The sequence below is a fragment of the Komagataeibacter xylinus genome (assembly GCF_009834365.1).
In the GTDB taxonomy this organism is placed as follows: Bacteria; Pseudomonadota; Alphaproteobacteria; order Acetobacterales; family Acetobacteraceae; genus Komagataeibacter; species Komagataeibacter xylinus_D.
Map to the genome: position 1 here is coordinate 1,360,172 of NZ_CP041348.1, position 55,279 is coordinate 1,415,450.

Consider the following 55,279-nt stretch of genomic DNA (forward strand, 5'->3'; position numbering starts at 1 on the left):
GGGCAGGGCCATCAGCAGGCTGAAAAAGATGCCACTCGCAGCGGAATACCGGCGGTGGGCAGGGGCAGGCACTGGCTGGGCAGCAGGTTGGGAAACTGTCCGTGTCAGAGCGATACCATCAAACGACATGCGCTTAGGGCCTTAGAAAACTGAAGGAAAGGGGAAAAGCACCCCCCAATTGTGGAGCAACACCACAATCTTGCCTTAAAAATAACATGATCTGCTGTCAATCAATTTTACTTAAAATGCCATCATTGCCGCCACCTGCATTCACGCAGATGGCCAGAAAAGTTGGCGTTAACAGATACTTCCATAAAATCCATGGTATCCGCCACCTGCCTGCAGGCCGCCTGTGCGGGCTGATATCCATGCCATGGGGCACGGGTCATGCCTCGAAATCCGGTCCGAACGCCATCTGTTGCGCCACGATTCCCGCCTGACGGGCGCCTAATGGGTGATGGCCTGCAGCTAACTGGTGTTCCGTCTGTCGTAGTCCCGCGCTGCGCAGGCGGCAACCAGCCGATCAGGTCAGGCTGATACGCGGCGGCAGGCTCTGCCCGTATCATCCGGCAGGGTGCCTGCCTTCTTTCATGCAATGCCACCGGGGGCACACGCTTTCTTTTGCTGCCTGCATGTCTGCGCCCTATATTTCATCATGTCAGGAGCGACAAGACAACGCGATTACCCTGACACGATAAGTATAAATGCATAAGTAATGCATTATACAGAACATATACCTGCATATAAATAGATCAGGGCCAGTCATCATGCCCTGACGAGAGGATCAGATCATGGTTTCCTCCAATGCACGCCTTCCGTCCGCCTGGACCATCGCCGATGCGCTGAAAGTGCATGCCGATGACCCCACAACCACAATGCCTGTCATTGCGCAGGATTTCCCTGTTATTGATGATGCCCTGTGGCAGTGGGACACCGGTGCCCTACGCCGCATCACGGGCGAGACGGTGACCTTCAAGGGCTGGTACGTCATGTGGTCGCTCGTGGCCGAACGCGCCCAGACAGGCGATGACGCGGCCGGCTGGCACAACCGCAATGCCTTTGCCTTTATTGGCTATTACTACAGCCGCAACGGTATTGACTGGACCTTTGGCGGTCGTCTGCTCAACACAAGCGCTGATCTGCGGCCCGATGAATGGTCGGGCAGCCTGATCATGCGGCAGGGCAGCGAGAATGTGGTCGACATGTTCTACACCTCCGTCAACACGGATGTGAACCAGAGCGTGCCGTCCGTTTCCTCCGGTACGATCCATGCCGATGACAGCGGTGTGTGGTTCGAGGGTTTTACGGCCACGACCGAGATGTTCTCGGCCGACGGGCTGCATTACGCCAATGCATCCCAGGATCCGTATTTCGACTTCCGCGACCCGCACCCCTTCATCAACCCCGCCGACGGGCAGGTCTACTGCCTGTTTGAAGGCAACGTGCCCGGCATGCGCGGCGACTTTGTCATTACCGACCGCGAGGCGGGCCACCTGCCGCCGGGCTACACCGTGGGCGAAGGGGCAGGCTATGGCGCCGCTGCCATCGGCATTGCGCGGCTGGTTTCCTCCTATGCGCAGGGTGATTTCTCGCGTTGGGAAATGCTGCCCGCCCTGGTCACCGCCCTTGGGGTGAACGACCAGACCGAACGGCCGCATGTGGTGTTCCGGAACGGGCTGACCTACGTGTTCACCATCAGTCACCACTCCACCTATACCGGTGGGCTGAACGGGCCGGACGGGGTGTACGGGTTCGTGTCGCGCCACGGCATTTTTGGCCCCTACACGCCGCTGAACAGCTCGGGGCTGGTGCTGGGCAATCCGTCTGCGGCGCCATACGAGACCTACAGCCACTTTGTCGACCCGATGGGCTACGTGCAGTCCTTCATCGACACGCTGCCTGCGCCCGGCACCGACCCGCAGGCTCCCGCAACCTACCGCATTGGCGGCACGCTTGCCCCCACGGTGCGCATTGTACTGGAGGATGACCGCACCTTCCTGACCGAGGTGCATGATTACGGGCAGATCTTCGCCTTTGACGAATGGGCCGCAAGCAACCAGCCCGATCCCCGTCCCGCCACCTGACACCAGCCACAGGGGAGGCCGCCTGACAAGGCGGTCTCCCTGCCGGAACCATGCGTCATGGACACCATGCTCACGACCCAGACCATCCTCTCTCTTCTGCCAGCCCGGTATGCCGCGGATGCGGTTGTCATCTTCTCCTTCCTCATTTCCGGCTGTGCGCTTGTCGCGCGCTTCTGGCGGCCGCCCGCAGCCGGGTCGAAATGGGTGGTCGTGTGGACCCTTGTGACCGCCATGGCGCAACTGCGTGGCTGGAACAGGCCTGCTGACAGGAAAGGGGATGTAACGGACAGGAAACCGTAAAGGAGTTTCTGGCAAAGCTTTTTTCAAAAAGCTTCAGAAGGATGCTGTCTTTTTTGAAAAAAGGCAGCATCCGGGAATCTTATCATTTTTCATCGATACAGGGCGGACATGATGCTGCGTAAACTTGGCTGCCACCCCGCCCAGAGGCGTGCGCGCCAGCCCATGCTTACAACCATGCGCGGCTTCATGACCCGCCGCGCGCCTCAGCACCTGATCCGTGACGGCATCGATCCCGCCCCGCTCATGCTGGGTAATGATGTGCTGGGTAACTGCACGGCGGCGGGTATAGGCAACCATATCCGTGCCACCGCGGCGCTTGCGGGCTATCAGGTGGTGGTGGATACGCCCGATGCCGTGCGGTTCTATGCGCTTTCCACCGGCTATGTGCCCGGCGACCCGGCTACGGATCATGGCGGGGCGGAAGTGGATGTGCTGACAACCGCCCTGCAACAGGGCTACGCGCTGGCCCGGCAGACCCTGTTTCCGCTATGGGGCACGCTGGAGCCTGCGGACCTCAATGCAGTCCGTAACGTAACAGCGGGGCTGTCAGCGGCCTATCTGGGCGTGCTGCTTGCCGTGGCGGATATGTGGACCGACACAGCCGGCAACCCGCCGCCGCTATGGGATACGCCAACACCCGCCGCGCGTGGCGACCCCACCCCCGGCAGCGCGGGTGGCCACTGCCTGCTGTTGTGGGACTATACCGGCACGGCCGACACGGATGTGGTGACGCTGCTGACATGGGGCACGCGGCAGAAGGCGACATGGCGCTGGGTGCGCTCACGCATCATGGAAGCCCATGGCCTGGCGTGGCGGCAACTGCTGCCTGCGGGCGCACTCAGCCCCACCCATCAGGACTGGGATGCCCTGGTCAGCGCCAATGAAGCCTATCTGGCTGGGCCCGAAGTGGTGTGAACAGCAAAAAGTTTTTGGCAAAGCTTTTTTCAAAAAGGCAGCGCTCAAAAACTTTTTATTTTTATGTGCTTCCGCTATACTTCATGAGGCTACAAAAAATTATGAAATATCTTATATCTGTACTGCTTGTTGCAGTATGCCTGTGGGGCTGCACACATGACAGGCCCGTGCAGACAACCATCCCTGCCGCCATGGCCGGGCTTGAAACCACGCTGGGGCAGGCGGGCATTGTATCTGTCTCGCACCCTGCCGACTGGACACAGCCGCAGGCTACGCGCTTTGCTGCCGCCATCCGGGCCGCCCAGTGCCGCCAGCACGTGGCGGACCCCGTTATCGGCGCGATTGTGGGTGATGTGACGCTCCAGCTATCAGGTAGTTTTACACATGGGGGGCAGTTCACCGTGGGGGCGCTGACCGCTTCACCCACCTTTGGCATCGCGGCAGATGCAAGCCGGACCACGAGCCAGCAGGTCAGTCTGCCGGTTTCCTACGCACCGCTTTCCTCCATGCCGGAGGTGGAAATGGCGCGGCAGGCGACTTATGAAACCACCCTGCTTGGCCAGAACGACGCCATACGCCACACCGAGGCCATGCGCCTGCTGACCGGGCGCGATGCATTGCGGCAGGTCACCGACGGGCTGATCCAGTCATGGCACGCGGATGACTGTGGGCCTGCCCAGCAGCCGCTGCGGCCTTTTGCCACGTTGCGGCGATAAGAGGCAGTTTGAAAAAGCAGGCCCAAGAATACCCTGAAATTATAAAAATTTTTGAGTGTCGCCTTTACTCAAAAAAGCGACGTCTTCTGAAGCTTGTATCTGATGGCAGAATTGCTGGACAGGCCGCATTTCTGCATGATTTTATGAAGTAAATGGCGGACTCGAAAGGATTCGAACCTTCGACCTTCGCCTTCGGAGGGCGACGCTCTATCCAGCTGAGCTACGAGTCCACTCACGCCTGCATACATCGCCACAGGGCGGAACGCCAGCCCCCAATCAGTAAAAATCATCGCGGCGCGATCGCGTCCATCCGTCCGGGCAGGATGGGCAGCGGGGCGTCGTGGCCTGCGGGTTCGGCCATCCATGCCGCCGTCGCTGCATCTCCGCCCGAGGGCAGGAAGCGCCCAGGGTGCAGGATCCAGCTGGTCATGTCCGCTGTCACCTTCTCGCCCGCCAGCCCGCGTGTCAGCAGGTGGTAGCCGTTGGGTATGTAATCCAGCCGCGTGCCCGCTGGCATGTGCCGCCACGCCCGCGCCATGGCGGCAGCGGGCACGATCTGGTCGCACCCGCCATACACCACCAGCACGGAGCCATGCATATGGGTGCTGGCATGGGCGGCCTGGTGCATGAGGTCGGTCAGTCCGGCGAGCGCGGTGGTGGATGTGTCACGCAGGGTCAGCGGGTCGTAATACAGGCGGGCAAGGGCCAGCTGGTCGTCGGCTGCGGTCACGTGCACGGGCAGTTCGCGCCCGCTCAGCCGCCAGCGCGGGGCCATGGCGGCCATGAGGTGGGTGGTCAGGCGCGCGCCTGCGTCCAGATCCCACAATGCCGGGGCCAGCAGGATCGTGCCCGCCACCGGCGGCGCGTCAGGCTGGGCTGCCATTACGGCGGCCAGTGCGCCGCCCATGCTCTCGCCCATGATGTAAAGCGGCACGCCGGGGTGTTCGCGGCCAAGGATGGTGGCCAGAGTGCTGGCCGTGCGGCGCAGCATGTCCATGCCCACCCAGCCACCGCGTGCCTGTGTCTGGCCAAAGCCGGGCAGGTCGGGGGCCACCACGCTCAGCCCCGCGGCGTTGAGCGCGGGTGCCGGGCGCTCCCACGCATCGCGGCTGTCATTGAAGCCATGTAGCGCCAGAATCACCGCGCGTTCCGGCCCATGTGCGGGCCAGATGCGCAACGGCACAGCACCCACGCCTGCAATATTTACCACGCGGTCAGCGGGCACGAGGCGGGCCAGTTCGGCATGCCGCGCGGGTGGTACGGGGGCAGGGGCCTCGCGCGTGGCGCAGGCGGTCAACATCACAAAAAGCGCTGGATAAAGCAGGCGTGACAGGCGAATGTTTGAAAGCACGGCAATCCTGCGTATCATCATGGGCCAGCGCATGGCTCACCCATCGGGCGCGCCATGCAAATCCAAGCCGGACAACAACCCGAGGCCGATCAGAATGCAAGCCCTGTCCCACGATCCCGCACCGCACCCCCGCCTGGGCACGATTGAAACCATCGTGGTCGATTCGCGCACCCTGTCCTGTGATGGCGGTCTCGGCGCGCTTGGTCATCCGCGCGTGTTCCTGCGCATCGGCCATCACCAGACCTTCTGCCCCTACTGCTCCCGCCTGTTCGTGCTCAACCCCGATGCACCGGCGGGTGACGCGCACTGACAGCCTCTACATCCATGTCCAGCGACACGCCGCTTCACCTGATTCTTGTGGATGGCTCGGGGTATATCTTCCGCGCCTTCCACGCCCTGCCGCCCATGACCAGCCCCGATGGCACGCCCGTCAACGCGGTCTATGGTTTTACGAATATGCTGTCGCGGCTCCTGCGCGAACATGCCGGCACCCACCTTGCGGTCATATTCGATGCAGGCCGCCATACCTTCCGCAATGACCTGTATGGCGAATACAAGGCCCACCGTCCCGAACCACCCGAGGAACTGCGCCCGCAGTTCAGCCTCGTGCGTGATGCCACGGCAGCCTTTGGTGTGCCGGCCATCGAGCAGGCCGGCTGGGAAGCCGATGACCTGATCGCCGCCTACGCCCGCAAGGCCACCGATGCGGGCGGGCAGTGCACCATCTATTCATCCGACAAGGATCTGATGCAGCTCATCCGCCCTGGCGTGATGATGATGGACCCGATCAGGAACCGGCCGATCGGACCGAAGGAAGTCGAAGCAAAATTTGGCGTGACCCCGGACCGGGTGGCGCAGGTGCAGGCCCTGATCGGTGACCCGGTGGACAACGTGCCCGGCGTGCCCGGAATCGGCCCCAAGACCGCATCGGCCCTGATGGCGGAATATGGCTCGCTCGATGCCATCCTCGCAGGTGCGGAGAGCATGAAAGCCTCCAAGCGTCGCGAGAACCTGCTGGCCCATGCCGACATGGCCCGCCTGTCCTACAAGCTCGTCACGCTGTGCGAGGACGCACCCTGCCCCGAACCGCTGGCTGATCTGGGCTGCTGCGACGTGGACATGGAGCGGCTGGGCGCATGGCTGTCGGATATGGGGTTTTCATCGCTGTTGCAGCGCATGGGGCTCAAGGCAAAGCCGCGTCCGCGCATTTCGGCGCATGACACGCTGGCGGCGGCCCCGGTGGCCGAACGCCCGCCCTTCCCGCCCGAGCCTTATGGCCCGTACATCACCGTAACCGACCCCGAGGCGTTGCGGGAATGGGTCAGCGAGGCCCGCACCAGCGGCGTGTGTGCGGTGGATACGGAAACCGACGGACTTGACCCGCTCACCGCGCCCTTGGTCGGCATCTCGCTTGCGCCACGCTGCGGGCGGGCGTGCTACATTCCGCTAGGCCATCAGGTGGACCTGATGGACAGCGCGGGTGCGCCCCAGATGAAGGTGAAAACCGCGCTGGAAATTCTTGAGCCACTGTTTGCCGACCCGTCGGTGCTCAAGGTGTTCCAGAACGCCAAGTTCGACCTGCTGGTGCTGACACAGGCGCGCAGCGTGCAGCCGACCCCGATCGATGACACCATGCTGATCTCGTACGCGCAGTCAGCAGGCCAGCATGGGCAGGGCATGGATGAGCTTTCGCGCCTCACCCTCGATCACACGCCTATTCCCTACGATGAAGTGACCGGCACGGGCCGCAAGCGGGTCGTGTTCTCGCAGGTGGCGATTGACCGCGCCACGCCGTATGCGGCGGAAGATGCGGATGTGACCCTGCGCCTGTGGCAGGTGCTCAGACCCCAGCTGCGCACGAATAAGGCTCTGGCGCTATATGAGGAGATGGAGCGCCCGCTGGTGCCCATTCTGGCCGATATGGAGCGGGCGGGCATCAGGGTTGATGCCGATGACCTGCGCGCCATGTCGACCGAGTTCGCAGGCCGCATGGACGTGATCGAGGCCGAGATTCACAAGCTGGCCGGGCGTGACTTCAATGTCGGCTCCCCCAAGCAACTGGGCGAGATCCTGTTTGACGAGATGGGCCTGCCCGGTGGCAAGCGCACCAAGGCGGGCGCATGGGGCACGGATTCGGCCGTGTTGCAGGATCTCGCCGACCAGGGCCACGACCTGCCCGCGCGCATTCTGGCCTGGCGGCAGTTGGCCAAGCTCAAGAGCACTTATGCCGACGCGCTGCTCAACCAGATCAACCCCGCCACCGGGCGCGTGCACACCTCGTTCCAGATGGCGGTCACGACAACGGGCCGCCTGTCATCGAACGACCCCAACCTGCAGAACATCCCCATCCGCACGGAGGAAGGCGGGCGCATCCGCCGCGCCTTTGTGGCGGAACCGGGTCATGTGCTGGTCTCGGCGGATTATTCACAGATCGAGTTGCGGCTTCTGGCTGACGTTGCGGATATTCCCGCACTGCGTGAGGCATTCGAACTGCGGCAGGATATCCATGCCCGCACGGCTTCCGAAGTGTTCGGCATCCCGCTTGAGGGCATGGACCCGCTCACGCGCAGGCGCGCCAAGGCCATCAATTTCGGTATCATCTACGGCATCAGCGCTTTCGGGCTGAGCCGCCAGCTGGGCATCTCCCCCGGTGAGGCACGGGGGTATATCGACGCCTACTTCGCCCGCTATCCCGGCATCCGTGACTACATGGAGCGGGTGAAGGCGGAGGCGCGCAGGAACGGCTATGTCACCACGCCCTTTGGCCGTCGCTGCTTTGTGCCGGGCATTGCCGAGAAGAGTGCCGTGCGCCGCAACTATGCCGAGCGGCAGGCCATCAACGCGCCGTTGCAGGGGGGGGCTGCCGACATCATCAAACGCGCCATGGTGCGAATTCCTGCTGCCCTGTCCGATGCAGGGCTTGACGGACGCATGCTCCTTCAGGTCCATGACGAACTTGTGTTCGAGGTGCGCAAGGATGATGCCGATCGTCTGGCAGCCCTCGTCAAACAGGTCATGGAATCCGCGGCGGCCCTGTCTGTGCCCCTGGTCGTGGAAACCGGGACCGGAACGAACTGGGCGGATGCACATTGATAATGCGAAATGAACGGGACCGGTTTTTCGTACTGGTCGGGTTTGCCATACTGGTGGTCTCCTCCATCGCGGGGTATTTCGGCTACCGTTATTCCGATAGCGCGCCCGTGCCGCTGACCACCTATGGCAACCCCGTTGGCGGGTCGTTCAGGCTGATCAACGGGGCAGATGGCTCGGTGCTCGATACCGACTTCCGGGGCCGGTGGATGCTGATCTATTTTGGCGATACCCACTGCCCCGATGATGTATGCGGCGCCACCGTAAAAGCCATGGCCGAGGGCGTGGAAGCACTGGGCCACGACCGCGCGCGCCTTGCGGTGCCCATTTTCATCACGCTCGACCCCATGCGCGATAACTCCGACGTGCTGCGCACCTATGCCCTGCGCTATGGCTCGCATGTGACGGTCATGACCGGCTCGCCCAAGATGATCCAGGCCGTGGCCAGGGAGTATCATGCCCCTTATGTGCGGCGTGATGGCGCCAATGGGGATTACAGCATGGAGCCTGCCAGCCAGATCGTGATCATGTCGCCCACCGGGCGCTATGAGGGCAGCCTGCCCGCCACCGCCACGGCAGCCGACATCACGGCCCGCATGACGGAACTCATGTCGCCCCCGGCGCATAACTGAACCGGGCGGGCCAGCGCATGCGGGCATTGTGGCACCGGCTGGGCATCATGGCGCTCATGCTTGGCGGCCTGCACGCGCTGCCTGCCGCAGGCTCTGCACAAGGCACGCAGGGCAGCCCCCATCGCGGCGGCACCCTGCGGCTGACGGCGGCAAGTGCCTCTGGCACGCTCGACCCGCAGATCAGCTACACCAGCCAGTACATGCAGCTTGCCGCCGTTATTTATGACGGGCTGCTCACCTACCCCAAGCTGGAGGGGGCAGCAGGCAACCAGGTAGTGCCTGACCTTGCCGAGGCCATGCCCGAGCAGCGTGATGGCGGGCGCACATGGGTGTTCACCCTGCGGCAGGGCATCCGCTTTTCAGATGGTGCGCCGGTTACGGTAGAGGATGTGGCCGCCTCGCTGCGGCGCATCTTCAAGGTGGGCACGCCCACGGCAGGCTCGTTTTACGGCACTATAGTGGGGGCGGATGCCTGCCTGCGCGATGGCGCGCACTGCACGCTGCAAGGTGGCGTGGAGACCGAACCCGCTACCCGCCGCATCACCATCAACCTGACCGAGCCGGATTCCGAATTCCCGCAAAAGCTGGCTTTTGGGCACGCTTCCATCCTGCCGGCTGCCACGCCCGCGCATGATCTGGGCAATGTGGCAGCCCCCGGCACGGGGCCATACCATATCGTATCCTCCGACCCCGAGCGCGGGCTGGTGCTGGAGCGCAACCCGTATTTTCATGAATGGAGCGAGGCGGCCCAGCCCGATGGGTATGTGGACCGCATCGTTTATGATTTCGGCCTGTCGGAAGAAGATGCGGTCACCGCCGTCGAGCGCGGGCAGTATGACTGGATGGCGGGGCTCAAGCCGCTTGACCGGCTGGGCGAGATCGGCAGCCGTTACACGGCGCAGGTGCATGTCTCCCCGCTTTATGGCCTGATCTTCCTGCCGATGAACGTCAACATCCCGCCCTTTGACCAGCTCAAGGCGCGCGAGGCCGTAAACTACGCGCTTGACCGGCGCGCCATGACCATTCTGTACGGCGGGTCGGGCGTTGCTACCCCGCTGTGCCGCATGGTGCCCCCGGGCCTGCTGCCCGGCGATGGTGCCTGCGCCTGGACGCGCGGCGCCGACCCTGACCACCCGCTAACGCCCTGGGCGCACCCGGACCTGCAACGTGCCCGCGCACTCGTGCATGAAAGCGGCACGGAGGGCATGGACGTGACCCTGATCGTGCCTGCCACCGCCATGTATGTGAGCATGGGCACCTATCTGCGCGACATGCTTGAGGCGATCGGCTACCACGCGCGCCTGCATCCGCTCTCGCCTGCCCTGGAGGGCAATTACGCCGCCAACACCATCAACCATGTGCAGATCAGCCTGTTGGGGTGGTATGCGGATTACGCCTCGCCCTCCAACTTTCTTGATACGCTTTTCGGCTGCGAGAACTTCCACCCCGGTTCCGACAGTTCCATCAACATGTCCGGCCTGTGCGACCCGGTGATGCAGGCGCTCGTGGCGCGTATCCGCAGTGAGGCCGACCCGCAGGCAGCCCTGGCACTGTGGGGGCAGGTCGATGACCGTATCACCCGCCTGGCACCCGCAGCCCCCATGATCAGCACGCGGTATGTCGATCTCGTCTCGCCCCGGCTGGGCCATTATTTTGTGACCAGCCTGTATCACATGGCGTTTTCACGCGTGTGGGTGCAGTAATCAAAGCAATAAAGTTTTCGGGTGCCGCATTTTTTCAAAAAGGCTGCGTTATTCTGAAGCTTTTGAAAAAAAGCTTTACCAAAAACTTCTTGTTGTTCCGGGATGCGGAACGGGTGATCGTCCTCAAACACAAAACCCCGCCGGATAACCGGCGGGGCCTGTAAACGGGGTATCAGACCACGTTGATCAGAGCATGGACTTCGCGCGGGCTTCCACCTTGGCGCAGGCCTGCTTGCGGATGTCGGTCGAGGCATCCTCGAGCGAGATGGGAGCCTTGCCACCCACCTTCAGCAGGCCGGTCGAGCCATCGGCATAGGACATGTTGCCCTTCTGGTTGGACGGCACGTCGTTGGTCTTCTTGTTGAAGGCAGCCAGAACCGGCCATGCTTCGGATGCAGTCAGGTAGTTGGACTGGATGCAGTAGTTCATGATGCCGCCCAGATCAGCGGGCTTGGCGGAGGCAACGGCGGAGTACACCGTATCGGCCGAAAGCGAACCCGGCTTGATCTGCTCGACCTGGTTGGCAACGCCTGCACCCGTGGGCGGCGAGACTTCAGCGGCATGGGCCGCAAGCGGTGCTGCGGCCAGCAGGGTTGCAAAGGCACTGGCGGACAGGACGCGACCGAACGACACCATTTCATTATTCCTTGCACTGTTCATCAGGCGGGCACGGCAGGTGCCCACTCAATTGTGAATCTATGTGTCAGGCATAACACGATGCGCGTGCGCCACACCCCTGCGGCGGATATGTCAGGCATTCGTCTTTTCGATATATGGTGCCCTTGTCATGCGCTTTGTGCGCCATAAACCCCTGTTGTCAGCCGGTATTGCCTGCCAGTTGCCTGGCGCGGGCAAATGGCGCGCACGGTCAATAAGTTGTGATAACGCTTAATGCCCCCGGCTTTTTTCGCGCAAAACGGGCGTGTGCCGCAATCATGATTGAGTCCGCCCCCACTTCGTGGGAATGCTGTGGGTTCCTGTTTCTCACCCCACTGCACGGGATCAACATGCAGCATTTGCGCCTTCTTCTGAAAGATGTCTGGTACCTGACCCGCCCCTATTTCGTGTCGGAGGACAGGAAATGGGCCTGGGGCCTGCTCGTGGCCGTTCTGGTGCTGACCTTCTCCATCGTGGGGATGGACCTGCTCCAGTCCTTCTCGCGCAATGTGTATTACACGGCGCTGCAGCAGCGTGATGCCACCACCTTCCTGCGCGGGCTGTTCTGGTATGTGCATAATGATAGCGGGTACGTGCCTGGCTTCTTCATCATCACCATTCCGGCCATCCTGTTCAGTGTCTATGCAACCTACCTGCAGCAGATGCTCGGCCTGCGCTGGCGGCGGTGGCTGACCGCGCGCATGACGCGGCAGTGGATGGAGCACCAGACCTATTTCCGCATCGCCATCACCACATCGGGCCTTGAGGCCGGGGCCGACAACCCCGATCAGCGCATACAGGAGGACCTGAACAGCTTTGTGACCGATACGCTGACACAGTTCATCAACCTGCTGTCCAATATCGTGACGCTGTTCAGCTATGTCGGGCTTCTGTGGGTGTTGTCCGGGCCGCTGGAAATATGGGGCATGTCCATACCGGGCTACTTCTTCTGGGCGGCGCTGATCTATTCCGTGGTGGCGACGTGGGTGACGCATCTGGCGGGACACAAACTGGCGGGGCTGCAGTTCTTCCAGCAGCGCGCCGAGGCCGATTTCCGCTACAGCCTCGTTCATGTGCGCAACAATGCCGAAGGCATCGCGCTCTATCGGGGCGAGGCAGAGGAACAGGCCGGACTCGACCGCTCCTTCGCCTCCGTTTACGGCAATTTTCTTTCCATCATGCGCCGCACCAAATGGCTGGGCCTGCTCACCACGGGACTGGATGTGGTGTCGGGCAATTTTGCGCTGCTGATCGGCTCGATCCGCTACTTCGCGGGCAAGATGAGCTTCGGCACGCTCATGCAGTTGGTCATGGCGTTCTCACGCGTGCAGGGGGCACTGGGCTGGCTGTCCAACTCCTATGCCGCGCTGACCACATGGCATGCGGAGGTGGCGCGTCTGGCCACCTTCCAGCGCGTGATGGACCGCGCGCAGGCCATGAAAAGCGAGATCAGCCTCATTGCCGCCCCCGCCAGCGCCGACCTGCAGGTCAGCGGGCTGGACGTGTTCCGCCCCGATGGCACGGCGCTGCTCAGGGATGTGAACTTTACGCTGGCACATGGGCAGATGACAGTGGTGACCGGCCCCTCGGGCACCGGCAAGTCCACGCTGTTCCGCGTTCTGGCGGGCATCTGGCCGTTTGCCAAAGGCACGATTACACGCCCCGACATGCCCATGATGTTCGTGCCCCAGCGCCCCTACATGCCGACCGGCACGCTGCACCGGGCCGTGGCCTATCCGGCGGACGGCACGGCGTATTCCGCAACGCAGGTGGCCGAGGCGCTGAAGCAGGTCGGTCTTGGCGCGCTGGTGCCGCGTATTGAAAATGAGGAGCCTTGGGGGCAGATCCTCTCGCCCGGCGAACTCCAGCGCCTGGCCTTTGCGCGCATTGTGCTGGCGCAGCCGGGCTGGGTGTTTCTCGATGAATCGACCTCGAACCTTGATGCTGCGTCCGAGGCCGCCCTTTACGCCCTGCTGGCCCGGACCTGTCCGGGCATGACGGTGGTGTCGATCACGCACCGGCAGTCGGTGGTGGGGATGCATGAAAATGCCATTGACCTCACTCCCTTTGCCGTGGGCGCAACTGCCGTGGTCAGTGCGGACGCATCGCCCTGACCATCAGCGCGGTATTGTAGCGCATCATGCTGATGTAGTCGGGGGCCGGGCCGCCTGCGGTGGAGAGCGCCTCGGCATAAAGCTCGCCGCCGGGCTGTGCCCCGGTGGCGTGGGCGACCTGCTGCACAAGGCGTGGGTCGGTCGCGTTTTCAAGGAAATAGGTGGTCATGCCGGTCTCGCGGATCTGCGCGATCAGCCTGCCCACATCGGCGGCGGAGGCTTCGGTCTCGGTAGAGAGGCCCTGCGGCGCCATGAAGGTTACGCCATAGGCGCGGCCAAAATAGCCAAAGGCATCATGGCTGGTCAGCACGCGCCGCCGGGCGGGCGGAATGGTGTCAATCTCGGTGCGGATGTCATGGTCAAGGGCCTGCAGCTGCGCGGTGTAAGCCGCGGCCGAGGCACGGAAATCATCAGCGTCCGCCGGGTCAGCCGCGATCAGCGCATCGCGGATGTTACTGGTCCATACAATCACGTTGGGCACGCTGTTCCATACATGCGGGTCGGTTTCCACCTGCTGGCCATCGTGTTCGGTATGGATGTCGATCCCGTCTGATACGATGACAGGCCTGCCCTGATAGCCCGCCGCGTGGGCCAGGCGGGCAAACCAGCTTTCCAGCCCCTCGCCGCTCATGAACACCACATCGGCCTGCCGCAGGGCGCGCGCGTCATCGGGGGCGGGTTCGAATTCATGCGGGTCGCCATCAGGCGGCACCAGCGAGGTCACGCTCACATGCGCGCCGCCCACATGCGACACCACATCGGCCAGCACGGTAAAGCTGGCAACGGCGTGCACTACATGCGGCGCGGGAGCGGCACGGGCGGGCAGGATGGACAGGAAACCACAGAAGCCCAGAAGGCAGGTGAGGCGACGCATGTCAGTGACTCCGGAAGGGGGATGAACCACCCCGCGCGCGGATACCGGCGGGGGAGGCAATAAGGGAGAACAGATAGGCCGCCGAGCAGGTGAGGATGATGCACGGCCCCGCCGCCAGCCGGAAATGGTAAGAGACCAGCAGCCCCGTATAGCCCGCGAGCATGCCCACCGTGGCCGAGAGCGCCATCATGGGCACGAGGCGGCGCGTCCACAGCCGCGCGGTGGCGGCGGGCACCATCATCATGCCAACCGACATGAGCGTGCCCAGGGCTTCAAACCCGGCCACGAGGTTGATGACCACAAGGAACAGGAACACCATGTGGTAAAGCGCGCCCCGGCTGCCGGTCATGCGCATGAAGCCGGGGTCCACGCATTCCATGACCAGTGGCCGCCAGATGAAGGACAGCAGGAACAGGCTGAGCGTGGTGATGCCCGCCATCAGGTACAGGGCAGGCCCGTCAATGGCGAGAATGGTGCCGAACAGCACATGCAGCAGGTCGATATTCGACCCCCGCGCTGACACGATCAGAACACCCAGCGCCAGCGACGTGAGGTAGAAACTGGCAAAGCTTGCATCTTCCGCCAGGTGCGTGCGGCGGCTCACCAGCCCCGCCAGCAGTGCTACCCCCAGCCCCGCCGCGATGCCGCCCAGCCCCATGGCCGTAAGCGACAGCCCGCCCGCTGCCAGAAAGCCTACGGCGGCACCGGGCAGGATGGCATGGCTCATCGCATCGCCAATCAGGCTCATGCGGCGCAGTTGCAGCAGCACGCCCACCGGCCCCGCCCCCATGCCCAGCGTGATGGAGGCAACCAGCGCGCGGCGCATGAAGCCAAAGGTGGCGAACGGCTCCCATAATCCGGCCAGCATGCTCATGCCGGGCCACCTGCCCATGTGGGCTGCGGCGTGTCATAGGCGCGTTGCAGCGTGCCGGGCGTAAGGATGCGGGCGGTCTCGCCCCAGATGGCCTGCCCGCCCGAGAGCAGCACCACATGAGGGAAGCAGGTGCGGATCTGGTGCATGTCATGCAGCACGGCAATGATGGTGCGACCCTGCGCATGCCATTCGCGCACCAGTGCCAGCAGGTCCTGCGTGGTGGGAGCATCCAGCGCGGTGAATGGTTCATCGAGCATGATGACGGTGGCATCGGTCATGAGCAGACGCGCGAACAGCAGGCGCTGGAACTGCCCGGCCGAGAGCGCATCGATCATGCGCCCGGCCTGTTTTTCCAGCCCCACGCGGCACAGCGCATCGGCCGCGCGCTGGCGCACGGCAGGGCTGGCCGCGCCAAAGGCCCCGGTCTGGCGCCATGCGCCACTGAGCACCATGTCCGTCACACTGATGGGAAAGGCGCGGTCAATGATGCGGGCCTGCGGCAGGTAGCCAAAATCCTGCGCGTGCAATCCGCCAAGCGTGATCCTGCCCGCAGTCAGCGGCACCTCGCCCAATATGGCGCGCAGCAGGGTGGACTTGCCCGCGCCATTGGCTCCTGCAATGGCGGTCATGCTGCCGGGTGCAAAACTGCCGGTGACATGCTGCCACACCGGCGTGCCGTGCAGAGCGACACCCGCGTCGTCCAGCCCGATGGCGCCATGGGTCATGGCTGGGCCACGGCCCAGGCCACCAGCCCCCATAACAGGCCACAGGGCAGCGCCATGCACACCAGCCGCTGCCATCCTGCGCGGGCCATCCATGTAAGTGGCAGGGGCGTTGCCGCGCTGGGGGCCGGGTGGGGCATTGTCGTGTTGCTGTCCTGCGGGTCAGGGTGGGCGGCAGACGGGGACGGGAATGGCATGGGAACGCCCAAAGTGTTATAATATAACATTCATTTACAGCACGGGCTTGCTATCCGTCAAGCGGAGGCTGCATTGTTACGCCATGCGCACGATACGATCGGGGTGGAACGGGTGAGCTTTCATACATGGCTGCTGTTTGCCGCAACTGCCTTCCTGCTCTCGGCCATGCCGGGGCCGAACATGATGCATGTCATGTCCATCAGCGTGCGGCATGGCCTGCTGCGCAGCACGGGGGTCATGGGGGGGTGCATGCTGGCCATCGTGCTGGTGGTGTGCGCGTCACTTGCGGGCATGGCGGGCGTGCTGGCGGCGTCGCCCCGGCTGTTTGCGGTGCTGCGCGTGGTGGGGGCGGCGTATCTGGTGTTTCTGGGCGTGCGCGTGTGGATGGCGCGTGACACAGAGGGCGAGGGTGCTCCGGCGGCGGATGATGACCCGTCTGCGCCATGGCGTGACCTGTTTCGTGATGGATTCCTGACCGGCATCAGCAACCCCAAGCTGCTGCTGTTTGCAGCCGCCTTCCTGCCGCAGTTCGTCAACCCGGCGGCGCCTCACATGCGGCAGTATGGGCTGCTGGTTGCGACCTTCGCGTTTTTGGAGGCGTTCTGGTACCTGGTTTACGCAGGCGGCGGGCGCATGCTCTCGGCCTGGCTGCGCACGCCGGTGGTGCGGCGGGTCTTTGGCATTGTGACCGGGCTGGTGTTCATGGGGTTCGGGGCCATGCTGCTGCTGACGCGCGTTTAGGCAACCTGTTTGAAAACGACTTATGGAATAAAAGCTTCCAGGTGCCACCTTGTTAAAAAATGGTGTTCTGTCAAAGCTTTTTTAAAGAAACTTTACCACAAACTTTCTGACTGATGGCGTCCGGGCCGGGTGGGCATGACCCACGTTCCGCAAATGATGGCGCCAGTTCCGCTTTCGCACGGTATTGCAGTGCAGGCATATGGAAACGCCACGGGTGGCACGTGTTTTTTAGTATCGATTCCATATAGTTGTGCTGCATCGATCTGTGTCGGCTGCAAAAGCCGGGTTATCATGGGGGATTGGTAAAGTAGGTATATCTATATACATCCATATATAGACATCTGTATCTATAAGGACACAGTCATACGCTATATGACGATTACGTTATTAATATATTTATGCTGATATAGACGCTGCGGCAGGTGGGTTATATACGGCCATGCATGTTCAAAATGGCTAACGAAATGGAATCAGCATGGCCAGAATGACCGCAGGTATGGCGTGGATGCTTTCGGCCAGTCTTGGCGCACTGCTCATCCCCTCCGCTTACGCACAGGGCACCGGCACGGATGCGGACAAGGGCAAAAAAGCCCTTCAGGCCACCAAAAGCACCCCGGCCCCGGATGATGCCGTAGGCTCCGCCAATGCGGAGGAAATGACCGTGATCGGCCACCACCGCATGGTGGCAGGTGCCGCGGCCAACTATAACAAGAAAATGGCCAATCTCGGCCCGCTGGGCACGCGCCGCACGCTTGATACGCCCATGTCGATCATGACCGTGCCGCATGACGTGATCGTCAACCAGCAGGCGCGTAACATCAACGACCTGATGCAGTACATCCCGTCGGTGCAGCTTGAAACCCGCGCCGACCCCGGCACCAGCCGCCCGCAGTCGCGCGGGTTCGAGGCGGATGTGATCTCCAACAGCCGCATCGACGGGCTGAACGCCTTTACGGTCACGCCCTACGCTGCCGAGCAGTTCGACAACGTGCAGGTGCTCAACGGCCTGGCAGGCGCCCTGTATGGCCCCCAGAACCCGGCGGGCACGTTTGAATACGGCCTCAAGCGCCCGACCGACGAGCGAATCAACCGCCTTGTGGTGGGTGTTGATTCTGTTGGCACGCTGATGGAAAACGTCGATGCATCGGGCCGCGCGGGCAAGCATGGCTGGTTTGGCTACCGCATCAACCTGCTGCATGGCGATGGCACGTCCTATGTGCAGGATAGCTGGGTGCGCCGTAACATGGTCAGCGCCGATTTCGATATCCATTTCGACCGCGATACCGTGCTGGAACTCGATGCCAGCCATTACACGTTCGATGAGCGCGGCATGCCTGCGGGCGTCAACCTCAAGGGCTATAGCCTGCCTTCAGCCCCTGACCTGAGCAAGCCGCATATGGGTCAGGACTATTCGGGCTACAATTCCGAGAACAACGTCTTTCTTGCCAAGCTCAAGCATCGCATCAATGATAACTGGAGCTTCGTCATTGGCGGGCTGTACCAGGATTCCGGGCGGCAGGTATTTGAGTCGGCTGATTCCCTGATCAACAACTCCGGTGGTTATACCCAGTCCCTCTCGGCCGCCACCACGGTCAATGACTTCAAGGTCGGCAGTAACATGGCCTATGTCAACGGTCATGTGCGCACGGGCTTCATCAGGCATGATCTGGTCATCGGCACCAATGGCTACATGGAAGGTGGCTATAACCCGCTGAGCGGGCAGAGCTATACCGCCATCAAGTCGGGCACGCTGGACAATCCTACCGTGGCGCCCAATGGCCCGCAGCCCTATTACAGTGGCAAGTATGAATCGCAGTACGTGCGCTACCAGTCGATGATTTTGGGTGACACGCTGCACTTCAACAAGCACTGGTCGGTCATGGGCACGCTGGCATGGAGCTGGCTGGATCAGGACAGCACCGCAACGGTTGCCGGCGCTTCAACCAAAAGCGTCGAGAATGGTTACACCGTCACCACCACCCATCTGACCAAGGGCAAGACCACCAACAGCCGTGCCGATGCGGCCTTCAGCCCCATGGCCAGCCTGGTCTACAAGCCGACTGAAAACCAGACCGCCTACTTCACTTATGGCCGCTCGCTGCAGGCTGGCACATCCGCCCCGGCTGATGCGCTCAACGCCAATGCCCTGACATCCCCCGTGCATAGCGAGGAGTATGAGGTGGGCTACAAGATGCAGTGGCGCCAGATGCAGTTCAACGTGGCGGGTTTCCGTGCCACGCGCAGCTATGCTTTCTATGAAGGTAGCAACACGCTGTATGGCAATTTCGGCACCCAGCGCAATTATGGCGTGGAGTTCCAGGCCATGGGGCATGTCACGCCCCGCCTGTCGGTTATCGGCGGCATGACATGGATTGATGCGGAACTGACCCATGCAGGTTTTGCCGCCCTCAACAACAAGGAAGTGGTGGGCGTGGCGCCCCTGCAGGCCAATGCGCTGATGGATTACCGCATTCCGTTCCCGCGTGGTTTCGCGCTCAATGGCCTGGCCGTGAATGCCAACGTGCATTACACCGGCCGCCGTGCGGCGGATCTTGAAAACAAATACTATGCCGGTTCCTATGTAACACTGGATCTGGGCCTGCGTTATCCGTTCCGTGCGGCAAAGCATCCTTGGATGGCGCGTTTTGGCGTAACGAATGTTGCCAATGAGCGGTACTGGTCCTCGATCTATAATGGCACGGCCTCAAGTGCCGGGATCACGACCAAGGATGCGACGGCAAAGTCGCTTGACGCTGGCAGCGCCGCCTATGCCGGCATGCCGCGTGCCTTCCACTTCACGCTGGAAGCCGACTTCTGAAAACACTGTTCCAAAAACAGTATAAGTTTTGGGGTGCCGCCTTTTTTCAAAAAGGCGGCATTTTTTTTGGCAAAGCCCCGCGCACCCGCTTGTGATGGCGGGCAGGGGCGCGAAACGAGGCTGGTGTGCCCATATTCCCATCAACCATAAGGGAAGGAACGCCACCATGACCGAACCGACACCCCCGACATTGACTGACTGCCCCATCGGGCTCGATGCCACCGGCACGCGGCGCGAGAAGGATTCGATGGGCGAGATTGACGTGCCCGCCAGCCATTACTGGGGGGCGCAGACGCAGCGCAGTCTCGTGCATTTCTCGATCGGGCGCGACCATATGCCCATCGAGGTCTGCCATGCCTATGGCATCGTGAAAAAAGCGGCGGCGCAGGTAAATGCCGCCGATGGGCGCATGCCGCAATGGAAGGCCGACGCCATCAGCCGCGTGGCCGATGAGGTGATTGCAGGCAAACTCGATTCCGAATTCCCGCTCTTTGTCTGGCAGACCGGCTCGGGCACCCAGACGAACATGAACGTGAATGAGGTGATCGCCAACCGTGCCATCCAGCTTCTCGGCGGCACCATCGGCTCCAAAAGTCCGGTTCACCCCAATGATGACGTGAATATGGGCCAGTCGAGCAATGACTCGTTCCCCACCGCCATGCATGTGGCCACCGTGCTTGAAATCGACAGCCGCCTTTTGCCGCGCGTGCGTGAACTGATCGAAAGCCTGCGCAGCAAGGCGGAGGAATGGATGCAGGTGGTCAAGATCGGTCGCACCCACCTGCAGGATGCCGTGCCGCTTACGGTGGGGCAGGAATGGTCGGGCTGGGCCCAGCAGCTTGAAGATGCGCTCGAGGCGGTCGAGGCCGCGCGCCCGGGCCTGTTGCAGCTTGCGGCGGGCGGCACGGCGGTGGGCACCGGGCTGAACGCGCCGCCGGGCTTCAGCCACGCCATTGCAAAGCGCATCGCTGGTTTGACCGATAAGCCCTTTGTCACCGCGCCCAACAAATTTGCAGCCCTTGGCGGCCTGGACGCCATGGTGCGGGCTTCGGCAGGTCTGCGCGGGGTTGCTGTAACCCTGCTCAAGATCGCCAATGACATGCGTCTGCTCGGTTCCGGCCCGCGCTGCGGGCTGGGCGAGCTACACCTGCCGGAAAACGAACCCGGTTCCTCCATCATGCCCGGCAAGGTCAACCCGACCCAGTGCGAGGCGATGGTGATGATCTGCACGCAGGTGCTTGGCAATGACGCTACGGTGGCATTTGCGGGCAGTCAGGGCCAGCTTGACCTGAACGTGATGCGCCCGGTGATCGTGGCCAATGTGCTGCATGCCATCCGCATCCTGGCTGATGGGTGCCACAATTTCCGTGTGTTTTCGGTTGAGGGCACCACGCTCAACCGCAAGCGTATCGATGCTTACGTGGCAGGCTCGGTCATGCTGGTCACGGCTCTCAGCCCCGAGATTGGCTATGACCGGGCTTCGGCCATCGCCCATCAGGCCATGGAGCATGACATCAGCCTGCGCGAGGCGGCTCTGGCTTCGGGCTTTGTCGATGGCGCGACCTTCGACCGGCTGGTCCGCCCGCTCGACATGGTGGGCAAGGGCGTGGGCGGCGCCTGAGCGGATAAAAGTTTTTGGTGCAGCTTTTTTCAAAAAGCTTCGAAGAACGCCGCTTTTTTAAAAAAAGGCGGCACCCCAAAACTTTTATTTTTCAAGGCAGGTTTCTATGAGGGCGCAGCCCCCTGCGTGTTGACCTGCAGCGTGAACAGCGTATCGCCCGCGCACATGAACACCACATCGCGCTTGGGGCCGCCAAAGGTCAGGTTCGACACGCCGCGCGGCAGGCGGATGCGCCCGATCATGTGGCCGTGGGGGTTGTACACCACCACGCCACACAGCCCCAGCGGCCCGTTGGCCCCGCACCACAGATTGCCGAAAATGTCGGTGCGCATGCCATCGGGAATCATCGCATGCCCGTTCAGCATCATGTCGGCAAACGGGCGGAGGTTGCGCACTTCGCCCCCCACCACGTCGGCAGCGTGGATGCGCCCGTCGCCGCCATGGCCGTCCTGCCCCGGTCCTGGCCCGTCGGAGATGACATAGACAATCCTGCCATCGGGCGAGAACGCAATGCCGTTGGGGTCGGGCAGCTGCTTCTCGGTGAATACGGCCTTCACCGCGCCCGTGGTCGGGTCGATGCGGAAGACATGGTCCTCCTGCCGCCTGCTGCCGCCAGACTCGGTCATGACCTCGCCATCAAGGTTCCAGCGTTCCACGCCCTCGCGGTTGGCGGGGTTGCCCGGTGCATCGGGGTGACCTTCCACGATCGTGTCACCATAACCGGGATCGGTAAACCAAATGCTGCCATCGGGGTGGACGGCAAGGTCGTTGGGCGAGTTGAGCGGCGCGTTATTGTAGCGGTCGGCCAGCACGCGGCATGAGCCGTCATGCTCCCAGCGCACCACGCGGCGCAGGCCGTGCTCGCAACTGACCAGGCGGCCTTCATTGTCAAAGATGTTGCCGTTGCTGTGATAGGACGGGCTGCGGAAAAGGGAGACGGCCCCGTTCTCCCACAGGTAGCGGTACTGCACGCCGCGGATCGTGTCACTCAGCAGCAGGAAACGCCCTTCACTGCACCAGGCCGGGCCTTCCAGCCAGCCGCCGCCGCGCCATGCCAGTTTCAGGCTGGCATTGGCATAGGCCAGATTACCAAAACTGGGGTCGAGCACCAGAATATCGGGGTCGGGCAGGGGCGTGATGGGGGCTTGGGCACCCCATTGCCGCGGCGGGTTCGACACCACGCTGGGCGGCTGGGGCAGGCCGTCGGGGTTGGCGGCCCGGGCGCGTTGCCCGATGGTCCATAATCCGCCTGCGGCCAGCCCCCCGGCAAGCATGGCCCGTCGGCCAGGATTGAACGGATGGATGACTGGCGGCATGGGGGCCTCCCTTTGATGAATATGGATCACGACAGGAAAAACCCGGCCCCTGAAAGGGCCGGATGACGCCGCATGAATGTCGATCCTGAAAGTTTATGTGAGGTTTGTTAAAAAAGACGGCTTTCAGTTCTGAATATCCTGAAGCACTTCAAAACCTTCGAACACCGGCGGCCCCGCCATGAGCGGCTTGCGGTTGCCCGCATGCGCATGGGCTGCGCGGAACTGTTCGGACTGGGTCCAGCCCAGAAAGGCCTCGTAGGATTCCCACACGGTATGCGAGGCGTAGAGGATGTAATCTTCATGCGTGGGGCCCTTGAGGAACTGGAAGCTGACAAAACCGGGCACGGTGCGCAGATGCACCTCGCGGCCCAGCCAGCGCTCACGGAATTCGGCCTCGTTCTCGGGCGGGATGCGGAAACGGTTCATGGCGATATACATGTCTGGCTTCTCCTCAAAAGCTGTTCTGAAAGCCTGCCTGCGCCCCTGCTGGCGGGAACGCCGTAGGGGGCAGGGTAACGCATGGCGGGGGTATTTTCACCCGCTTTGCAGGGCGCGGCGCGGCAATGGCTGAAAATAAACTCTTGATAAAAAACTGATAAAAGTTTTTGGGTGCCGCCTTTTTGAAAAAAGGCGGCGTTTTTTTCGAGGCTTTTCGTAAAAAGCAGCCTTGAGGGAGCACCCTGCGCAGCGGTTCAGATGATGACCTTGCGGTGTAGTGGAGCGCCCGCCTCCTGCCCTGCCACCCGGGCAGTGGCGGCCTTTCAGCGGCGTTCTGAATCCGCGCCGCTGCCCTCGTCGGTAATGCCTGCGCGTGAGGGTGCCTCCGAACCGGGTTCCACCATCCGGCTCATGCGGGCTATGCCTGCATCATCGCCAAACCCCCTGGCCGAGACACGGCGGCGGGGAGCAGGGTTTTCCATCAGCACGGTGGCGAGTGCCTCGGGGTCGGTGCGTTCGGCTTCATCAAACAGGGCATCGGCGCGGGCCTGATCGCCCGCGCGTTCGGCGCGCAGGCCGGCCTCGGCCAGCTGGCGGGCGGTGGCGTGCTTGTTCCCGCCGTCATCATCGGGGCGGTCATCATCATTCATCGAACGGGGCATGGAGCAGCCTTTCCTGTCTGGTTACGGGCCGCGTGGCCCATGGGCAGACAACACGCAAGGCGGGGGCAGGGTTCATCACAGCCTGCAGGACTACTGCTCGGCCAGGGTATAGACACTGCTGAAGTCGAGGTCGCGCGCCACATAGATCTGCACCATGTTGCCCTGCTGCACGTACAGGCTGGGCGGCACGTTGCTGGTCTGGGCAAGGATGACCTTTTCCACCTCGCTTACGACCGAATTGGTGTTGTCGCTGCTGGTGGTGATGCTGGTGGTGCCGGGCTTGGAGGCAAGGTTGGTGATGGCCTGCACCATCATCTGCCCCACATTGGTAATGATCGACACCATGATCGCATCGCCAAAGCGCGCCCAGAAATGCGTGTTGACCTTGCCCTTCACCCCGCTGCCGCCAAGCGGTGTGGTGCCGGGGCTGAGCAGGTCGATGGTCACGCCTTCGGGGTTGCGCAGGCGCAGCCAGTTCACAAAAATACGCTTCTGGCCATATTGCAGGGCGGATGTCACCTCGCCTTCCGCTACCGCGCCCTTGTCGATCAGGCGCACCTTGCCGTTGATGGAATAGACATCGTGACTGACCCGGCAGGTGACCAGTCCGGGCAGGGTGGTGTTGATCTCGTTGATCGTGCCGCACGGGATCAGCGTGCCCTTGCCCACAATCAGGTTCTGGCCATGCATCAGGCTGGCATGGGTTGTGGGCGTGTTCTCGGGCTGCAGGCGGGTCAGGAGCGGGTTATCGGTTTTGGCGGCTGCCGTGGCCGCAGCCGGGGTGGCAGCCGTAGGGGTGCTGGTATCGGCCACGGGGGTGGCGAAGGTAAAATCATGGCCGAGCCTGCGCTTCATGGCGGCGTCTTCCGCACTGTCCACCACGGCTGCGGGCGCTGCCACGGGGGCAGCCTGCGCGGTGGATGGGCACGAGGCCTGTCCCTGCCTATCGACCATGACGGTGCTGCCGGGGCATTTCAGGGTAAGCCGGGCTGCATCCTGCGCGCGGGCGGGGCTGGCCAGCGCGCACAGTGCCAGCGCACAGACGGTGGCCGCGCGCTTCATGATGCCCCGTCACGCACGACCCGGCGCACCATGGGCGAGATGGTGCCGCCCGGAGCACTGCCCAGCGAGGGATTGAACCCGTCATTGACCACGCCAATCACGAGGCTGCCGTAGCGGATGCGCCATTGCCGGGCGGTCATCTGGGCGGCGAGGATATTGTGGTCGCGCCCCAGCACCACGGCGTTGACCACTGTTTCCTGCCCGCTTTCGTTCATGACATACAGCGTGGGCAGCACCCCGTTTTCAGGAAAGCGGAAATAGGTGAAGCGGTAGTCATCCCACACGTTCAGTGGCGCGATGGCACGGTCCTGCGTGCCATCCGAGCGGCGATAGGCGGTATTGTGCGGCCCGTCGCCATACGGGTCGGCCAGTTCGGCCTCGATGTGGCTGGCGCGCGCGGCGGCGGCTTTCTTGCCATCATTTTCATCGGGGTAGACATAGGTCAGTTCCACCGTGGCCTGCGCCAGCGCCCACGGCGTGGGGGCGAAGACGGTGCGCATGACGCCATCAGCCCCCTTTTCCTGCTGTCCGCCCACGTAATGCAGCAGGATATGGTATGTGCGGCGGTCGGTGACGATGGCGAGGTTGGTGTCGCTCTCCTGCGCCTTGGGGCGGATGAAGCAGTGGTTCTCGCGGCAGGCGAAGGACCAGCCGCCTTCCTCGCCAAAGGCGTGGGTGACGTAATGCTCGTCAGGCGCAAGGGTGATGTCGGTTGCAATCCCCACCACGCCATCGACTTCCACCGTATCACGCGGGTTATAGATGACCGACTTGATGCGGTAATCATACGGCGAGGCGCTCTTGCGCCCCGTGGCCCCGGCAGGCAGGGGGCACATGACCGGCGCCATGAGGGTCGCCACCATTGCCATGCACCATGCGCCATGGAGTGTGCGGGTCATGGGCGTGCAGCCTGTGCGCCGGGAGTGGAAATGGGGGCAGACGTGCTCACGCGGCCCGAGAGTTCGGGCGGCGGAGTGCGGTTGACCGGCACCAGATGCCACATGTTGGGCTGGGTTACATGGCCGGGCCGGGGCGTGCAGCCAGCCAGCAGCAGGCCCATCGCCACGCCCATGCCTACACGCGACCCTACAGGTTGCAGGCGCGAAAACATACGGATGGCCTGGCTCACAGACCGGGCAGCCCGACCCTGAACCGGACCGCTATCGATTGCTCAAATCCGTCTCTTGACACCGTTCGCATGCGAAAAGGATAAAAAAGCCCCCTGTTATTGGCAAGTCCGGGAAGGAAGAAATGCAGCGCCCGTTCCTTCTCGCGCTTCTGGCGTGGCTTTCATGTGGCCTGATCGGCCCGGCCGGGGCGGCTGTGCCCGCCCTCCCTCTGGCTACGCTTGCGCAGCGCTGCGCGCCCGATACCGCGCCCCGCACGCTCATGCTGGTGGCAGCACAGGAATCAGCGGGCGTGCCGTGGGCCATTCATGTCAATGGTCCGTACCGCCTGCCACGGCCCCCTGCCAACCTGGCCGAAGCTACCGCCACCGTGCGCTGGCTGGCAGCCCACGGGCATGATTTTGATACGGGGCTGCTGCAGATCAACAGCCGCAACGCTACGCGGCTGGGGCAGGACCCCGCCGCCCTGCTCGAGCCATGCCGCAACCTGCGCGTGGCCAGCCTGATCCTGCATCAATGCTACCGTGCTGCCCTGCCCGGTGCGCCCAGTCCCCAGGCCGCGCTGCGCCATGCGCTGAGCTGCTACAATACCGGCAGCCCCACGCGGGGCCTGCGTAATGGCTATGTTGATGGCCTGCTGGCCCGCGCGGCACAGCCTGCAGCCGCCGCCACGCTGATGATCCCGGCACTTGAGGCCCCGCCTGCACCGCCCGATGGCGCACCATCGCCGCCGCCACCGCAGGAGCCATCCCCCGCAGCCCCGCCCGGCCACGACCCGCAGGGCGATGACGCGCCGGGGCAGGGTGCCTTCAGCCATGCGCCGCGCGATGTGTTCACTCCACAAGCCGCACCCCATGACTAGATATCCGGGCACAGACCTGCAGTGCACAGGCGGCGGCCATGCCCAAAACCACCACGGTAGATGGGCGGCTTGCATGTAATATCAAAACCCTGATCCGCCACCATCGTGGCGGTAGCATGCAACGGAGTATCCCATGTCCGATCTGATCGTTATCGGCTTTGACACCCAGGACGAAGCCACGGCCGCGCTGACCGAATGCAAGAAGCTGGAAAAGGAATACCTGCTTGACCTTGAGGACGCGGTTGTCGTGGTCCGTGGGGCGGATGGCAAGCTGCACCTGCAGCAGAGCATCAACCTTGAAAAGGTCGGTGCTTCCTATGGCCTGTTCTCGGGCGGGTTCTGGGGCGCGCTGGTCGGCCTTCTGTGCCTGAACCCGCTGGCAGGCTTTGTTGCGGGCAGCATCGTGGGTGCTGGCGCCGGGGCCCTTGCGGGCAAAATGTCCGATTACGGCATTGATGACAATTTCATCAAGTCGCTCGGCTCGACCATTCCCGCCAACACGTCTGCCCTGTTCGTGCTGGTGCGCAAGTCGCAGCCCGACAAGGTGCTGGCTGACCTGAGCCAGTTCAAGGGCCACGCCCGCGTGCTCCAGACCTCGCTCTCGCCTGCCAATGAAAGCAAGCTGCGCGAAGCCCTCGGCCAGATGGCTGCGACCGCTCCTGCCGCCTGAACACCTGTCCCCCGCAGGGTCATGGCGCCTGCGGGGGTTAGCGCGATCAGAAAGTTTTTGGTGAAGCTTTTTCAAAAAGCTTCGAAAAAAACGCGGCACCAGAAAACTTCTATCAATTATTTATTTTCAGCTCATTTTGTCCGGTTGCCCTACGCCTTGTTTCACACGCAGCCGTGAACCGCCTGCGCGGCGGGGGATGATAGAGTGGGGGCATGCGCTTCCCCGGTTTTTCCCTCTCCCTGCGCGGCATGGCCGTGGCGGGTGCCATATTCGTCCTTGGCCTTGCCGGTCAATCGGTGCCTGCGGGCGCGCGTGAGACGCTGCACACGGCCTGGACCTCGCAGCGCGTGCTCAATGCCGTGGCCGTGGCGGATAACGGGCGCATGTTCGTCTCGTTTCCGTATTGGGGCGGGGGTGAGGGCGGCCCGAGTGTGGCCGAAGTCGATGCGCAGGGCCTGCCCCATGCCTTTCCCGATGTGCGCTGGAACCATGCGGATGGCACGAAAGGCGACATGCAGCCCTTCGTGCGGGTCAATGCCCTGCGCATCGGGCCGGACGGACTGCTGTGGGTCGTGGATTCGGGCGATGCCAATGTGGGCGGTCCTCCCAACCCCATGGGGGGTGCCCCCGCGCGGCTCCTGGCCTTTGACATCACGACCGGGCAGCCCGTGCACATCATCTCGTTGCGCGCCAGCAGCACGCAGCACAGCTATATCGATGATATCCGCTTTCATGACGACACGATTTTCGTCACCGATGCGGGTGATCCGGCCCTGATCGTAGTCAACCAGCGCACCGGGCAGCAGCGCCGGGTGCTGGCCCATGACCGTTCCACCACCGATGAGCGCCCGATGTATGCCGAGGGCCGGCTGCTGACCACGGGCGGCCACCCCGCCCGCGTGCATGCCGACCAGCTCGAGGTCTCGCCAGATGGGTCGAAGCTCTATTTCCAGCCCAGTTCCGGCCCGCTCTGGGTCGCCCCCACCGCCGCGCTGGAAAACCCGGACCTGCCCGCGCAGGATCTCGCCCGGACCGTGCAGCTGTTCTACAACACGCCCACTACCGGCGGCACGGCCATTGATGGTGATGGCAACCTGTATGTATCGGATGTGAACCGGCTGCGTATCCTGCGCCTGACCCCGCAGGGCAGGGCCACCACGCTGGTGCGCGACAGGCGGCTGGTCTGGGCTGATGCCATGTGGATCGACAGCCACGGCACCTTATGGATTCCCGCAGTCCAGCTCAACCGCACCGCCAGCTTTCAGCCTGATGGAAAATCACGCCTGCGCCTGCCGGTTGCAATCTACACCATGGACCTGCACCTCAAACCGGTGCGCTGAAGCGTGTGATGAAAATAAAAGTTTATGGGTGCCGCCTTTTTTCAAAAAAGGCGGCGTTCTCCTGAAACCTGACTGGTTTTTCAGAGCTGGAGAATGCTCGAGAAGTCAAAATCCTGCCCCGCCGGGTTCTCGCCCAGCCGGATGACGGTGGGCGAGGGCATGCTGTACGGCGGCACGGGCAGGTTGTAAGGCGCAGGCGCGCCGCGGAATACACGGCCTGCAAGGTCGAATTTGGAGCCATGGCACGGGCAGGCATAACCACCGGGCCAACTGGCTTCCCCGCGGCCTTCAGGCAGGGGCTTGTAAGCGGGCACGCAACCCAGATGGGTGCAGATGCCCACCACCACGCCGTAGCGCGGGTCAAGGGAGCGGTGCCAGTTGGTGGCATAGGGCGGCTGCTGGTTGTCGTGCGATGGCCCATCGCGCAGGCGTGCGGTCTGGGCTGCATCCTGCAGCACGGCCAGCGCCTCGGGCGTGCGGTGGGTAATGAAAACCGGCTTGCCCTGCCACGTCACGACAATCTGCTGCCCTGGCGGTAGGGCGGATATGTCCACATCCACCGGCAGGTGGGCGGCGGCGCTGTCACGCGGGGCGAGACTTTGCAGGAAAGGCCACAGACATGCTCCGGCACCCGCAGCAGCCGTGGCGGTGGTGACAAGCCCGAGAAAATTCCGGCGCCCCCCCGGGGCGGGTTGTGTGTCCGACGCGTTTTCCATCATCATGGTTTTACTGCGCTCCCATGCCAAAAGGAAGAGGATACAGCGCGGATGCGTCATGTTGCGCAGGCCGCGTTCAACAGGCAGGAATGTGATGGCAGCCCATCCGTGCGGGATGTCATCCCCGCCGCCCTGCCGGAACCATCATGAAAGGTATTGTCCATGCGTCTGATCCTGGCCCTCCTGCTGCCCTGGCTGCAGTTTTTTACCATCGGGCGGCCCTTTGCGGGCATTTTCTGCCTGATATTGCAGGTAACCGTCATTGGCTGGATTCCCGCTGCCATCTGGTCAGTCTATGCGCTGAGCCAGTACACCACCGACCGCAAGATCGCGGCCATGACACGCTAGCGGGACCGGCATGAAACTCTATATCTACGATCACTGCCCCTTCTGCGTGAAGCCACGCATGATTTTTGGCCTCAAGCACATGCCGGTGACCGATATCGTGCTGCTCAATGATGACGTGGAAACCCCCACCCGCATGATTGGCCGCAAGATGGTGCCGATTTTGGAACAGGACGGCCATTTCATGGGGGAAAGCATGGATATTGTCGCCCATGTCGATGCCATGGATGGCAGGCCCCTGCTGACCGGCCCCACGCGGCCTGAAATCATTGCGTGGATGAAGGAGATGCACGAACCCTACCTGAACCTGACATTGCCGCGCACGGCGGCAACGCCCCTGCCGGAATTCGCCACTACGGCAGCGCGGCTGTATTTCATCCGCAACAAGGAGGAGATGGTCGGCCCGTTTTATCAGCGCCTGGCCGAAAGCCCGGCCCTGATCGCCCGCATCAACGCGGCACTCCCCCGCCTTGCCGAACTGATCCGCAGCCCTGCCGCCGTAAACGGCCAGCTTTCAACCGATGACATCCATCTCTTTCCTTTTCTGCGCAACCTGACACTGGTGGCGGGCATTGTATGGCCCATGCCGGTGCGGGCGTATTGCACGCATATGGCGCAGGCCACCGGCATTCCGCTGCTCGACTCCATGGCGGCCTGAGCGGGGATTGCGGCGCGCGCGCATGGCAGCCCCGTCGTGGCACACAGGCAGGAAACTGTCAGCGTGGCCTGACCGTTTTCCCTGCTGGACACGCCCGGCATCACAGGGAGGGACACCATGCCAGCATTTCATGATACGCCGCTCCTCCCCCCCAGGCGGGGCGGCGGCACGCCGTTCGAGGTCTGGGTCCGCCAGTCGCTGCATGCGCGATTCGACCGGGTTTTTGCCGAAAATCTGCCCCATGAAATTCTGGTTCACTTCGCCCAGCCTGACCAGATGCCCCCTGATCTTGCGGAACATGACGGCGAACCGGGACTGAATGACTGAGTCCGTGACGGGACGGGTCGGTCAGGTGTGGATTTTTTTCACCATAATCCGCCCGAGTCCCCTGCACAGGAAAGTGCGGGCGTAAAGAAGGGTGCAAACAGAATCCTGATTATGGCGGAAAATAGCCATTTATTGTCGCTTTACCGCAACAGGAAACAGGATTCGCAAGATGGAATCTTTCATGCTGCCCTGTGGATAAGTCTGTTGACGCTTGAGGAGATCAGGCACCGGGATGCAGAGTCCTCCTTTTTTCGTGATTTGTTCTGGCGCCCTTTTTCAGCCCGGCAGGCTCAGGGTCACATGCGGCTTGCCGTTGGCCCGCCATTCACGACGCAACTGGGGCAGGGGCGCGCCTTCCATGACCGTGTGGTGGCCGATATGCCACGGGTTGCCATCAAGCCGCAGGGCAACCCAGCCTTCGATGGTGTTACTGGCGGGGGCCAGCCCGACAAGGGTCATGTCCGTCATGGGATCATAGGCGGCAAACTGCTTCTCATGGCCTTCAAAGACCAGCTTCAGCGTGGCGTGGGAGTCGCACATGCGCTTGAGGTCAACGAGCAGGCTGCCGCCATTTTTCGTGCCCCTGTCAAACATCAGGGTACCACCGCCCGCCCGTATGTTCACTGGCAGCATGGTCACGCTCGTGCCCTGGGCATGGGCAATGATGAGTGTGCCTCCATCAAGATTCAGGGCACCAGCGTTCCACCCGTCGAGTTCGGGCAGGGTCATGCTCAGCCATGCGCCGCTATGCGCCACGATGGGGCATTCATTGCCCCTGCTGGCCGAGATGCGGCCTTCCCTGCGGTAATGGTTCATGGTCTGCTGGAGCGAATCGATATCGAAATGACCGGATACAAGGACCATCTGCCCATTTTCGCGGGACACCGCCTGTGCGGAGCCATACCTGTTCCTGCTACCCATGAAATCCTGCCTCCAGATGCGTGCATGTCGCCAGCACGGGAGACATGATTAAAATATTGCCATTTTTGAGATATTGTTGAAGACCAACTGAAAAATACCGTACCCCACTATTGCAAAGGCGGGGGTGATGTCAGGACTTTCATGCCGTCTGGCAAATGGTGAAAATTAGTTTCATATAATAATTAATACATAATATCTGTTATCGTCTGGGAAATCCCTAACACCATATGAAGCGGCTGTCCACTTACAGGGTTATTGGTCCATAATCGGGGCTAGAGTGCTTTCCATGCCGCCAATGCGCGGGCCCGTCCGCCTGCCAGATCCACTACGGGGGTGGGGTAGCGCGTGCCTGCGGGCAGGTCGGTTTTCCATGGCGTGTGGATGGAGCGCCCCGGCAGGTGCGCAAGTTCGGGCACCCAGTGCCGCACATATGTGCCTTCGGGGTCGAATTTCTCTCCCTGCAGCACCGGGTTGAAAATACGGAAATACGGGGCCGCATCCAGCCCGCATCCGGCCACCCACTGCCAGTTGAACGGGTTGCTCGCCGCATCGGCATCCACCAGCGTATCGGCAAACCATCGTTCGCCCACTCGCCAGTCCAGCAGCAGGTGCTTGGTCAGGAAAGACGCCACGATCATGCGCACGCGGTTATGCATGCAGCCTGTATGCCACAATTCCCGCATGCCTGCGTCGATAATAGGGTAGCCGGTGCGCCCGCGCTGCCAGGCCCGCAACCCGGCGGGGTCGGTACGCCAGGGCATGGCGTCGAATTCGGGCCGCAGGCTGCGCGTTGCCATATCGGGAAAGTCGAACAGGGTGGAATGGGCGAAATCACGCCACCCCAGTTCGCTCAGGAAGCGCGCGCTGTCACCGTCGCCCGGCCCACGTTCCTCCACCGCGTGCCAGGCCTGCCGGGGCGAGATATGGCCAAAGCGCAGGCACGGCGACAGGCCCGATGTGGCGGGCCGGGCGGGCAGGTCACGTGCGGTGGCGTAACCGTGCAGGCGCTCTTCTAGGAATGTATCAAGCCGATCAAGGGCCGCTGTCTCGCCGGGTTGCCATGTGGCGCGCAGGCCCGCCGCCCAGTCCGGCGTGGTGGGGCGCAGCGACAGGGCGGCCAGCTTCACGAGCCGACTGGTTACGGCAGGCGGCATAGGGGCGGCTGCCAGGGCGGCATCCAGCCCATGCGGCACGGGTAGCGGCGGCAGTGGCGCCCCCATGGCCTGCACCGCCCGCCACCATGGCGTGAAAACGCGAAAGGAGCCGCCCTGCTTCGTGCGCACCTGCCATGGCTCATGCAGCATGTTGCCGGGGTGGCTCTGTGCTGTCAGGCCCCCGGCTTTCAGCGCGGTCTTGATCGCGGCATCACGCGTGCGGGCAGGCCCTGCGTAACGGCGGTTCCATTCCACGCCACGCGCGCCCAGAGTCTGCGCAAGCCACAAAAGGCTTTCCTGTTCCGGTCCGGCCATGAGGCATAACTGCCCACCCCGTGCGCGCAGGTCGGCATCAAGGGCCTCAAGCGCGCCATGCAGCCACCATTTTTCAGCCCCGCCCAGCTTCAGCGCGGGGTCATGGATATGCACGCATATTACCGGCCCCGCCGCCACCGCGGCAGACAGGGCCGGGTTATCGGCCAGCCGCAGATCATCACGAAACCACATGATGGTGGGAGCATAATCAGGCATGACGACCCTGTTCCAGAAATACAGGCTGTTTGTGTGGGGTACAAATGGCAGGCCGTCAAATGGCTACCCCATCGCCGCCGCTTTCCCTGTTTCAGCGATCGTTTGGAAATAAATCATTGATAAGAAGGAAAAGCCTTCCGGTATCGCCTTTGTTCAAAAAGGCGATGTCTTTCGAAGCGTTTTAAAAAAAGCATCACCAGAAAACTCTTTTCGGGTGCGAACCGATATGTTTTCAGCGCGGGGCAGGCGTCGCGGGCGGCGGGGACTGTGCGGGCGTGCCTGTGGGCTTGGGTGGGTCATCATCTTCAAACATGGCCCGGCATTTGGGCGAGAGCTGGTCGAGCTTGCTTTCCAGGCATTCCGTCATCAGCTTTTCGTTCGGAATGTCGAGAAAACAGAGCCTGAACACATCGCCCTTGCATGCACTGGCCTGATCGCCGCGCTCGGCCGCATGGGCGGCCGGCGTAGCGCAGGCAACACCTGTGGCAACACAGACTAGCGCAAGCAGCCCATGCGGAGTGAAGCGCCGGGCATCGGGCAGGCGTCGCATTGCGTTTTCTCCTTTGTGTTTCAAGGTTGCGTGGTCTTGCCGCATCACAGCGCATTGCAGTTTGCTACAACTGTCAACCCTTTTTGTCATAACAGGACCAGCAAGAGCGCGATCCAAAAGTTCCCTGAAAAATACACGGCAGTCTTCATAAATCCGTGATGGCACGAATGTCGCCCTGCCTTCGTTGGCCTGTCATAACCACAACGTCAGACCACAAAGGAGCATACACCATGGCTACCACCCGTACTGACCAGATCGGACAGGCCGCAGGTAAGGTTGCTGATGTGCTGACCGGTGCCCGTACCGATACATCGGGCCTGATGAGCGCGGTCATTGCCTATATGGGCAATGCCAACAGCCCCGGCCGCAAGGACCTGCATGCCCGCGCCCGCAAGGCCGGGCTGGAAGATCAGGTTACCCGCTGGGAAAACCACCCCACCAACACATCGGTTGATGAGAATGTGGTGACAACCCTGATCCCTGACCCCGTCATTGGACGATTCTCGGATGAAACAGGGCTGTCACGCACTGCCACCATCAAGGGGCTGAGCGACCTGCTGCCCCACCTTGCGCGACTGGATGGCTGATATACGCCGCCTGCCTGCAAACGGGCATGTTTTCCTGTTTGCAGGCGGGAGCAGGGGCTTATGATCCCCTTTATCAGATACCCCATGGCAGGCAGGACGATTTCATGAACAATGCCCATTCCCCCGCACCGGCTCACACTCCCGGCGTTGTGATCGTAACGGGGGGCAGCCGGGGCATTGGCCATGCCATCAGCACCCTGCTTGCGCGTGAGGGGCATGCGGTGGCCATCAATTACGCCACCAACGCCGCCCCGGCCGAGGCGCTGGCACAAGCCATTACCGAACAGGGCGGCCGGGCGATGGCTATCAAGGCCGATCTCTCCCAACCTGACGAGATCCGCGCCCTGTTCACGCGCGCGCATGAACTCGGGCCACTATGGGGGCTGGTCAACAACGCGGGCGTGACCGGCACCAAGGTGCGGGTGGAAGAACAGACTGCCGAGACGCTCGATGCGCTGTTCAATATCAATGTCCGCGCCACCATGCTCGCGGCGGGCGAGGCGGTGCGCCGCATGTCCACCCGCCATGGCGGCAGGGGGGGCGTGATCGTGAACCTGTCTTCCGTTGCGGCACGGCTGGGCGGATTGCCGGGACTTGTGCCCTATGCCGCCACCAAGGCGGCGGTCGAGACATTTACGCGTGGCCTGGCCAATGAGGTCGCGCGCGAGGGCATTCGCGTCAATGCGGTGGCACCCGGCCTGACCGCGACCGACATGGTGCCCCCCGAGACCGCGAAACTGGCCGAAACCGTGGTGCCCATGGGCCGCGTGGGCCATGTGGACGAGATTGCGCAGGCGGTGGCGTTCCTGCTTTCGCCCGCGTCATCCTACATGACGGGCAGCGTCATGACGGTATCGGGCGGGCGGTGAAAACATGAAGGCATCGCATTTATTGAAACGCCTGCAGCATCTTCTGGCGCACTACAGGCCCACAATCCGCTGATTATTTCGCCAGCCACAAGCTGTACCGTGGCATCTATCAGTGGATGACTGATTGCGGGTTTTTGGTGAGTGCAAGGGAAAATTTTCATATAAATCAGGCTCAGGACTCATTCTTTGAGATAGAAGATGAAGCTTGCGGCGAAGTGGATGGCAGACATAAATGTATGAGCGCAGTGCGCGTATCTGGTCGCAATACGTCGCCAGTCTTTCAGCTTTGCGAACATGTTTTCGATAAGGTGACGCTTTTTATAAAAGTGCCAGTTGTAAGGTAGTTTTGATTTTCTATTCTTCTTCAGTGGAATGCAGGCAGTGATGTTCCACCCTGTGAGAGGGCGTCTGATCCGGTTGCTGTCATAGCCCCGGTCACCGATCACTTTTTCTGTCCCGTCGGGAAGGTCTGCAAGCAGTATATCAGCCTCTCTGAAGTCGCTGATCTGTCCTGTAGTCAGATGCAGGCGGACAGGCCGCCCCTGGCCCTCTGACAGCAAAAACACGTTCATCCTCCCGATGGCCTGTAAATCATGGAACATAGCTCTTCGACCGCGACGGGAGCCGTGAATACCTCACGGTCGCCGAGCAGGCGCCGCGCGAGGCCCGTACGCTGTGCATGACCCTGGCCTGGTTGGGCTGCCGTCCTCAGGCATAGGAGACCGATGACGTGGAGGGTTCGAAAAACCCCTTGGCTCTGAATTGGTGGCTGTGATTCCATACCTTGTGTGATGATTGGGGGGATGGCTCATGAAGCAGCCGGGTTTCTTTGATGTTGACGAGCGGCTTGCCCGGTTAAGCGGGCTTGGCGATCAGTTGGAGGCATTTTCCCGGACTGTGGATTTTGAGGCGTTCCGCCCTGATCTGGAGAAGGCTCTGGCCTATTCAGACAGGAGCAAAGGCGGCCGTCCCCCGTTCGATCCGGTGCTGATGTTCAAGATCCTGGTCATCCAGACGCTGAACAATCTCTCCGACGAGCGAACGGAATATCTGATCAACGACCGCCTGTCCTTCATGCGTTTCCTCGGTCTGGGACTGTCGGACCGGGTGCCCGATGCCAAAACGGTCTGGCTGTTTCGCGAGCGTCTGACCGAGGCAGGCGCCATCCAGAAGCTGTTCGAGCGCTTTGACGCCACCCTGCGTAACGCTGGGTATCTGCCGATGTCCGGCCAGATCCTGGATGCCACGCTGGTGGCAGCGCCAAAGCAGCGCAATACCAAAGGGGAGAAAGCGGATCTCCGGGCGGGACGTATTCCAGAAGACTGGCAGGACAAGCCCGCAAAGATGTCGCACAAGGATCGTCATGCACGATGGACACTTAAGTTCACGAAGGCGAAGCGGCAGGACGATGGAACCATACCGTCGAGCGATCTCGCCATCCCGTTCTTTGGCTACAAATCCCACATCTCCATCGACCGGAAGTTTCGGTTCATCCGAAAATGGAAGACGACGGATGCCGCCGCCAGTGATGGTGCGCGATTGAGAGAGGGGCTGTTAGATAAAACCAATACGGCCTCAAGCGTTTGGGCTGATACAGCTTATCGCTCGAAAGCGAATGAGGACTTCATGGACAAAGAGGGTTTTGTCTCAAAGGTTCACAGAAAAAAGCCGCATCTCAAGCCTATGCCCCGACATATCCAGAAATCGAATGCTGGAAAGTCCGTGATCCGATCACGCGTCGAGCACGTCTTTGCCGACCAGAAATCACAGACGGGATTGTTCATCCGAACTGTCGGTATCACCCGGGCCACCATGAGGATCGGGCTGGCCAATATCGTCTACAACATGCGCCGCTTCCTCTTCCTCGAAAGGTTGAACGCGAGCGCGTAGTCATCCAGCGGGAGGGCAGTCCCCGATCTGCTCAAAACGCAGATCAAAAGCTACCCCAAAAACCGTAAATCAAATCGCCAAAACCCTGAAATCACGAGCCAGGCGCATCAACCAACGGTTCTTCGATCCCTCCACGTGCTTGCAGGGAAATTTGCGTGAGGGACAGGTGCATTTATTGCCCATATCTCACGCAGGTCGGCCGTTACCCGGTAAGGCCGCGCGCCGGAATCTGCGCGTTCGCTTCATATCAGCGTCGCATCCGCACTCGAGCCAAGGGCCGACCATTTGGCAGGTCTGGCCAGGCCCACGCCCGCGCGCAGGGAGGCCTGGTCAGCCACAAGCCGTTCGATGATCTCAGGATCAATCATGATGATGCATTGCCCTTTTTCTTGATGAAAAAAGCATAAAAATCAATGGTGAAAGTTCAATGGCCCGGTATAGATATGATACTCATATATCCTTAAAAGAAAATATGACATTCATGTACAGATAATGTATTTTATAATAGGATTTATTATCCGTCCATATGTGAATTATTCATAGAACATAGACTCAGGAAGATCATGACGTTCCTGTTTTAACTGGGCATAATGACCGGAACACACTGTCAGCTCCGATATGCCGGACAAAACATCTGTGATCCGGGAGGGGGTAATGCGGCTTGTCCCTAAACTCAAAACAACCAGACTGGATAGGAAAACCATAACGAATTGATAATTTATTATAAATTAATTACAATTAAAAGATAATTTGTATTTAATTTTCATCATATATGAAAGTAATATTCCTGAAATAGGCGCCAATATCACTTATGTCTTTCTTCCTTCTCTATTCAAATACTTCATGCGCTGTGCGGAAGGTGCTGGCCGGAGCCGCAGTCGGCATGTTTATCACAACATCCGTTGCCTGCGCCCATGCTGCCGTGCCATCCGCCAGCATGCCCCTCTCCTCCGCGCCTGATGGGCATGCAACTGCCTTTGCCCTGTCTGAACGTGAGATGCTGAACAATGTCGCCTCCGCTCGTTACATGGCGGGGCTGGGCTACCAATTATTTCGCGGTCTTGCCAGCCATGACCATGCCCGCATCCGCGCCGCCATCCGTGCCATGAACCGTGAGACCGCGTGGCTTGGGGCGCAGCCACGCCCGAACATGACGGCCGCGCTCACCCCTGCGGAGCGCGAGATCATGTTGCGTGGCGCAATGCAGATGAAACAGGGACATACTGCCGCCGCGATCGCCATTTTCAATCAAGAGCTCGAGCGCTTTCCTGATTCCAACGTCGCGACCGTCCTGTTGATCAAGGCTTATGCCACCCCCGGCCCGGCGCAGGATCTGGACCGGTCGGCCGCGTTAGGCTGGCATCTTGCCAGCGTCTCTCCCCGATCGGGCGTAATGTGGAGCGCCATTTTGTGGGGCATGAACACCCCTGACAATATCGGCAATGCGCTGGGTGCTTACGCGGTCATGATGTACTATATGCCAGCAGCCCAGCGTACCGAAATCGGAACCTCCATGGAACTGGGCAGGAATCTTTCATATACCCCAGTGGACCTGTTGCTGCCCGACATGCCGGTCTTTGAAGCGCCCCGGCGTGAGGAAGCGCCCACAGATGATCCCGCCATGGCTTTCACGCTGGCAAAGGCCCGTGGCCCCGCTCTTGCCGCACCGGCCGGACTGGAACAGCAGGAGGCCGCACTCACGCTGGAATATGACATTGATGCCGCGGGCATTCCCCGCAATGCCCGTGTCAGCCGCCTATCGGGTAATGCGCGTTTCCGCCTGCAGGCGCTGGACTGGCTGGGGCAGCAGACTTTTCCTCTGCTGGTGGGCGACCCCACCCATCATGACCATCAGCGCGCCGAACTTTATTTTGCACCCCGCACGGCCATGGTGCTGCCCGTACTGTAATATTCGGCCATATGCCCTCTCTTTTGTTGTTTCTGGATACGTTATTTCATGCATGTTCCTTTGCTACGCTTCTGCCAACTCGTGACTGCGCTTCCTTTACTTGTCGCGCTGGGATATGGTGGTAATGGTGCGCAGGCTCACCGGAAACCGCCCGCGCCCCCCATCGTGCCCGAATACGGCCGGCAGGACACACGCGGGCTTCGGAGCACTTTTGTCAGGGTGCAGTATCTGGCCGTGCGTGCTGCATTCTACGAGCAGCTTCTGCCCAACGGTCCATTTTCTGCCATGGATGAAAAGTGGCACATGATTGATCAGGAAATGGCATGGCTTGACGCCCACCGCCTGCCTGCCCCGCAGGCGGATGTTTCAGCGCGCGAGCGGCTGATCCTGACCAGTGCCATAAGTCAGGTCCAGCATGGCCTTTATCGGGATGCCATCACGACCCTGAATGATGAACTGGCGCATTTTGCCCCATCCCTCCCCGCCGTCCAAACCCTGCTGGCTGCCTATGACGGCCTGAATACGCCCGCCAGTCTGGAGCAGGCTACGACTCTTGCCTGGACGCAGTTGCGTTCCGACCCGCGTAATCCGGGGTACTGGCTGACCCTGCGGGATCAGTTGATGCGGTTCCATGGCCCGAACTGCGACAGATTGGCCTTCGGAGCGAGTGTTCTGGCTGTATATTACGCCTCCCCCGAAACACGCCGCCTTGTCATGCGCCCGGCAGTGGAACTGGCGCACCCTGCGCAGGCGCGCATCATTGCCGCCCTGTATGACAACCTGCCAACCGCCCCGGCACCTGGTGCACTCCCCGTACCTGCGACAGAACCCCTTCAGATGGGACTGCTGTTCGAGTCAATGGGGCCGGAATTGCTGGACATGCCTGCGGACACGGCGAAAAAAATGAAGAAGGGCACAACGGCGCATGTAACCGTGACACTCGATATCGATAGCGAAGGACGGCCTCATAACGTCCGCATGGCCGAGCTGACGGGCGACAGGCTTCTGGCACAGGTGGCTGTGGAAAACCTGAAGCAGATGATTTTCCCGCTGGTCGGGGCTAATCCAGACCCGGCCTATCATGTCAACCACGTCCTCCAACTGAACCTCGAAATTGGTGATTCCTGAATGTGCCCGGTGAAAAATATGTCTACCGTCACGTCAGTATTGTGCCGCCGCCTGTGGCTCGTGCTTGGCCTTGTGCCCCTTGCTTCCGGTCTGGCGGGCTGGCGCAGCGCGTCAGCAAAGCAGGTGGGTCTTGAACCCGAGACGTTGGCCTGGTCACAGCAGGCAGGCAGCGCCAACATACGTGGCGTGGGTTTTTCAACCTTTTTCAAACCGGACAGGCCCCGCAGCGTGCGCGGCCACCAGGTTACCACGACCTGCAGCGGGCGCGACGTGCAGTTGATCCCGCAGAACACCTATACCGGCAAGCTGGTGGACAGGATGTTCCGTCACAACCGGGCGGACGACCCGCGCATGGTCACGGTGGAGGTTGCGCAGTTCATCCGCCATACGACGTGCGACAGCGAGGGGCAGTTTGCCTTTCCCAACGTGCCAGCCGGGGCATGGTACGTCGTGACGACGGTCGGGCCGGTGGACAAGCCGGGCGGCGTAATAGTGAAGGACGCCAGCACCATCGATAACCACACCACGATTGTCAGGGCGCAATGGAAATGGGGCTGGCCGCCATCGTGGCGGCACCCACCTTCCCTATGGTAGACTGCAAGAATCTCAAGGTATTTTTGTTGAATTGACCTCAAGGTCGTAATCTGCGTCAGCGAGAGCATATTGCTGCTATACTCATACGAGATGCATATCACCCTCTAAAAATTTGTTTTTAATGGGTTACCTAAAGCGAAGGCCCCCACATGCCCGCCACGAACACGATGGCGCCAAGGGCCAGCATGGCGATATGGAACATGACCTGACCCGGCATGGCATCGGGGCTGATGTTCAGCCCGTGAATGAACTGGACGAGCACCAGCGTCAGCCCGACCACGCACAGCCCGATCCGCACGGGGCTGATGGTAGTGGGCCATATCGGGTTTCTGCGGTTCATCGGGGTGTGCCTCCAGCTTGTTGGCGCAGCATGCCATAAAACCTGGTGGGGCAGAAGATGCGTGTGGCCCGCGCGGGCGTTGCGGCATTTGCCGCTCCCGCGCCCCATGCTATGGGCAGGGTGTGGCCGTAGCCTGCGGCAAAAGGTGAACTGACAGGAACAAGATGCGTCTCGATCGTTCTGCCATGGCGCGCAGGCTGGCCGCCTGTGCCGTAATGGGGCAACTGGCCATGCTGCCTGTGGTGGCCTGCGCGCATCCGCATGCCCATCATCATACTGGCCCTGTCCATCACCATCCTGCCGCGCAGGCCGATGTGCCAGCAGGGCCGCCTTTGCCTGACGGGCAGATATTCCTGCCGCCCCCGCCCGGCCCGGACACGGCGCAGCGCGCGGCTGATGCCTCCATCTTTGCCGCGACCCGCGCCCTTGAAGGCACGCCACGGTGGAAACTCGCCCAGGCCGATAACCGCGATACACCCGCGCATATGGTCTCGGCCTTTTCCTGCGCTGCGGGCTTTACCCTGCCGCCCGAGCAGTTGCCCGAGCTCGTGGGCCTTGTGGCGCGGATCGAAAAGCGTCTCACACCTGCCGTCAATGCCGAGAAAGCGCTATGGAATCGCCCCCGCCCCTTTACCGAGGCCGAGCTTTCCACCTGCATCCCGCTCCGCGCCGACCTCAAGCGTGATCCGTCCTATCCCTCCCTCCACGCCACGCTGGGCTGGGTAACGGGGCTGATCCTGTCTGATATCCTGCCTGAGCGCACAGCCACGATCATGCAGCGTGCCCGCGTGTTCGGCGAGAGCCGCGTGGTGTGTGGCGTGCAGTGGCAGAGTGATGTCGCAGCGGGGTGGCTCAATGGCGGGGTGCTGTATTCGGCCATGGAGCAGGATGACGGTTTCCGGCAGGAAATGGATGCCGCGCGGGCGGAAGTAACGGCGCTGCACGCCACCATGGCAGCCCCCCCTGCGGCCGAATGCGCTATCGAGGCTGACGCCGCAGCCCATCCGCCCCAATAAACAAAAGTTTTTGGTGAAGCTTTTTTTTAAAAGCTTCGAAAAAACACCGCCTTTTTTGAAAAAAGGCGGCATCCAGAAACTTTCATTCCCTGTTTATCAGGACAGGAAACCGATCTTGCGGTTGCCCTCGCGACCTGCGGTTTCCGCGCGCAGGCGTTCGAGTAGTTCGTCGGGCGTGGGGTTTTCATCAAGCAGCCGCGCCCGGCGCAGCACCAGCGCGAAGTCCGATGGCACGAGAGTGTGCAGATGCCGCAGGGCAGCCGGTGCCTCCTGCCCGAAAAAGCGCGAGAACGCGTGCACCGCCTGTACCGTGTTCAGGTAGCCAAAGCGCGCGCGGAACAGGAAGCGCCGCATGCTGGCCGGGTCCAGCTTTTCGACAAGGTTGGTGGTGCAGGCAAATGGCAGCGGGTGCTGCTCCATCCAGGTCAGCATCTCGTTGACCTGGCTGATCTCCCATGACCGCTCGGCGGAGCGGCGGTCGCCGAGCAGGCTGTCGGCCTCGTCAATGATCAGGAAGGCCCCGCTATCGACAGCCTCGGCAAAGGCTGCGGCAATCTGCTGCTCGCTCTGGCCTACATATTTATCCAGCAGGTCGGAGGCCCGCTTCTGCAGCACCGGCATGTCCATCTCGGCTGCAAGGTGGCGGGCATACGCACTTTTGCCCGATCCCGGCGGCCCGGACAGCAGGAGGGAGACCGCACGCGGTGCGCCGGGGCGGGCGAGGCGCCTTGTCAGCGCCTGCAGGTCGCAATCGGCGTTGATGAGGGTCGCGTCATAATCCGTTACGTCGGGCTGTGATGGCATGGGCATCTGCCCGCCTGCGGCGGCGCGCGCGATGCCGGTGGCGATCAGGCTGGCCATGGCCGAATCGCCGCCTGCCAGATGGGTGGAGCGCAGTGCGTTGCGAAAGATGCCAGGGGCCGCCGGAATGGTGCGGGCAAGATCAGCCGCATCCTGCGGGGCGAGGGCCACTTTCTCCTCACGCGCCATGTCCTGCCACAGCCGCGTGCGCACGCCGATGCCAGGCTGGCGCACCTCGATGCACAGCGCCATGCGCCGGGCAATGGCGGGGCCGAGGGTATCGAGGTCGTTGGCGGTCCAGATCACCGGCGTGCCCCCCTGCTCGAGCAGGCGGTGGAAGAACACGCGGCTGTAGGATTGCGGCGCGTCGAACAGGCTGGAGGTAAACAGGTCCTCCGCCTCGTCGAACAGGAGGATGGACTCGGTGTTGCGCAGCAGGCGCGTGCTGCACCGCAGGTCGGCCAGGCGCTCATGGCGCGATGGTTCATCGCCCGCGCTGTCGGCCTCGCCCACGGGGTACAGCGTCGCCCCTATATGCTTTGCAAGGGTGGCCGCGAACTCGGTCTTGCCGGTGCCCGGCGGGCCATAAAGCAGGATGTTGATGCCGCTGGCATGGGTGGCCACGGCCGCCCTGAGCAGCCTTGCCGCAATCTCGGCCTGCTGGCCCAGATGGGCAAAGGCCTCCCATGGCAGGGTGGCGGTGCGGGGCTGGCCGAGCAGCATGGAGCGGATATCGCCCACCACGCTGGCGCGGCGGTTCATCAGCGCCATCAGGCGGGGCAGGAGCGTGATGTCGCCATCCTCGTCCACGGTCATCAGCCCGCTCATGCGCAACTGGCCATCGGGGGCGAGGGCTGTGGCAATCGCGTCCTCCTCCTGGCCAAGCAGCAGGTGGAGCAGCGGAATGTCCTCGCACAGGAATGGCCCGCGCGAGCGGTTTTCGCACAGGTCATCCCATAACTGTTCGAAATGCCCGTTCAGGCGGTAGCACATGGCAAGGCCGAGTACCTCGCTGGCAACGCTGCCAAGGCCGGTGGCGTGGCTGAGTTCATCAAGCCAGGCATCCACGTATCCCCGGTCGTTTGCATGCTGGAGGCGGATTTCCTCCAGTGCGTGGCCGAGGCGCTTCCATTCCGTGGCGGTGGGCGGGTTCTCGCCATCATGCCGGGGGGCGGCGGGCAGGTCCTTGTCGGGCAGGCCAAGATCGGGCTGGGCCTGCACCACGCAGCGCACGAGAGCACCGGAATCACGCGATCCGCGATGGATCGAACCATGCAGCACGCACAGCATTTCCAGCAGGCGGCGTGTCTCGCCGCGAACGCGTGGCGAGCGGGTCTGTACCGTCCTGCGGCGGGGTGCCGGTCGTCTGCTTTTGGCCAATGCCATATATCGGGTCTCCTGCTATTCCTGCTGAATATAGGTATTGCAGGCCCGGATGTCGTGGGGGGAGAAGAATATGTTTTCTTCTCCCCCTGTCTTATCGCCCGCCCGAGAGGGCGAAGCCGGTTTCAACCCGGTTGAGCATGGCTACGAGTTCCGCCTGGCGCAGCGGGTCGGTGCCGGTGGCCACATGGGCGTGTGCGCGCCGCTTCAGGCTGTCGACCATGTTGGCGCTGACCGTATGCCCGTCGCCCTGGCGCAGGAGTTCAGCAAGGCTCAGCCGCTGCTCATGGGCGGCATGGGCCACGGCAAAGGCCATGTGGTTGACGATGTTCTCGAACGCAAAGCGCCCGAAACGCGACTGGCACCGGCTGAACTGCTCAAGGGCGCTCGCATAGCGCGCCACGGGATCGGCCTGCCCCACGATGTGGAAGTGCCGCGCATGGTGGCGGGCGGCCTGGATATGCTCCTCACGCGCCATATCCCATTCGCCAATGGCGGCGCATTCCGTCTCGATCAGGCAGTGCAGCGCGCGGGCATTGAGGCTGGCGGCGATGAAATCCGCATGGGTGATGTCGTTCCACGCCAGCGGCTGGCCGGGGCGCTGCATGGCGAAGCGGAAGCCCCGATGCCCGTCGATGCCGTACACAATGGTGGTGTTGCCGCGATAGAGCGGGTCGGTTCCGGTCACCATGATGTGGCCGCTATCGGCGCGGTGCATATAATGCTGCCATGTCATGACATCGAGCATTGTCTCGTCATCCACATGCCGTGCGGTATGGCGGTGGGCGTGCTCCATGAAATGGGGCGCCGACAGCCCTGCTACGGCGCGGGGCGAGAAGTCGACCTGCCACCACACGCACGCCTTGAGCAGGTGAAAGGCCAGCGAATCACGCAGTTGCGCCAGCGCGTCATCCTCGGTGGCGAGGCTGTCGCGTTCGGCATCGCACAGGGCTTTTACGGCCTGGAAGCGGTTGGCAAGCAGGTCAAGCTGCCGTGCTACGGGCTGCCAGGGGTCGAAATAGCTTACCAGGCATTCAGGGCGGGAATGCTGCAGATGCCAGGCAGCCAGGGCGGTACGTGCTTCACGCATCGGGCGGTCCTTGAAGTATCTGTGGCCAGAACGGTTGGTTGCTGGTGGTGGGGCGGGCAGGATGGGCCTGCACCGCACGGAACCATGCGCCACAGTGGATGGGGGCTGGTCACATGGGCAGTACGGCATGTGCCTTGTTATGGGGGTGAGGCTTGCATGATGGGTCGTTGGATGCCGTATTGATGCATATCATAGGCATATTATGTGATAATAGTAATTAATATCACATTAAATCCAGGACAGGTTTCTCGCCGGCTGCACGGATGGGTCTCTTTCAGTTGTGTAAGCTAACGGCGTGGTGAGCGCGGTGGTTCTCCCCCTGAAATTGCGCGCACCCGCCTCTGGCGCCACGCCACCACGCCAGCGGGGGATTTGCCAAGACCGATGGGCTGCAATATCCAGATATCATCGTAACGCAACGGATATGGCAGGAAAATGGCAGGCATGGGCAAGGGCGAACAGCCCCGGCGACGGACCATCCGCGATGTGCGCAAGGGTGTTGAGCCCGGTGTATGGCTTACGGCCTATACCGCGCCCATGGCCCGCAGGCTCGATCCGCATGTTGATGTGATGCTGGTGGGGGATTCGCTGGGCATGGTGGTGTACGGCATGCCCGATACGCTGGCCGTGAGCATGGACATGATGATTGCCCACGGCGCTGCCGTGGTCCGCGCCTCGCAGCGTGCGCTGGTGGTGGTGGACATGCCCTTTGGCTCCTATCAGGAATCACCGCAGCAGGCCTTTCGCAACGCTGCCCGCCTCATGGCTGAAACCGGCTGCGGCGCGGTCAAGCTTGAGGGCGGGGCGGAAATGGCCGAAACCGTGCGTTTTCTGGCCGAGCGCTGCATTCCCGTATGCGGGCATGTGGGGCTGATGCCGCAGGCGGTCAACGCCACGGGCGGCTTTCGCACGCAGGGGCGTGACGAGGCGCAGGCGCGCAAGGTGCGTGATGATGCCCATGCCATTGCAGGCGCGGGCGCCTTTGCCGTGGTGCTCGAGGGCACGGTCGAATCCGTCTCGCGCGAGATCGTGGCCGCCGTGCCGGTGCCGGTGATCGGCATCGGGGCCTCGCCTGCGTGCGATGGGCAGGTGCTGGTGGTTGATGACATGCTGGGCGTGTTCGGCACGGACACCCCGCGCTTCGTGCGCCGTTACGCCGATGTGGGCGATGTGATTGACGGCGCAGTGGCCCGGTATGCCGAGGATGTGCGCACCCGTAGCTTTCCGGGGCCGGAAGAATGTTTTGGCACCCGCCGCGCGGTAACGCCGGGTTGACGCGCCCGCCCGCGCCGGTGCCGCCTCCTCCCGCCCTCCGCGTGGGGCTGAAGGAGATCGTGGCATTTGGGGCGGGCGATGCGGGGTTCAACATCATCTGGGGGCTGATGCTCAGCTACCTGGCGTATTTCTATACCGATATCTGCTTTTTCCCCGCCCGCATGGTGGGGTTCATGCTGCTTGCCGCGCGTGCGGCCAGCCTCGTGACCGACCCGGCCGTGGGGCTGTGGATCGACCGCAGGCCCACGGGCCATCAGGCCCTGCCTTTGCTGCGTGGCGGGCTTGTGCCGTTCATGGTGCTGGTGGTGCTGACCTTCGTGCCGCTGCCGCGCGGCTGGCCCGTCGTGGCGCGCGGGCTGTGCGCGGGTGTGGCCTATATGGCGCTTTGCGTGAGCTATGGGGTGGTCAATACCGCCTATGGGGTCATGACCAGCCTGATTTCATCCGATCCCGCCATCCGCCTGCGCCTGGCTACGAGCCGCATGGTGGGGGCTACGCTTGGCGGGCTTGTGGTCAGCATGGTCACCCTGCCTGCCGTGGATTTTCTGGGCCACGGCAACCGGCAGGCGGGCTTTGCCCTGTTCATGATGGTGGTGGCCTGCGTGGTGGGGGCGCTGGTGTGGCTGCCCGCGCGGTTGTGCCACGAGCGCGTGGCGACAGATGGGGGCGATGTGGCGCCCCGGCAGCTCGTTATGTCGCTGCTGGCCAACCGGGCTTGGCGGCGGCTGACGGGGGCCATGCTGCTGACCATGCTGGGCAGCACCTTCCTGTTCGGCGCGCTGGTCTATGATGTGCGCTACGTGCTGCATGCGGGCGACCACATGGCGGGGTGGCTGCTGGGCATGATGAGCCTGACGGTGCTGGCCGGATGCGGGCTCTCCCTGCCTTTATGCGCATGGTGGGGGCCGGGCGTGGTCATGCGCCGTGGCACGGTGGCGGCGGGGGGCATCCTGCTGCTGGCCTATGGGCTGCCCGCGCGGCTGGATGTAACCGGGGCGGGGCTGGCGCTGTTCGGGCTGTGCGTGGGCGTGTGCAATCCGGCCTGCTTCACCCTGCTGGCGCACGCCATGCGGCATGAAGGAGGGGCTTGCGGCCTGCACGCGGTGGGGCTGGGCTGGGCGCTCAATTCCATGGCGTCAAAAATGGCGTTTGATATTGGCGGCAGCCTGCTGGCGGGCGTGCTGGCGGCGGCGGGTCTGGTCAGTGGCACTGCCGGGCAGACGGCGCAGGCGCAGGCGGGCATCCATGCGGGCTGTCTGCTGGTGCCCGCCGTGCTGTACCTGCTGGCGGGCGGGATCGTGCTGCGCGGCCTTGGAGTTCAGAACCCCGTGGCGGCGGTAAACAGCACCGCAAGCCCGCCGCCCACGTAATATTGCGGCCCGTCGGCTTTTGTCAGCGTGGGGGTGGCCACGCCTGAGAGGTAATGCTGGTTGGTGATGTTGATGAAATTCATGCGGAATTCGGGGTGCGAGAGAAAGGCATGGTCATCCATGCGGTAACCAATGGCGAGGTTGCCCGTGGTGTGGTCGGGCATGCGCTCGTCATTCATGAAGGTTGAATACTGCCGCCCGGTATAATGTACCGAGGCCATGCCGAAGAAATGCCCGTCATCATAGCTCAGCCCCGCCGATGCCTGGAGTGTGGGGCTTTCCACCGCCGTTTTGCCACGGGTTGCCAGCATGCCGGTGGCGGAGGGAATGTCACTGTCGATGGTCGCATGCAGGTACTCGCCCGACAGGTAGGGGGCTAAATGGTGCCACGGCTTGAGCCCGATTTCCACATCCACCCCGCGCGAGGTCTGGCCGCCCCCATTGATGGTGGAATCGACCTGTGCGCCATTCACGTTGAGCAGGGTCTGGATTTCGCGGTTGGTGAAATCATAGTTGAACAGCGTCAGGCTGCCCACGATCAGGTCGCCATTGTAGCGGTAGCCGAGTTCCTCCGACACGGAATATTCGTTTTTGAGCTGCGTCGTGATGCCGCTTGCGGTCACGCCTCCAAACAGCGCGCTTTCATCAGGCGTGCGGAAATTGGTGGTGGTGTTGAAAAACACCATATGCCGTGGCGTGATCTGGTAGCGGATGGCGATGCGCGGCAGCGGTGTGGCGCTGTTGCTGCCCGCCGCCGTCTGCACGCCGCCCGATGTGGTGGTGCCGGTGCGGTCCAGCATCACTTCCTTGAAGCCCACATCCACCATCAGCTTCCTGTGCAGGAAATGCATCCTGTCGCCGATATAGAGCGCGTTGGTCTGCGAGATCATGTGGTAGCTGCCTGCATCGATCTGCTGGCCGCTGCCGTCGAGCAGGGTGCGGCTGATGCGGTCCACCCAGATATCGGGCGCATAGCCCTGTGCGTTGACAGCGGTGAAGGGCTGGTGCTCGCTGTCATCGGAGTAGTCGTACCAGTAGCCGAATACGAGGTCATGGTTGCCAAGCTGCCAGTCGAGTGTGGCGTTGAAGCCCGAGCGGTAGCTGGTCTGGGTCCAGTTCGAGCGCACCACCGTGCCTGCATCCGCCCCGCCTGAAAGCCCGGCATCGCCCAGCGTCGTGCCGCCGGGGTCGTTGCCGTAGCTCCACTGCGCATAGGGCGTGACCTTGAGGTGCAGCCCGCGCGCCAGCGTAAAGCGGGCGGGTGCGGCAAGGTAGGCAATGCGCTCGGGCTGGCGGTAAAGCGCCCAGTAATCGGTGCCGCCTGCGGCGTTGTTCGGGTTGTAGGTGGCGGCGAGGTTGTTGGCCGCGCCATGCACGCCCTGGGCCTGCCAGTCGGTTTTGTCGACCGGCGGGTAGTAGCTGGCCACCATCGTGTTCCATGTGCCGATCAGCGAGACCCGGTTGCCCTGCCCCCATTCGCGCAGGAACTTGAAGTCGATATGCTGGCGCTCGTCATGGCCCGGCCCGCGCCAGTTATCGGTATAGCCATGCGAGTAGGACACGAAGCCCCGCAGGCCGGTATGCCCGATCTGCCCGGTTTCAAGCCGCAGGAACTGGCGGTTGGTGTTGTAGGAACCGTAGGATACATCGGCATATCCTCCCGCCCGCATGGAGGGGTCGCGGAAGGTCATGCTCATCAGCCCGCCCGCCGCGTTGAGCACGGGGGAGTCGAGGTCCGCCGAGCCTTGCGCAAGCGAGACGCTCTGGTAATTCTCGGTATCGGCAAACTGGCCGGGGTAGCCGTTGTAATAGGCAATATCGTTGAGCGGCATGCCTTCGAGCACATAGCCCAGCGAGTCTCCGCCCAGTCCGCGCACGCTGATATTGGTCTGCGGCGAAAAGCCCAGCGGGTCGGATGAGGAAACATTGGCCCCTGGCAGCAGGCTGACCATGTCGAACGCCGTGGCACTCGGCGCCTGCTTGCGCATGAAATCGGTGCCGATGGTACTGACCGATTTTGCCGCATCCTCCACCTTGATCAGCCCGCCACCGGGTTCGGTGCCCACTACGCGCTGGCTGGTTACGGTCAGCCTTTCTACCTTGCCCGGGGCGGGCGGTTTTGTCGTGGTGGTGTCATCAGCTGCCGCCATGCCCGGCCCGAGGCCGAGCAGGGCGCTGAGGGCGGCTGTCAGCACATGCAGGCGGCCGGCGGAGGCGGCAGGGAACACAACGGGGCGGCATGGCGGGCACGGCATGGGGGCGTTCCTGAAAAATATCTTTTTATTTCATTATTCTGTCTCATCCGGGTGGGATATGACATCGTCTTGAACAAATCAGGGACCGATATAGTATAGTCCCGTAAGGCATCGTAAGCCCCGTTATCGGGCGGATCGTGCATCATTGCGCGGGCAGGCAGGCAAAAAGGTTGCGGGTGGTGGGACAGGAATCAGCACATATCGTACGCAGTTACGAGCAGGAACTCGAGCAGTTGCGCTCCATGATGGCGCGCATGGGTGGACTGGTGGAACGCCAGACCTCGCAGGCCGTTGCCGCCATTGCCGACCGTGACGAGAACGCCGCCGGCATCGCCGCCGACCTCGACCCGCAGGTCGATGCGCTCGAGCGCGACGTGGAGGCGATGGTGATCCGCATCCTCGCCCTGCGCTCGCCCGTGGCGGGTGACCTGCGCGAGGTGGTCTCCGCCCTCAAGATTACCGGCGACATGGAACGCATCGGCGATTGCGCCGCCTCCATCGCGCGGCGTTCGCTGCGGGCGGAACTGGTGGCCTCGCGCATCTCGCTCAGCGGCCTGCGCAGCATGGGCCGCCTGGTGCAGGACAACCTGCGCCGCGCGATTGATGCCATGAGCCAGCGCAACCCCGACCTTGCGCGTGAGGTGTGGCAGTCCGATACGGCAGTGGATGAACTCTACAACGCCATGTTCCGCGAACTCGTGACCTACATGATGGAAGACCCGCGCAATATCGGGCCGTGCACCCACCTGCTGTTCATTGCCAAGAACCTCGAACGCATTGGCGACCACGCCACCAACATTGCCGAGCGCGTGTACTACACCGCCACCGGCGAGATCCTGCCCGTGGTGCGCCCGCGTGGCGGGTTCTCAGGACAGGGAAGCTAAAGCCCGTGCAGGCTGACCAACCGCTCCGCATCCTTGTTGCGGAAGATGATGCCGCCCTGTCCGTCATGCTTACCTATAACCTCGAGGCAGCGGGGCATACGGTCATGCCGGTCGATAACGGGCTTGATGCCCTGACCGGGGTGACCAGCTGGAAACCCGACCTCGTGCTGCTTGACTGGATGATGCCCGGCCTGTCGGGGGTCGATCTGTGCCGCAGGCTGCGCATGGCGGCGGCCACGCGCTACCTGCCCATCATCATGCTTACTGCACGTGGCGAGGAGCGGGATTCGATTCACGCGCTCGATACCGGGGCGGATGACTACCTCGTCAAGCCCTGCGGCATGGACGTGCTGCATGCCCGCGTGCGCGCGGTGATGCGGCGCAGTGCCGGGCGCGGGGCTGCGGCTGCCGCCGTGGCGGAGGGGGATGTCCTGACCTTTGCCGATGTCACGATCGACCATGGGGGCCGCCGCGTGTCACGCGCGGGCAGCACCATTGCGCTGGGGCCGACCGAATACCGTATCCTGCTGCATCTCATGCGTCATCCGCGCCGGGTGTTCTCACGCGCTGAAATTCTGGCGGCTGCGTGGGATGACCGCATTCACGTGGAAGAACGCACGGTGGATGTGCATATCCGCCGCCTGCGGCTGGCACTCAACGCCACGGGCGGGGCGGACCTGATCCGCACCGTGCGCTCAAGCGGCTACATGCTCGATGATGGCCAGGCGGATTGATGGAAACTTTTATCCCCGCTCCAGCCTGGCATACCGCCTGAGCGCGCGCTCGCGCCGCAGGCGTGACAGCCGCCGGGTCCAGAACAGGCCGTTGGTCTGGTCGATCTCGTGTTGCAGGCAGACGCCCAGAAGGCCATCGGCCTCGTCCTCCGCCACGGTGCCATCAGGGCGGTCATAGCGCACCCGCACGCGGGCAGGCCGGATGACAGGCGCGTGGATGCCCGGCATGGACAGGCTGCCTTCTTCCATCGTGGCGGTCTCATCAGCGTGCCAGATGATCTCGGGGTTGGCATAGACATGCGCGCCCGCGCCATCATGCAGGTCGATCACCACCAGCCGCAGGGGCTGGCCCACATGGCTTGCGGTAATGCCCAGGCCCGGTGCCGCGCGCAGGGTGTCGAGCAGGTCGCGGGCCAGTTGAGCCGTTTCGGCGCTGGTGGCGTCAACGGGGCGGGCGACCTGTTCGAGGCAGGCATGCGGGTAGCGGATGATCGGCACGATGGCCATGGCGGATGTTCCGGGCTTCAGTAAAGGAAGGGACCGTTATCATCCGCGTTGAGGTTGGTGTAGTAGGGAATGTAGAAATTCAGGCCAAACGGGCTGTAGGTATGTTCCACGCCCGAGACGGGGCGCAGCGGCTTGACGTTATGCTCGGCGAGGCAGTCGTACAGCGTCTCGCGCAGGTGGTCGGTTTCCTTGTCCGATTTCGGGGCGCCATAGAACAGGTCATGCGCGTAGGGTTTGCAGGCCTGCGGGGTGTGTTCGTAATAATTGGCGTAACGGTCCTGCTGGTTGCGGGCGATATCGGCATCCGACATCCACTGGTGGGTTGCAGCCGTGGTGCTCCACAGGGCTTTCCAGTCCGTATGCATGTGCGACAGGCGGGCGATGGCTACGCCCGCTTCGCGCGTGCCATCGCCGCGCACGAGGTTGCCATGGCAGGCGAGCACCTGCACGTGGTCGTTATAGACCGAACTCTTGACCGTGCCCCCCTCGAAACGGATTGCGGGCGAGGCCGTGGGCGCGCCCTGGTTTGCAGTGCGCACGATGGCCGCGGTGATGGCGGGCTGGCTGCAGTAATTGACCATGGGGCGGGGTGCATGCTGCGCGCAGGCGGCCATGGCGAGCGGAAGGCATAAAGCAACAAGACGGCGCAACGGTTTTTTCCTTTTTGGTGGGGCGCGCACACCCGTCATGAGGCGGGTCGTTCGGGCCGGAACATCAAGGCTGCATATAATGCAAAAAGAAGGCGTGAAACTGTTTTTGCCTGATGGCTGCGATGTTTTTTTAAGGCAGCTACGCGCCAGCGCAGGCCGGCGGCATCACGTCGCGTATTTCCGGCCACCGGGTTTGGGTGGGGTGAAGAACCATTTTACCAGCCCGAGGAAACCACGGCGCTTGCGCTGTCTGGGCCTGCTGCGTGCAAAGGTGGGATTATAGCGCATGGTCATGCTGGCATAGTCATAGACAATGCACACCGGCGTGGCGGGGCGGGCATACAGGTCATATGTCGCGCAATGGATCATGCTGCACACATCATAGGTCCGCCCGCCCTGTTGCCTGCCTGCGGGGGCGCCCGCGCCCAGAACCTCATAATCCTCAAGGTCACGCAGCACGATGTAATCGGGCTGCATGATGTGCGTGATGGCCTTTACGCCCAGCCTGCCAGCAAGTTCATGGATGGGATCATCAAAATCATGCAGGGGATAGCGTTTGGCATCGCCGATGTTCCGGTACAGGGTCGTGCCATCATATTCCAGCTTAAGCTGGATGATGTTGCAGATATCGAGCAGGATGAAGGTGGTCCTGCCCTTGGGGTTGGTGGGGGAACATTCCAGCCATCGGTTATTTGCCACCGTGCGCATGATGGTCCGGACATCATCAAACCTGTCGTAGTAAGACATGGATTCCTCCCCTGTTGTTTATAGGGCGGGGGGAGGACGTAACAATAATACAAATTTTCAATGCGGCCCTGTGCTTTTGCGCTTTTACCGGGGCGTATCGTTGCGGGCGCGGGGGGCATTGGGCCGTCCGGGTGCCAGGAGCAGCACCATAAGCAGCAGCACGACCGCGCCCGACCAGCCCCGCCTGCACGGGGTGGCGGAGCTGCCCATCAGAACGTAATGTTGCTGTGCAGGCCAAAAATGGCCTCGTTGCCCACGCGGCGGTTATAGCTCACGCCATAATCCGGCACGCCGCCCGAGGGGTTCCATACGTACTGGAAGTCAGGCTGCATCACCATCCATGGCGTGACCTGCGCCTGATAGGTCAGTTCAAGGTGGTTTTCATTGCCCTGCACGGGGGTGTAGGCGCTCAGGGCCGAGTTGCGGTCGAACTGCCGCTCGCCCGAGCTTGCCCGGCCAATGCCCCAGCCCAGCCCGATCGTGTCATTGTCGCGGCCCCTGAACGGGGCCTTGAGGTTCAGGCCCGCATCAATGGCGAAGCTGATCAGGTTGCGATCCCCGCTATTGCCGGTGGCGCGCACGAACAGCCCCAGTGACCGGGCTGACTTGAGCGAGGGCCGCCAGAGCATCTGGTCGATGATGCCGTACACCATCCAGTTGCCCCGGTCCCAGCGCGGAATGCCGGTGGTGTCATTCGGGCTGCCAAGCGCCTGGCCCAGATTGTTGTAGCGGTAATCGGCGAACTTCGCGGTATCGTAATAGCCGCCCAGCTTGTACACGCCCGGCAGGCCGGGGTTTTTGGTCACGTTCGTCATATCGGCGGGCTGGGGGTTGATCGCGTATTGCAGCTCGGTGATAAGCAGCGCGCCGGTGCCCATGTTGAAGTTGGTGCCGTTGGCGCCGTTATAGGTCTGGCTGGTTGGATCGGAATTATAGCCGCTGGCGGAACCGGTAGCCTGCTGGATGGGGGTTGAATTGTACCGGTTGCCGGGCGGGTTGTCGTCCGCTGCGGCAAACATGAAGGTGAACTTCTCGCTCGGCCGGTAGCGGATGCGGATGGCGGGTGAGGAGAGCGGCCATGACGGCCCGCCGCCATACAGGTTGACCGAGGGCGCCATGGGCCAGCCAAAGTTGGCGTTGAGGTAGAGCGAGGCGTAATCG

At 62.4% G+C, this 55,279-nt stretch carries 58 protein-coding genes and 1 tRNA gene (2 of these 59 cut by a window edge); 29 read left to right on the forward strand and 30 right to left on the reverse strand.

The window, feature by feature from the left end; genetic code table 11:
- Window positions 1-129: the 5' portion of a hypothetical protein gene (locus tag FMA36_RS06410; protein ID WP_159261652.1), read on the reverse strand. The gene continues 33 nt to the left of window position 1, outside the view; 129 of the gene's 162 nt are visible here — the first part of the coding sequence; its start codon is at window positions 127-129; the stop codon falls past the left edge of the window.
- Window positions 130-791: 662 nt separating this feature from the next.
- Between FMA36_RS06410 and FMA36_RS06415 the strand changes: the two genes are divergently transcribed.
- From FMA36_RS06415 to FMA36_RS06430, 4 genes are all read left to right on the forward strand, one after another.
- Window positions 792-2,084: a glycoside hydrolase family 68 protein gene (locus FMA36_RS06415; RefSeq protein ID WP_159261654.1), complete on the forward strand. Its 1,293-nt coding sequence runs from the start codon at window positions 792-794 to the stop codon at window positions 2,082-2,084.
- Window positions 2,085-2,141: 57 nt separating this feature from the next.
- Window positions 2,142-2,384 (forward strand): hypothetical protein, encoded by a 243-nt coding sequence (locus FMA36_RS06420; RefSeq protein WP_159261656.1) that lies wholly within the window; start codon window positions 2,142-2,144, stop codon window positions 2,382-2,384.
- Between the two features lie 108 nt (window positions 2,385-2,492).
- Window positions 2,493-3,299 (forward strand): hypothetical protein, encoded by an 807-nt coding sequence (locus FMA36_RS06425; RefSeq protein ID WP_159261657.1) that lies wholly within the window; start codon window positions 2,493-2,495, stop codon window positions 3,297-3,299.
- A gap of 101 nt (window positions 3,300-3,400) precedes the next feature.
- On the forward strand, window positions 3,401-4,015 hold the full coding sequence (locus FMA36_RS06430; protein ID WP_159261659.1) for a hypothetical protein: 615 nt from the start codon (window positions 3,401-3,403) through the stop codon (window positions 4,013-4,015).
- 153 nt (window positions 4,016-4,168) lie between these two features.
- On the opposite strand, the gene FMA36_RS06435 is transcribed toward FMA36_RS06430, so the two are convergent.
- A tRNA-Arg gene (locus tag FMA36_RS06435) sits at window positions 4,169-4,245 on the reverse strand.
- 56 nt (window positions 4,246-4,301) lie between these two features.
- On the reverse strand, window positions 4,302-5,384 hold the full coding sequence (locus FMA36_RS06440; protein WP_167518051.1) for an alpha/beta fold hydrolase: 1,083 nt from the start codon (window positions 5,382-5,384) through the stop codon (window positions 4,302-4,304).
- A 76-nt stretch (window positions 5,385-5,460) separates the two neighbouring features.
- On the opposite strand from FMA36_RS06440, the gene FMA36_RS06445 reads away from it, so the two are divergent.
- The 4 genes from FMA36_RS06445 to FMA36_RS06460 are packed head-to-tail and all read left to right on the forward strand — an operon-like array spanning window position 5,461 to window position 10,791.
- Window positions 5,461-5,676, forward strand: coding sequence for a zinc-finger domain-containing protein (locus tag FMA36_RS06445; RefSeq protein ID WP_159261661.1), 216 nt, complete (start codon window positions 5,461-5,463; stop codon window positions 5,674-5,676).
- Between the two features lie 14 nt (window positions 5,677-5,690).
- Entirely contained in the window at window positions 5,691-8,459 is a 2,769-nt protein-coding gene (gene polA / locus FMA36_RS06450; protein WP_159261662.1) for a DNA polymerase I, read from the forward strand.
- Window positions 8,459-9,088, forward strand: a complete 630-nt coding sequence (locus FMA36_RS06455; RefSeq protein WP_159263684.1) for an SCO family protein — start codon at window positions 8,459-8,461, stop codon at window positions 9,086-9,088. The genes polA and FMA36_RS06455 overlap by 1 nt, the downstream gene beginning before the upstream one ends.
- Before the next feature lie 17 nt (window positions 9,089-9,105).
- Complete coding sequence (locus tag FMA36_RS06460; RefSeq protein WP_159261663.1) at window positions 9,106-10,791, forward strand: ABC transporter substrate-binding protein; 1,686 nt, start codon at window positions 9,106-9,108, stop codon at window positions 10,789-10,791.
- Window positions 10,792-10,977: 186 nt separating this feature from the next.
- On the opposite strand, the gene FMA36_RS06465 is transcribed toward FMA36_RS06460, so the two are convergent.
- On the reverse strand, window positions 10,978-11,427 hold the full coding sequence (locus FMA36_RS06465; protein WP_159261664.1) for a DUF2501 domain-containing protein: 450 nt from the start codon (window positions 11,425-11,427) through the stop codon (window positions 10,978-10,980).
- 371 nt (window positions 11,428-11,798) lie between these two features.
- Between FMA36_RS06465 and FMA36_RS06470 the strand changes: the two genes are divergently transcribed.
- Entirely contained in the window at window positions 11,799-13,562 is a 1,764-nt protein-coding gene (locus FMA36_RS06470; RefSeq protein ID WP_206065205.1) for an ABC transporter ATP-binding protein/permease, read from the forward strand.
- Here the strand turns inward: FMA36_RS06470 and FMA36_RS06475 are convergent.
- The 4 genes from FMA36_RS06475 to FMA36_RS06490 are packed head-to-tail and all read right to left on the reverse strand — an operon-like array spanning window position 13,540 to window position 16,229.
- Window positions 13,540-14,436: a metal ABC transporter solute-binding protein, Zn/Mn family gene (locus FMA36_RS06475; protein ID WP_159261665.1), complete on the reverse strand. Its 897-nt coding sequence runs from the start codon at window positions 14,434-14,436 to the stop codon at window positions 13,540-13,542. The genes FMA36_RS06470 and FMA36_RS06475 overlap by 23 nt on opposite strands.
- Before the next feature lies 1 nt (window position 14,437).
- Complete coding sequence (locus FMA36_RS06480; protein WP_159261666.1) at window positions 14,438-15,310, reverse strand: metal ABC transporter permease; 873 nt, start codon at window positions 15,308-15,310, stop codon at window positions 14,438-14,440.
- The gene (locus FMA36_RS06485) at window positions 15,307-16,035 is read right to left on the reverse strand and encodes a metal ABC transporter ATP-binding protein (RefSeq protein WP_408885650.1); all 729 of its coding nucleotides are present in this window, start codon (window positions 16,033-16,035) and stop codon (window positions 15,307-15,309) included. Before FMA36_RS06485 ends, FMA36_RS06480 begins: the two co-directional genes overlap by 4 nt.
- Entirely contained in the window at window positions 16,032-16,229 is a 198-nt protein-coding gene (locus FMA36_RS06490) for a hypothetical protein (protein WP_159261668.1), read from the reverse strand. The genes FMA36_RS06485 and FMA36_RS06490 overlap by 4 nt, the downstream gene beginning before the upstream one ends.
- A 112-nt stretch (window positions 16,230-16,341) precedes the next feature.
- Between FMA36_RS06490 and FMA36_RS06495 the strand changes: the two genes are divergently transcribed.
- The 3 genes from FMA36_RS06495 (at window position 16,342) to fumC (ending at window position 21,410) form a co-directional block, all read left to right on the forward strand.
- The gene (locus FMA36_RS06495; protein ID WP_159263687.1) at window positions 16,342-16,971 is read left to right on the forward strand and encodes a LysE family translocator; all 630 of its coding nucleotides are present in this window, start codon (window positions 16,342-16,344) and stop codon (window positions 16,969-16,971) included.
- A gap of 475 nt (window positions 16,972-17,446) precedes the next feature.
- The gene (locus tag FMA36_RS06500) at window positions 17,447-19,789 is read left to right on the forward strand and encodes a TonB-dependent receptor (RefSeq protein ID WP_159261669.1); all 2,343 of its coding nucleotides are present in this window, start codon (window positions 17,447-17,449) and stop codon (window positions 19,787-19,789) included.
- 166 nt (window positions 19,790-19,955) lie between these two features.
- Window positions 19,956-21,410: a class II fumarate hydratase gene (gene fumC, locus FMA36_RS06505; protein WP_159261670.1), complete on the forward strand. Its 1,455-nt coding sequence runs from the start codon at window positions 19,956-19,958 to the stop codon at window positions 21,408-21,410.
- A 104-nt stretch (window positions 21,411-21,514) separates the two neighbouring features.
- Here fumC and FMA36_RS06510 read toward each other — a convergent pair whose 3' ends face one another.
- From FMA36_RS06510 to FMA36_RS06535, 6 genes are all read right to left on the reverse strand, one after another.
- Complete coding sequence (locus FMA36_RS06510) at window positions 21,515-22,726, reverse strand: SMP-30/gluconolactonase/LRE family protein (protein ID WP_159261671.1); 1,212 nt, start codon at window positions 22,724-22,726, stop codon at window positions 21,515-21,517.
- A 123-nt stretch (window positions 22,727-22,849) separates the two neighbouring features.
- A complete protein-coding gene (hmuQ, locus tag FMA36_RS06515) occupies window positions 22,850-23,164 on the reverse strand; it encodes a heme-degrading protein HmuQ (protein ID WP_159261672.1) in 315 nt (104 codons plus the stop codon).
- Window positions 23,165-23,487: 323 nt separating this feature from the next.
- Window positions 23,488-23,826 carry a hypothetical protein gene (locus FMA36_RS06520; protein WP_159261673.1) on the reverse strand — a complete coding sequence of 113 codons (339 nt, stop codon included), beginning with the start codon at window positions 23,824-23,826 and terminating at the stop codon, window positions 23,488-23,490.
- Window positions 23,827-23,916: 90 nt separating this feature from the next.
- Window positions 23,917-24,888, reverse strand: a complete 972-nt coding sequence (locus tag FMA36_RS06525) for a TrbI/VirB10 family protein (protein WP_159261674.1) — start codon at window positions 24,886-24,888, stop codon at window positions 23,917-23,919.
- Window positions 24,885-25,787, reverse strand: coding sequence for a TrbG/VirB9 family P-type conjugative transfer protein (locus tag FMA36_RS06530; RefSeq protein WP_159261675.1), 903 nt, complete (start codon window positions 25,785-25,787; stop codon window positions 24,885-24,887). Before FMA36_RS06530 ends, FMA36_RS06525 begins: the two co-directional genes overlap by 4 nt.
- Complete coding sequence (locus FMA36_RS06535) at window positions 25,784-25,999, reverse strand: hypothetical protein (RefSeq protein ID WP_159261676.1); 216 nt, start codon at window positions 25,997-25,999, stop codon at window positions 25,784-25,786. Before FMA36_RS06535 ends, FMA36_RS06530 begins: the two co-directional genes overlap by 4 nt.
- A gap of 140 nt (window positions 26,000-26,139) precedes the next feature.
- On the opposite strand from FMA36_RS06535, the gene FMA36_RS06540 reads away from it, so the two are divergent.
- The 3 genes from FMA36_RS06540 (at window position 26,140) to FMA36_RS06550 (ending at window position 28,887) form a co-directional block, all read left to right on the forward strand.
- Window positions 26,140-26,877, forward strand: a complete 738-nt coding sequence (locus tag FMA36_RS06540) for a lytic transglycosylase domain-containing protein (RefSeq protein WP_159261677.1) — start codon at window positions 26,140-26,142, stop codon at window positions 26,875-26,877.
- Window positions 26,878-27,010: 133 nt separating this feature from the next.
- The gene (locus FMA36_RS06545; RefSeq protein ID WP_159261678.1) at window positions 27,011-27,547 is read left to right on the forward strand and encodes a DUF1269 domain-containing protein; all 537 of its coding nucleotides are present in this window, start codon (window positions 27,011-27,013) and stop codon (window positions 27,545-27,547) included.
- A 248-nt stretch (window positions 27,548-27,795) separates the two neighbouring features.
- Window positions 27,796-28,887, forward strand: a complete 1,092-nt coding sequence (locus tag FMA36_RS06550) for an L-dopachrome tautomerase-related protein (protein WP_159263689.1) — start codon at window positions 27,796-27,798, stop codon at window positions 28,885-28,887.
- Window positions 28,888-28,967: 80 nt separating this feature from the next.
- On the opposite strand, the gene petA is transcribed toward FMA36_RS06550, so the two are convergent.
- Window positions 28,968-29,603, reverse strand: coding sequence for a ubiquinol-cytochrome c reductase iron-sulfur subunit (gene petA / locus FMA36_RS06555; protein ID WP_159263690.1), 636 nt, complete (start codon window positions 29,601-29,603; stop codon window positions 28,968-28,970).
- 162 nt (window positions 29,604-29,765) lie between these two features.
- On the opposite strand from petA, the gene FMA36_RS06560 reads away from it, so the two are divergent.
- The 3 genes from FMA36_RS06560 (at window position 29,766) to FMA36_RS06570 (ending at window position 30,933) form a co-directional block, all read left to right on the forward strand.
- Complete coding sequence (locus FMA36_RS06560) at window positions 29,766-29,951, forward strand: YqaE/Pmp3 family membrane protein (protein ID WP_159261679.1); 186 nt, start codon at window positions 29,766-29,768, stop codon at window positions 29,949-29,951.
- Window positions 29,952-29,961: 10 nt separating this feature from the next.
- A complete protein-coding gene (gene grxB, locus FMA36_RS06565) occupies window positions 29,962-30,606 on the forward strand; it encodes a glutaredoxin 2 (protein WP_159261680.1) in 645 nt (214 codons plus the stop codon).
- A gap of 117 nt (window positions 30,607-30,723) precedes the next feature.
- Complete coding sequence (locus FMA36_RS06570) at window positions 30,724-30,933, forward strand: hypothetical protein (RefSeq protein ID WP_159261681.1); 210 nt, start codon at window positions 30,724-30,726, stop codon at window positions 30,931-30,933.
- Between the two features lie 276 nt (window positions 30,934-31,209).
- Here FMA36_RS06570 and FMA36_RS06575 read toward each other — a convergent pair whose 3' ends face one another.
- From FMA36_RS06575 to FMA36_RS06585, 3 genes are all read right to left on the reverse strand, one after another.
- Window positions 31,210-31,854: a hypothetical protein gene (locus tag FMA36_RS06575; RefSeq protein WP_159261682.1), complete on the reverse strand. Its 645-nt coding sequence runs from the start codon at window positions 31,852-31,854 to the stop codon at window positions 31,210-31,212.
- Between the two features lie 272 nt (window positions 31,855-32,126).
- Window positions 32,127-33,539, reverse strand: coding sequence for a cryptochrome/photolyase family protein (locus tag FMA36_RS06580; protein ID WP_159261683.1), 1,413 nt, complete (start codon window positions 33,537-33,539; stop codon window positions 32,127-32,129).
- 232 nt (window positions 33,540-33,771) lie between these two features.
- Window positions 33,772-34,089, reverse strand: a complete 318-nt coding sequence (locus FMA36_RS06585) for a hypothetical protein (RefSeq protein ID WP_240906498.1) — start codon at window positions 34,087-34,089, stop codon at window positions 33,772-33,774.
- A 167-nt stretch (window positions 34,090-34,256) separates the two neighbouring features.
- On the opposite strand from FMA36_RS06585, the gene FMA36_RS06590 reads away from it, so the two are divergent.
- Window positions 34,257-34,676 carry a YidB family protein gene (locus FMA36_RS06590; RefSeq protein ID WP_475704531.1) on the forward strand — a complete coding sequence of 140 codons (420 nt, stop codon included), beginning with the start codon at window positions 34,257-34,259 and terminating at the stop codon, window positions 34,674-34,676.
- Window positions 34,677-34,780: 104 nt separating this feature from the next.
- On the forward strand, window positions 34,781-35,545 hold the full coding sequence (locus tag FMA36_RS06595) for an SDR family NAD(P)-dependent oxidoreductase (protein WP_159261685.1): 765 nt from the start codon (window positions 34,781-34,783) through the stop codon (window positions 35,543-35,545).
- 179 nt (window positions 35,546-35,724) lie between these two features.
- Here the strand turns inward: FMA36_RS06595 and FMA36_RS06600 are convergent, their stop codons facing one another.
- A complete protein-coding gene (locus FMA36_RS06600) occupies window positions 35,725-36,111 on the reverse strand; it encodes an IS5 family transposase (RefSeq protein WP_206065207.1) in 387 nt (128 codons plus the stop codon).
- Window positions 36,112-36,355: 244 nt separating this feature from the next.
- Here FMA36_RS06600 and FMA36_RS06610 point away from each other — a divergent pair, with 244 nt between their 5' ends.
- Window positions 36,356-37,435 (forward strand): IS5 family transposase, encoded by a 1,080-nt coding sequence (locus FMA36_RS06610; RefSeq protein ID WP_010516652.1) that lies wholly within the window; start codon window positions 36,356-36,358, stop codon window positions 37,433-37,435.
- Window positions 37,436-37,504: 69 nt separating this feature from the next.
- On the opposite strand, the gene FMA36_RS19880 is transcribed toward FMA36_RS06610, so the two are convergent.
- Window positions 37,505-37,618: an SWIM zinc finger family protein gene (locus FMA36_RS19880; RefSeq protein ID WP_206065209.1), complete on the reverse strand. Its 114-nt coding sequence runs from the start codon at window positions 37,616-37,618 to the stop codon at window positions 37,505-37,507.
- A 59-nt stretch (window positions 37,619-37,677) separates the two neighbouring features.
- Entirely contained in the window at window positions 37,678-37,803 is a 126-nt protein-coding gene (locus FMA36_RS19695) for a hypothetical protein (RefSeq protein ID WP_276612606.1), read from the reverse strand.
- Window positions 37,804-38,318: 515 nt separating this feature from the next.
- Between FMA36_RS19695 and FMA36_RS06620 the strand changes: the two genes are divergently transcribed.
- The 3 genes from FMA36_RS06620 to FMA36_RS06630 are packed head-to-tail and all read left to right on the forward strand — an operon-like array spanning window position 38,319 to window position 41,066.
- The gene (locus FMA36_RS06620; RefSeq protein ID WP_159261686.1) at window positions 38,319-39,344 is read left to right on the forward strand and encodes a hypothetical protein; all 1,026 of its coding nucleotides are present in this window, start codon (window positions 38,319-38,321) and stop codon (window positions 39,342-39,344) included.
- A 48-nt stretch (window positions 39,345-39,392) separates the two neighbouring features.
- On the forward strand, window positions 39,393-40,472 hold the full coding sequence (locus tag FMA36_RS06625) for a hypothetical protein (protein ID WP_159261687.1): 1,080 nt from the start codon (window positions 39,393-39,395) through the stop codon (window positions 40,470-40,472).
- 18 nt (window positions 40,473-40,490) lie between these two features.
- Window positions 40,491-41,066, forward strand: coding sequence for a hypothetical protein (locus FMA36_RS06630; RefSeq protein ID WP_159261688.1), 576 nt, complete (start codon window positions 40,491-40,493; stop codon window positions 41,064-41,066).
- Between the two features lie 130 nt (window positions 41,067-41,196).
- Here FMA36_RS06630 and FMA36_RS06635 read toward each other — a convergent pair whose 3' ends face one another.
- Window positions 41,197-41,406 carry a hypothetical protein gene (locus tag FMA36_RS06635; protein ID WP_159261689.1) on the reverse strand — a complete coding sequence of 70 codons (210 nt, stop codon included), beginning with the start codon at window positions 41,404-41,406 and terminating at the stop codon, window positions 41,197-41,199.
- Window positions 41,407-41,570: 164 nt separating this feature from the next.
- Here FMA36_RS06635 and FMA36_RS06640 point away from each other — a divergent pair, with 164 nt between their 5' ends.
- Entirely contained in the window at window positions 41,571-42,422 is an 852-nt protein-coding gene (locus FMA36_RS06640) for an acid phosphatase (RefSeq protein ID WP_206065211.1), read from the forward strand.
- Window positions 42,423-42,518: 96 nt separating this feature from the next.
- On the opposite strand, the gene FMA36_RS06645 is transcribed toward FMA36_RS06640, so the two are convergent.
- A complete protein-coding gene (locus FMA36_RS06645; RefSeq protein WP_159263696.1) occupies window positions 42,519-44,513 on the reverse strand; it encodes an AAA family ATPase in 1,995 nt (664 codons plus the stop codon).
- 187 nt (window positions 44,514-44,700) lie between these two features.
- Window positions 44,701-45,696, reverse strand: coding sequence for a hypothetical protein (locus tag FMA36_RS06650; RefSeq protein ID WP_159261690.1), 996 nt, complete (start codon window positions 45,694-45,696; stop codon window positions 44,701-44,703).
- A gap of 444 nt (window positions 45,697-46,140) precedes the next feature.
- Between FMA36_RS06650 and panB the strand changes: the two genes are divergently transcribed.
- Window positions 46,141-46,971: a 3-methyl-2-oxobutanoate hydroxymethyltransferase gene (panB, locus tag FMA36_RS06655; protein WP_159261691.1), complete on the forward strand. Its 831-nt coding sequence runs from the start codon at window positions 46,141-46,143 to the stop codon at window positions 46,969-46,971.
- Window positions 46,968-48,341 carry an MFS transporter gene (locus FMA36_RS06660; RefSeq protein WP_240906500.1) on the forward strand — a complete coding sequence of 458 codons (1,374 nt, stop codon included), beginning with the start codon at window positions 46,968-46,970 and terminating at the stop codon, window positions 48,339-48,341. Before panB ends, FMA36_RS06660 begins: the two co-directional genes overlap by 4 nt.
- Here the strand turns inward: FMA36_RS06660 and FMA36_RS06665 are convergent.
- Window positions 48,290-50,491, reverse strand: coding sequence for a TonB-dependent receptor (locus FMA36_RS06665; protein WP_408885657.1), 2,202 nt, complete (start codon window positions 50,489-50,491; stop codon window positions 48,290-48,292). The two genes, FMA36_RS06660 and FMA36_RS06665, sit on opposite strands and share 52 nt — an antisense overlap.
- 284 nt (window positions 50,492-50,775) lie before the next feature.
- On the opposite strand from FMA36_RS06665, the gene phoU reads away from it, so the two are divergent.
- Window positions 50,776-51,480, forward strand: a complete 705-nt coding sequence (gene phoU / locus FMA36_RS06670; RefSeq protein ID WP_130731267.1) for a phosphate signaling complex protein PhoU — start codon at window positions 50,776-50,778, stop codon at window positions 51,478-51,480.
- A 5-nt stretch (window positions 51,481-51,485) separates the two neighbouring features.
- Window positions 51,486-52,214 (forward strand): response regulator, encoded by a 729-nt coding sequence (locus FMA36_RS06675; RefSeq protein WP_159261694.1) that lies wholly within the window; start codon window positions 51,486-51,488, stop codon window positions 52,212-52,214.
- A 9-nt stretch (window positions 52,215-52,223) separates the two neighbouring features.
- Here the strand turns inward: FMA36_RS06675 and FMA36_RS06680 are convergent, their stop codons facing one another.
- The 5 genes from FMA36_RS06680 to FMA36_RS06695 form a co-directional block, all read right to left on the reverse strand.
- Complete coding sequence (locus tag FMA36_RS06680; protein ID WP_159261695.1) at window positions 52,224-52,721, reverse strand: peptide deformylase; 498 nt, start codon at window positions 52,719-52,721, stop codon at window positions 52,224-52,226.
- Between the two features lie 17 nt (window positions 52,722-52,738).
- The gene (locus tag FMA36_RS06685; RefSeq protein ID WP_240906501.1) at window positions 52,739-53,371 is read right to left on the reverse strand and encodes a hypothetical protein; all 633 of its coding nucleotides are present in this window, start codon (window positions 53,369-53,371) and stop codon (window positions 52,739-52,741) included.
- A 165-nt stretch (window positions 53,372-53,536) separates the two neighbouring features.
- A complete protein-coding gene (locus FMA36_RS06690; protein ID WP_159261696.1) occupies window positions 53,537-54,118 on the reverse strand; it encodes a hypothetical protein in 582 nt (193 codons plus the stop codon).
- Between the two features lie 84 nt (window positions 54,119-54,202).
- Complete coding sequence (locus FMA36_RS19700) at window positions 54,203-54,328, reverse strand: hypothetical protein (RefSeq protein WP_276612607.1); 126 nt, start codon at window positions 54,326-54,328, stop codon at window positions 54,203-54,205.
- A protein-coding gene (locus tag FMA36_RS06695; protein WP_240906555.1) for a carbohydrate porin crosses the window boundary here: on the reverse strand, window positions 54,328-55,279 show its 3' portion. Its footprint extends 623 nt past the window's final position; only the last 952 of its 1,575 coding nucleotides appear in the window; its start codon lies beyond the right edge, outside the window; its stop codon occupies window positions 54,328-54,330. Before FMA36_RS06695 ends, FMA36_RS19700 begins: the two co-directional genes overlap by 1 nt.

What these genes read in the sequence shown, in the direction of transcription:
- FMA36_RS06415 (WP_159261654.1), top strand. Translation starts at nt 792, where the DNA reads ATGGTTTCCTCCAATGCACGCCTTCCGTCCGCCTGGACCATCGCCGAT.
- FMA36_RS06420 (WP_159261656.1), top strand. Translation starts at nt 2,142, where the DNA reads ATGGACACCATGCTCACGACCCAGACCATCCTCTCTCTTCTGCCAGCC.
- FMA36_RS06425 (WP_159261657.1), top strand. Translation starts at nt 2,493, where the DNA reads ATGATGCTGCGTAAACTTGGCTGCCACCCCGCCCAGAGGCGTGCGCGC.
- FMA36_RS06430 (WP_159261659.1), top strand. Translation starts at nt 3,401, where the DNA reads ATGAAATATCTTATATCTGTACTGCTTGTTGCAGTATGCCTGTGGGGC.
- FMA36_RS06440 (WP_167518051.1), bottom strand. Translation starts at nt 5,384, where the DNA reads ATGATACGCAGGATTGCCGTGCTTTCAAACATTCGCCTGTCACGCCTG.
- FMA36_RS06445 (WP_159261661.1), top strand. Translation starts at nt 5,461, where the DNA reads ATGCAAGCCCTGTCCCACGATCCCGCACCGCACCCCCGCCTGGGCACG.
- polA (WP_159261662.1), top strand. Translation starts at nt 5,691, where the DNA reads ATGTCCAGCGACACGCCGCTTCACCTGATTCTTGTGGATGGCTCGGGG.
- FMA36_RS06460 (WP_159261663.1), top strand. Translation starts at nt 9,106, where the DNA reads ATGCGGGCATTGTGGCACCGGCTGGGCATCATGGCGCTCATGCTTGGC.
- FMA36_RS06465 (WP_159261664.1), bottom strand. Translation starts at nt 11,427, where the DNA reads ATGGTGTCGTTCGGTCGCGTCCTGTCCGCCAGTGCCTTTGCAACCCTG.
- FMA36_RS06470 (WP_206065205.1), top strand. Translation starts at nt 11,799, where the DNA reads ATGCAGCATTTGCGCCTTCTTCTGAAAGATGTCTGGTACCTGACCCGC.
- FMA36_RS06475 (WP_159261665.1), bottom strand. Translation starts at nt 14,436, where the DNA reads ATGCGTCGCCTCACCTGCCTTCTGGGCTTCTGTGGTTTCCTGTCCATC.
- FMA36_RS06480 (WP_159261666.1), bottom strand. Translation starts at nt 15,310, where the DNA reads ATGAGCATGCTGGCCGGATTATGGGAGCCGTTCGCCACCTTTGGCTTC.
- FMA36_RS06485 (WP_408885650.1), bottom strand. Translation starts at nt 16,035, where the DNA reads ATGACCCATGGCGCCATCGGGCTGGACGACGCGGGTGTCGCTCTGCAC.
- FMA36_RS06490 (WP_159261668.1), bottom strand. Translation starts at nt 16,229, where the DNA reads ATGCCATTCCCGTCCCCGTCTGCCGCCCACCCTGACCCGCAGGACAGC.
- FMA36_RS06500 (WP_159261669.1), top strand. Translation starts at nt 17,447, where the DNA reads ATGGCCAGAATGACCGCAGGTATGGCGTGGATGCTTTCGGCCAGTCTT.
- fumC (WP_159261670.1), top strand. Translation starts at nt 19,956, where the DNA reads ATGACCGAACCGACACCCCCGACATTGACTGACTGCCCCATCGGGCTC.
- FMA36_RS06510 (WP_159261671.1), bottom strand. Translation starts at nt 22,726, where the DNA reads ATGCCGCCAGTCATCCATCCGTTCAATCCTGGCCGACGGGCCATGCTT.
- hmuQ (WP_159261672.1), bottom strand. Translation starts at nt 23,164, where the DNA reads ATGTATATCGCCATGAACCGTTTCCGCATCCCGCCCGAGAACGAGGCC.
- FMA36_RS06520 (WP_159261673.1), bottom strand. Translation starts at nt 23,826, where the DNA reads ATGCCCCGTTCGATGAATGATGATGACCGCCCCGATGATGACGGCGGG.
- FMA36_RS06525 (WP_159261674.1), bottom strand. Translation starts at nt 24,888, where the DNA reads ATGAAGCGCGCGGCCACCGTCTGTGCGCTGGCACTGTGCGCGCTGGCC.
- FMA36_RS06530 (WP_159261675.1), bottom strand. Translation starts at nt 25,787, where the DNA reads ATGACCCGCACACTCCATGGCGCATGGTGCATGGCAATGGTGGCGACC.
- FMA36_RS06535 (WP_159261676.1), bottom strand. Translation starts at nt 25,999, where the DNA reads ATGTTTTCGCGCCTGCAACCTGTAGGGTCGCGTGTAGGCATGGGCGTG.
- FMA36_RS06540 (WP_159261677.1), top strand. Translation starts at nt 26,140, where the DNA reads ATGCAGCGCCCGTTCCTTCTCGCGCTTCTGGCGTGGCTTTCATGTGGC.
- FMA36_RS06545 (WP_159261678.1), top strand. Translation starts at nt 27,011, where the DNA reads ATGTCCGATCTGATCGTTATCGGCTTTGACACCCAGGACGAAGCCACG.
- FMA36_RS06550 (WP_159263689.1), top strand. Translation starts at nt 27,796, where the DNA reads ATGGCCGTGGCGGGTGCCATATTCGTCCTTGGCCTTGCCGGTCAATCG.
- petA (WP_159263690.1), bottom strand. Translation starts at nt 29,603, where the DNA reads ATGGAAAACGCGTCGGACACACAACCCGCCCCGGGGGGGCGCCGGAAT.
- FMA36_RS06560 (WP_159261679.1), top strand. Translation starts at nt 29,766, where the DNA reads ATGCGTCTGATCCTGGCCCTCCTGCTGCCCTGGCTGCAGTTTTTTACC.
- grxB (WP_159261680.1), top strand. Translation starts at nt 29,962, where the DNA reads ATGAAACTCTATATCTACGATCACTGCCCCTTCTGCGTGAAGCCACGC.
- FMA36_RS06570 (WP_159261681.1), top strand. Translation starts at nt 30,724, where the DNA reads ATGCCAGCATTTCATGATACGCCGCTCCTCCCCCCCAGGCGGGGCGGC.
- FMA36_RS06575 (WP_159261682.1), bottom strand. Translation starts at nt 31,854, where the DNA reads ATGGGTAGCAGGAACAGGTATGGCTCCGCACAGGCGGTGTCCCGCGAA.
- FMA36_RS06580 (WP_159261683.1), bottom strand. Translation starts at nt 33,539, where the DNA reads ATGCCTGATTATGCTCCCACCATCATGTGGTTTCGTGATGATCTGCGG.
- FMA36_RS06585 (WP_240906498.1), bottom strand. Translation starts at nt 34,089, where the DNA reads ATGCGACGCCTGCCCGATGCCCGGCGCTTCACTCCGCATGGGCTGCTT.
- FMA36_RS06590 (WP_475704531.1), top strand. Translation starts at nt 34,257, where the DNA reads ATGTCGCCCTGCCTTCGTTGGCCTGTCATAACCACAACGTCAGACCAC.
- FMA36_RS06595 (WP_159261685.1), top strand. Translation starts at nt 34,781, where the DNA reads ATGAACAATGCCCATTCCCCCGCACCGGCTCACACTCCCGGCGTTGTG.
- FMA36_RS06610 (WP_010516652.1), top strand. Translation starts at nt 36,356, where the DNA reads ATGAAGCAGCCGGGTTTCTTTGATGTTGACGAGCGGCTTGCCCGGTTA.
- FMA36_RS19880 (WP_206065209.1), bottom strand. Translation starts at nt 37,618, where the DNA reads ATGGGCAATAAATGCACCTGTCCCTCACGCAAATTTCCCTGCAAGCAC.
- FMA36_RS19695 (WP_276612606.1), bottom strand. Translation starts at nt 37,803, where the DNA reads ATGATTGATCCTGAGATCATCGAACGGCTTGTGGCTGACCAGGCCTCC.
- FMA36_RS06620 (WP_159261686.1), top strand. Translation starts at nt 38,319, where the DNA reads ATGTTTATCACAACATCCGTTGCCTGCGCCCATGCTGCCGTGCCATCC.
- FMA36_RS06625 (WP_159261687.1), top strand. Translation starts at nt 39,393, where the DNA reads ATGCATGTTCCTTTGCTACGCTTCTGCCAACTCGTGACTGCGCTTCCT.
- FMA36_RS06630 (WP_159261688.1), top strand. Translation starts at nt 40,491, where the DNA reads ATGTCTACCGTCACGTCAGTATTGTGCCGCCGCCTGTGGCTCGTGCTT.
- FMA36_RS06635 (WP_159261689.1), bottom strand. Translation starts at nt 41,406, where the DNA reads ATGAACCGCAGAAACCCGATATGGCCCACTACCATCAGCCCCGTGCGG.
- FMA36_RS06640 (WP_206065211.1), top strand. Translation starts at nt 41,571, where the DNA reads ATGCGTCTCGATCGTTCTGCCATGGCGCGCAGGCTGGCCGCCTGTGCC.
- FMA36_RS06645 (WP_159263696.1), bottom strand. Translation starts at nt 44,513, where the DNA reads ATGCTGTGCGTGCTGCATGGTTCGATCCATCGCGGATCGCGTGATTCC.
- FMA36_RS06650 (WP_159261690.1), bottom strand. Translation starts at nt 45,696, where the DNA reads ATGCGTGAAGCACGTACCGCCCTGGCTGCCTGGCATCTGCAGCATTCC.
- panB (WP_159261691.1), top strand. Translation starts at nt 46,141, where the DNA reads ATGGGCAAGGGCGAACAGCCCCGGCGACGGACCATCCGCGATGTGCGC.
- FMA36_RS06665 (WP_408885657.1), bottom strand. Translation starts at nt 50,491, where the DNA reads ATGGCGGCAGCTGATGACACCACCACGACAAAACCGCCCGCCCCGGGC.
- FMA36_RS06680 (WP_159261695.1), bottom strand. Translation starts at nt 52,721, where the DNA reads ATGGCCATCGTGCCGATCATCCGCTACCCGCATGCCTGCCTCGAACAG.
- FMA36_RS06690 (WP_159261696.1), bottom strand. Translation starts at nt 54,118, where the DNA reads ATGTCTTACTACGACAGGTTTGATGATGTCCGGACCATCATGCGCACG.
- FMA36_RS19700 (WP_276612607.1), bottom strand. Translation starts at nt 54,328, where the DNA reads ATGGGCAGCTCCGCCACCCCGTGCAGGCGGGGCTGGTCGGGCGCGGTC.